The following is a 57,671-nucleotide window of genomic DNA, read 5'->3' as shown; positions in this document are numbered from 1 at the left end:
GCTGAAATTTTATCATTATCAAATTCTCTAGCAGAAACAACAAGTATAGGTATTTGTGAAACATTTCGTATTTCTTTAATAATCTCATTACCATCCATATCTGGAAGACCAAGGTCAAGCATTATGATATCTGGTGATTGTGTACAAAACGCAAGAATACCATCCTTTCCTGTAGGAGCAGATATTACTTGGTAACCTTTTGCCTTCAAAGCCATGGACATAAAATTAGTAATTTTGGAATCATCTTCTATAATTAAAATAGATTTAGTTTCAATCATATTATAATAAAACTCCTCTCGAAAACTTAAAAATTATTTCTATTCTTTTTCATAAGGTAAAGTAATTTTAAAAGTAGAACCACCATATTCATTATTTGATGCTAAGATAGAACCTTGGTGAGCTATTACGATTGCTTTACATATTGAAAGTCCAAGTCCCACTCCTCTTCCTTTATCAGCAACATGGGTTGGCATGGTTATAAAACCATTGAAAATATCATTAAGTATAGCAGGATCAATACCATAACCGTTATCTGATACTTGAAATACCATAAGTGAATTTTCAGGATAAGCACTAAGCATAATTTGTGAATTATCTCCAGAATGCTTAAAAGCATTATCAATTAGATTTATAATTACTTGCACAAAAAGTTTACCATCAACATTAACAAGAAAAATATCATCGGGTATAGAAATGGAAAGTCTCGTTAAGTCATAAAAGGATGGAAGACGAGAAACAGCCTGATTAATAAGATCATCAACGGATTCATAATTAGTGTTAATGGTAAATTTCCCATCAGTAATTCGTGTCATATCTAATATATTTTGAACAGTCATAATAAGCCATGAAGATTCTTCATTTATATCTGATGCAAGTTTTTGAATTTCTGTATTAGTTAGTGAATTAATATGTTCCATAATAACGTTACTTGCACCCATTATTCCTGTTAGTGGAGTACGTATATCGTGAGAAATACTTCTTAAAAGAGTGCTTTTTAGATGCTCACTTTCCATATCAAGTTTAATTTTTTGGCGCTCAAGATAAATATACTCACGATCAAGAATAAGAGCCATTTGATAAACTATTGTATTTATTATTTTACTAGTATCTTCTGTAAAAGGCTCACAAGATCGAAATATAATAGTTCCAATCTGATTTGAAACTCCTTTTATAGGCATTTCATAATCAAAGGAATTGTTAAAATCAGATAGACTATTTGGTGTGTGAAAAAAGTCTTTACAACCTTCAAATTTATTGGAATCAAGTTTAATAACACAAGAAAGCCCAGTTTTTTCATAGATGCATTTTAGTGCATTATTAGCAATATTTTCAGTACCTGCAAGATTTAAAAAACTTTCTGTGATTTCATACATAAACTGGGCAGTACGTTCATTCTGCTTTGCTATTTTAGTCTGGTGTTGAAATTTTGATGACATAATGCCGCATATAAGTGCAGCTATTAGAAAAAATATAATTAAAAGAATATCTTGTTTATTACTTATTGCAAGAGAATATAATGGCTCTGTGAAAAAAAAATTAAACAAATAAACACTAATTATTGCACTAAGAAATCCATAGATATATCCTCTTGTAGCAACAGTAGAAATAAGAACTCCTATTAAGAAAATCATAAGAAGATTCTCTTTATGTACTCCCCAATAGTTTAAAAGTAATGAGGAAGAAGTTGCTATAGTACATATAATAAATACAATCATTATACAAAATATATGGTAATGAAGGTTTTTTATTTGTATAGCTCTATACATATGTCTACCTCCTTTTCTAATAAAGAAAATTATAACATAAGAATTTTCTTTTTTGATAAGAGAAGAATAACTTTAGCACAAATTTAACACCACTTATGATAAATTAAAAATTGTAACAACTTTTTATACATTAAAATATACACTATTATAACTCCTAAATAATATACTCGTAAATGATATAAAATAAAAATTAAAAATAAAGTATATTAAAAATTAAAAAAATATGTTGTATTTAAGCGAAAAAAATGATATATTTTATAAAAATACTTTTAATTTAGTTCTGAGAGACTAAGAAGGGGGATAATCATATGAAAAAAGTATCAGAAAATGAAGTTTTAATGGTTGATGTCAACGAAAAAGTTCCAATGGGGAAGGCGATTCCATTAAGCATACAACATCTATTTGCAATGTTTGGAGCATCTATTTTAGTTCCTATCTTATTTAACATTGATCCAACAACTGTATTATTCTTTAATGGAATAGGCACATTGCTTTATGCCTTTATAACAAAAAGAGGGATACCAGCTTATTTAGGATCAAGTTTTGCTTTTCTAGCACCAACGTTTTTATTATTTAGTGAAGGTTATAATTTTCAAACTGTACAAAGTGGCTTTGTAGTTTCAGGTCTTGTTTTTTCAATAGTAGCAATTATTGTAGGTTATACAGGGACAGGTTGGATTAACAAATTATTTCCACCGGCAGCAATGGGGGCGATAGTTACTATAATAGGACTAGAGCTTGCTAGTACTGCAGCTGATATGGCAGGATTTCCAGTTGGAGGATCAAATTCACCAGAACTTAATACAACTTGGGTTATAGTTTCAATGATTACACTTATAACAGTTATATTGAGTAATGTATTATTAAGAGGATTTTTAAAAGTAATACCTATTTTAATAGGAGTTATTGTTGGTTATATAACAGCTTGCTTTATGGGGCTAGTAGATTTTAATGCTATAAATAATGCAACATTCTTTACAATACCACAAATAAAAATAGCTAAATTCGACATGACAGCTATATTAACTATACTTCCAGCTACATTTGTAGTAATAGCAGAACATATAGGACACTTAAAGGTTACTAGCAGCATAGTAGGTAAAGATTTATCAGAAAATCCAGGACTTCATAGATCATTATTAGGCGATGGATTATCAACTGTAATCTCAGGCATGTTTGGTTCAGTGCCAACTACCACTTATGGCGAAAATATAGGAGTTATGGCCTTAACAAAAGTATATAGTGTATATGTAATATGTGGTGCAGGAATAATTTCAATAATATTGGGATTTTCAGGTAAGCTTTCAGCTATAATAAGTACTATTCCAACTCCAGTAGTAGGTGGTGTAAGTTTATTATTATTTGGAACTATAGCAACATCCGGACTTAGAACCTTTATAGAAGAAAAAATAGATTTTTCAAAATCAAGAAATTTAATTCTTACATCAATCATATTTATGGTAGGATTAAGTGGTATAAAATTAACTATAGGAGTTGTAGAGTTAAAAGGAATGGGACTAGCAACTGTAGTAGGAATTGCTTTAAATTTAGCATTTATAATATTTGATAAATTAGGAATTATGAACGAAGAAGCATAATTAATAGTTATTTATAATAGTAAAAAGTTTATTCTAAAAATGAATATATAAAATTATATAAACTTTTATTATAGAAAAGCATGTTAATTTTTATTAATTAACATGCTTTTTAACGTTTTAGTTAGATTTGTTAGTGAATAGATGTAATTAGCCAAATTATGTAGTAAAATAAAACTAGTATTGGTAAAAATTTATTAAGAAATAGAAGGCGATAATATGAAAATTAAAGGTATTTTATTTACAATACTGTCAGCAATAATATTTGGTTTTACACCTGCTCTAGCAAACATAACATATAAATTAGGGAATAATTCTTTATCTATGACCTTTTTTAGAAATTTACTTGCTATTCCGATTTTATTTTTTATATTAAAACACAAAAAAATTTCTTTAAGAACTGAAAAGAAAGAAGTAAAGAATATATTTATTCTTAGTTTAATAGGCGTTGCTTTAACTACAGCCTTATTATATAGTTCTTACTCATATATTGGAGTAGGAGCAGCTACAACATTGCATTTTATGTATCCAATTTTTGTAGCAGTAACATGCAAATTATTTTTTAAAGAAAGTTTAGGTAAAAGTAAGGTTTTAGCTTTGATAATTTCATTACTTGGTGTATTACTTTTTATGGATATGAAAAATGGTAGTAATATATTAGGAGCATTAATGGCTTTAATATCAGGAATAACTTATGCTTTTTATATAGTATATCTTGAAAAGCAAGAGTTAGTAAAAATAAATCCCTATAAATTATCTTTTTATATAGTTTCTTTTACTTCCGTTGAAATGATAATAGGTAATATTTTGGGTAGATATATAAGATTTAATCTTTCTTTAAAAGTTTATGTTCTAATGATAATTATCTCATTATTAACATCAGTAGTAGCTATTATACTATTTCAGTTAGGTGTATCAATTATAGGGGCTACGTCTGCTGCAATATTCTCCTTATTTGAACCAATAACTAGTATAATTAGTGGATTATTATTATTTAATGAAACTCTAAGCATAAAAAAGGTTTTAGGATGTATAGTTATTTTTATAGCAGTTAGTTATTTGGCATTAGAATCAAAATTAAAAGATCAGAACAATAATGAAATAAATAGCGAATATTTAGACGTATAAAATATATCTTGTGTATTATATTTTTTCTTTAAAAAAGAGAGAAGGATATCATATGAGATAATAATGTATAAATTTATTTAAAACACTTAAAAGTGGAATATTAAGATCTATTAAATTTAATAGATGAGTGTACGAATAAAGAGAAAATAATTGAATATTAAACTATATAGATTTAATTTTTATAAAACTTATTGTTGACAATAAATAGAAATGATAATAAAATAACAATATAAAATTGAATAAATCTTCAGGGCAGGGTGAAATTCCCTACCGGCGGTAAAGCCCGCGAGCTATTTTAGCATGATTCGGTGAAACTCCGAGGCCGACAGTAAAGTCTGGATGGAAGAAGATAATGTATTTAAGTGATTTTTATTTATAATTACTTTTGTTTGTTATACTGTTATATTAGCTCTGAAATATTTTTATATTTCAGAGTTTTTTAATAATATTTTTTATGCAAAATAAAAAGTTTTTATTTATATTGATTATTTATGTTATTGTGTTTTAATGCTCTGGGGATAGATTTACTCAGAGCATTTTTGCTTTATAAATAAAGAGAAGGAGTTAAAAGATGGATGAAAAGTACATGCAATTAGCTATTGAATTAGCTAAGAAAGGAAAAGGTAAGGTTAACCCTAATCCATTAGTTGGAGCTGTTATTGTAAAAAATGGGAAAATAATAGGGCAAGGATATCATAGAAATTATGGTGGAAATCATGCTGAAATAGAGGCCATAAATAATTCAAGTGAAAGTGTTGAGGACTCAACTATATATGTAACATTAGAGCCTTGCTTTCATTATGGTAAAACGCCTTCTTGTGTAGATAAATTAATTTCTTCCAAAGTTTCTAGAGTTGTAATAGGAAATTTAGATCCAAATCCATTAGTTTCTGGGCAAAGTATTAGAAAATTAAAACACGCTAAAATTGAAGTTAAGATTGGAGTATTAGAAAAAGAATGTTTAAAGCTAAATGAAGTTTTTATTAAATATATAAAAACTAAAAAACCGTATGTTGTTTTAAAATCTGCTATTTCTTTAGATGGAAAGATAGCAACTAGAACTGGAGAATCTAAATGGATAACTGGAGAATTATCAAGATTAAAAGTACACAGACTAAGAAATGAGTTAAGTGGAATTATGGTTGGAATAAATACAGTACTTATGGATGATCCAACTTTAACTTGTAATATTAAAGGTGCAAGAAATCCTATAAGAATTATAGTTGATAGTAATCTTAAAATTCCAATAGATTCTAAAATATTAAAAACCTCAAGCAATTATAAAACAATAATAGCAACTACAGAAAAATCAGATATAAATAAAAGGAATATAATAATAAATCTTGGAGCTGAGGTGTTAATAACAAAATCATTAAATAATAAAGTAGATCTAAATGATTTAATGTTAAAACTAGGAGAAATTGAAATAGATAGCATTCTTTTAGAAGGCGGGGGAGAATTGAATTACTCTGCACTAAAAGCTGGAATAGTCGATAAAGTGATGATATTTGTTGCTCCTAAAATAATAGGTGGAATAGATTCTAAAACTTGTATTGAGGGAGAGGGAATAGACTTATTGAGTAAAGCTTATAAAGTTACTGATTTAAAAGCTAAACTTCTAGATGAAGATATATTACTAACTGGATATATAGGGGGGTGATAATTTGTTTACAGGGATAGTTGAAGAAATAGGTGTTATAAGAGAAATTAAAAAAGGACTTAAATATTGCCAAATAAAAGTACAGGCTAATAAGGCATTAGAAAATACAAATATAGGCGATAGCATTTCTGTAAATGGTGTTTGTTTAACAGTAACAAGTATAATGTCTACTGAGTTTACAGCTGATATTGTTTTAGAATCTTTAAAAAGAAGTAATTTAGGAAGTCTTCAAATAGGATCTAAAGTAAATTTAGAAAGAGCACTAAGTGCAAATGGTAGATTTGGAGGTCATATTGTAAGTGGGCATATTGATTGTATAGGAGAAATAATATCTATAGCTAAAGATGAAGTGGCTACACTCATAACTGTTAAACCTTTATCTTCTGTTATTAAATATATAGTTGAAAAAGGTTCGGTCGCTATTGATGGAATAAGCCTAACAGTGGCATATGTAGACAATGAAAAGTTTTTACTTTCCATAATACCCCATACAATTAGTGAAACTACTTTAATGGAGAAAAAAGTTGGAAACTTTGTAAACATCGAATGTGACATTGTAGGTAAATATATAGAAAGCTTTATAAGCTTTAATGATAAAGAGATAAAAAAAGAATTTAAAATAAATGAAAATTTCTTGAAAGATAATGGATTCATGTAGGAGGATAATTTCAATGTATAAATTTAATTCAATAAAAGAAGCAATTAATGATATTAAAGAAGGTAAAATAATTATTGTAATTGATGATGAAGGAAGAGAAAATGAAGGCGATTTTTTAATGGCAGCAGAAAAGGTTACTGGTGAATCTATAAATTTTATGGCTACATATGGAAAAGGGTTAATATGTATGCCAATAAAAAGAGATATTGCGGATGAATTAAATATAGAAGGCATGGTTAGCGTAAATACAGATAATCATGAAACAGCCTTTACAGTTTCTGTAGATCATATAGATACTACTACTGGAATTTCTGCTCATGAAAGAGCATTAACAATAAAAAAGTTATTAGATGAAAATAGTATTGCTAATGATTTTAGAAGACCAGGACATATGTTTCCATTAATAGCTAAAGACAATGGTGTTTTAGAAAGACGTGGACATACTGAAGCGGCTGTCGATTTAGCAAGACTAGCTGGGTTAAAAGAGGCTGGTGTAATTTGTGAAATAATAAAAGATGATGGAACTATGGCTAGAACAAATGATTTAATTAAATTTGCAAAGGAACATAATTTGAAGCTTATAACAATTGACGATTTAGTTAAATATAGACAAAAAGAAGAACTACTAATTAAAACTGAAGCAGAAATTAAAATGCCAACTAAATATGGTAATTTTAAAATGTATGGATTTACTGAAAAAGTCTCTGGTAAAGAGCATGTGGCTTTAGTACTTGGAGATATTGAAAATGTTAATTCCATACTAGTTAGAGTACATTCCGAATGTTTAACCGGTGATATATTTGGATCAAAAAGATGTGATTGTGGTGAACAATTAGATTTCGCGTTAAAAAGTATAAAAGAAGAAGGTATTGGAATTTTATTATATATGAGACAAGAAGGAAGAGGTATTGGCTTAATAAATAAGCTTAAAGCATATAAGCTTCAAGAAGAAGGATATGATACTGTAGAGGCTAATTTAAAACTTGGGTTTCACCCAGATTTAAGAAGCTATGATATTGCAGCTTCTATATTAAAGTCTTTGAAAGTAAATAATATAAAGCTTATTACTAATAACCCTAAAAAAGTTGAAGGATTAGAAAGTTATGGAATAAAGGTATCAGAAATAGTTCCAGTAATAATAAGACCAAATGCTGAGAATAATTTTTACTTAAAAACTAAAAAAGAAAAAATGAATCATATTTTATAATAATAATTTTGGAGGTATAAAAAATGAAAGTATTTGAAGGAAACTTAGTTGGAAAAGATTTGAGCATTGGAATAGTAGCAGGAAGATTTAATGATTTTATTGTTTCTAAGTTAGTAGATGGAGCATTAGATGGATTAAAAAGACATGGTGTTAATGAAAATGATATTGAACTGTCTTTAGTGCCAGGTGCATTTGAAATCCCTTTAATAGCAAAGAAGATGGCAAATAGTAAAAAATATGATGCGATTATTTGTCTAGGAGCAGTTATAAAAGGATCAACACCGCACTTTGACTATGTATGTGCTGAAGTATCAAAAGGAGTTGCATCAGTTTCATTAGATAGTGAAATACCTGTTATATTTGGAGTTTTAACTACTGATTCTATTGAGCAAGCTATTGAAAGAGCAGGAACGAAAGCAGGAAATAAGGGGTATGATGCCGCTATGTCCGCAATTGAAATGGCAAATTTATTAAGATCAATATGAATTTAACCTATTGAAAGCTATCCTAAATAACATTAAAATTATAGTAAGTTTAGTTTGTTTTAAGGAGGACGTTTTGGATAGAAAATTAATAGAAAAGATAATTGGTAAAAAGAGTTATGTTAATTTAAACGATGAAATATATTCTTTAAGAGAAATAACAGGTATTATGAGACAAAACATTCAGAATAACATAACTTTTACAGATGATTTTATTACTAAAATTAATGTTAAAGCTTTAAAATCTAAAATAATAATAGATGAGATAGTTAATGGTATTGAAAATGATTCTTTTATTCCAGGATATGCTAATAGTAAAAGTTATTTATTGAATTACCTAAGAAATTTCAATAGTAGTCTAGAAGGAATTATTAAGTTTACTAATCCTTTTAATTATGATGAATTACTCAAATATACAAATAGTCTTATAGACTTAATATTGCTATTTTGATAATATAAAAATACTTATAATTGAAAATATTATACCTTCTTTTCTTATTAGGCTATCTTATAAGAAAAGAAGGTATTTATTTAAATGATATCTTCAAGGTCTATTATTTCCTGATTTCCAGTATCCATATTTTTGATATTTATAGTCTTATTTATTTCTTCATCTTCACCTAGAAGAATAACATTTGGAATCCCCATTTTGTTAGCATAATTCAATTTTTTCTTTAATTTATCATCTTCAAAATATATTTCTACAGACTTTTTTAGTTGAGACAGTCTTGTATATACTTGGCCACAGTATTTCAACGTATCTCCAATTGGAATAATTAAATACTCAACCTTAGATGGAAGTTTATAATTTTCAATAAATCCTATCTCTTTTAAAACAAAAAATAATCTTGTTAAACCAATTGAAATACCAACTCCGGGCAATATATTAGTAGTGTAATTTTCTGATAAGTTATCATATCTGCCACCAGAGCAAATGGATCCATATTGTTCATTATTAGTTAGCAAAGTTTCAAATACTGTTCCTGTATAATAATCTAAGCCTCTTATGATTTTTAAATTTATTATATACTCACTATCATCTACTCCAAGTATTTCTAAAGTAGTAATAACTTCTTTAAGCTCATTCAAACCCATGATAAATTTTTCATCTTGTATACTTAATGAATTTAATTCTTCTAAAACTTTGTTCTTAGAGCCATTTATACTTATAACTTTGTTTATCATATTTGCTTGTTCTTCATTTACTAATTTATTTAGCTCCTCCTCAAAGGATAATTTCCCAATCTTATCATATTTATCTATTAATATCATAACATCAGCAGGATTTTCTATATTTAATGACTTTAATAAAGCAGATAATATTTTTCTATTACTTATTTGAAATTTATAATTTTTTAATCCTATTGATTGAAAGGCTTTTGATGCTAAATTAATAACTAATGCATCATTTTTTACGCTTAATTTATCTTTGCCTATAATATCAACATCACATTGATAAAATTCTCTATATCGACCCCTTTGATTTCGTTCTCCTCTATAAACCTTACCTATTTGATATCTTTTAAATGGAAATGTTAACTCATTAAAATATTGAGATGTATATCTAGCAAAAGGAACTGTTAAGTCAAATCTTAATGCTAAGTTATTAGATCCTTTTTGGAATGCATAAACTTGCTTTTCTGTCTCTCCAGCACTTTTAGCAAGTAAAACTTCAGCTTTTTCTATAATTGGAGTATCTATAGGTAAACATCCATTTTCTTCATATACTTTTGTAATTTTTTCTACCATATCATTGAATTTTCTTTGTTCTATAGGTAATAATTCCATAAATCCTGGCAAGATACTTGGTTTAATTTTATAGTTGTTCATTTTTAATTTCTCCTTTTATATTTTAAAAATAAGAATTCAAGATTATTATTAGTACATATTTAATCCTAAATCAAAAAGCCATGCAGGCAAATATCCCACATGACTTACAAAAATATGATTGCATTAGCATATCATAGCCTAGAGATACAAGCCCACTTAAAATAGACCTGCACTCTTTTTACAAGAACAAGTCTCTCTAGCAATGATGATGTATTAATTTATATAAATTCTTCAATGCCTTCATATTATTTCCTCCTAAATTTATTATACTAATTATAAACTATTTTGAATTTCCCTTCAACAAAATTTATTAATTAATAAAAGCTTGAAGGTATTAATAATGAGTATTAAAATTAATTTGTTATAAAAAATATAAATTACATATGATGTGAGGGTTAAAATGAAAATACGAAAGCCAGATTATTTTGATAAATTTGAATGTATAGCTGATAAATGTGAAGATACTTGTTGTGCAGGATGGGGAATAGTTATAGATGAGGAAAGTTATAAAAATTATTTATCTGTACAAGGCAAGTTTGGAGAAGAATTAAGAAGTAAAATAGTTAATGAAGATAATGAAAATATATTTGTTTTAAAAGGTGATAGATGTTCCTTTTTAAATGAAGACAATTTATGTGATATATATAGTAACCTAGGGGGGGATAGTCTTTGCTATACATGTAGACAATACCCTCGCTATTTAGAAGAATTCGGTAATCTTCGTGAAATGGGAATATCTTTGTCTTGCCCTGAAGCTGCAAGAATAATATTAAGATCATCAAAAAGAGTAATATTTGAATTAAGTGAAAATGATGAAGAAGTTAATAATTATAATGATATAAATCCAACTCTGTATATAAGTCTTATGCAATGCAGAAAAGTAGTGTTTGATATACTGCAAAATAGAAGTTTAGATTTAAATATTAGATGTTCTTTAGCCCTTATTTTTGCAAATAAAATTCAAGAAAAAATAGATTTAAATGATATAAAATCTATTAAAAATATAAAAGATAAGTATTTAGCTGAAGAATTTATTGAAAAAATTATTAAAAATCTTCAGAATTATAAAGGAAAAGAATATAAAAAATATAATAATATGAAAGAAATACTTAATGTATTTAAAGATTTAAAACATATAAAGCCTAATGATATTTTGGGAATAGAAGATGCACTAAGATATTTTTGGCAAAGTGATACGGATAAAGAGATTTACCTAAGTTTTCATGAAAAGTTTGATGAACATTACAAGGAGAAAAACTACCACTTTGAACAAATTTTAGTTTATTATATTTTTAGATATTTTATGAAATCTGTTTTTGATTATGATGTTTTAGCTAAAATAAAATTTGCAGTGATAAGTTATATTATGATAAAAGAATTAGCAGTAGTAAGATTTTTAGAAAATAGAGAATTTAAAGAAGAAGATATGGTAGATATAGCACATACTTATTCAAAGGACATAGAGCATTTAGAAGAAAATATAGAAAATTTGGAAATGGTATTTGAAACCAATAAGGTGTTTAATATCGAAAACTTACTAACTGTAATGTTAAACTTATAAAAAAACAGAAAAGTAAATTAGCAATTAATTATACTATTTTTAATAAATTTTATTCTTATACTAAATATATTGGTTGTAGTAGGTAAATTGTGGTATATTTATAGATAAACAAACATTAAGGAGAACTGTTATGGATTTAAAAGAAAAAATAATAGAAGTAAAGAGTTATTTAAGTCAGTATGAAAAATTAAATCAAGCACTTAGCTTAATCTATTGGGATATGAGAACTAATATGCCAAGTAAAGCAGGAGAATCAAGGTCAGAGGTTTTAGAGTATTTGTCTGGTGAAAGCTTTAAAATGATTACCAGCCCTAAGATTGGAGAATTTATAAAAGACTTATCACAGAATGAAAGTGAAATGAATCTTCAAGAAAGAAGAATGTTAGAGGAGCTTGAAAGAAATTATAATGAAACCAAAAAAATACCAAAGGATAGATATGTAGCCTTTGTTGGTGTTTGTAGCAATTCAGAATTAGCTTGGGAAAGAGCTAAAAAAGAAAATGATTTTGAAATATTTAAACCTCATTTAGAAAAAGTAGTTGAATTTCAAAAGGAATTTATTAATTATTGGGGATATAAAATAGATAAGTATGATACACTTTTAGATAAATATGAATTAGGACTTACCACTAACAAATTAGATAAGATATTTTCAGAGCTAAAAGATGGAATAATCGAAATTTTAAATAATTTAAAATCAAGCAAGAAAACTATAAAACGTGACTTTTTATTTGGAAATTTTGACACAAAAAAGCAGAAGGATTTATCTTTATTAATTTTGGAAAAAATAGGATTTGATTTGAGTGCTGGTAGATTAGATGAAAGTATCCATCCCTTTACAACAAACTTTGGTAATAAGGATGTAAGATTAACTACTAATTATCATGAAGATGAGTTTACTTCAGCTTTGTTTAGTACTATTCATGAAGGTGGACATGGTATTTATGAACAAAATATAAGTGATAATTTAGAAAATACAGGTCTTCAAACAGGATCTTCTATGGCAATACATGAATCTCAGTCAAGATTTTATGAAAATATATTAGGCAGAAGTAAAGAGTTTTGTTCATATTTGCTACCTATAGCTAAAAAATATTTTGAAGATTTCAAAGCTGTTACTTTAGACGAATTCTATGAAGCGATGAACTATGTTGAGACTTCATTAATTAGGACAGAAGCAGATGAATTAACTTATGGACTTCATATTATAATAAGATATGAAATTGAAAAAGAATTAATTAATGGAAAAATAACAGTAGATGATCTTAAAGGTTTATGGAATAAAAAGTATAAAGAATATTTAGGTGTTGAGCCTAAGAATGATAGTGAAGGAGTACTTCAAGATACTCACTGGTCAGATGGATCCTTTGGATATTTTCCAAGTTATGCTTTGGGTAATTTATATGGAGCGCAAATTTTCCATAAACTTTTAGAGGAGAAACCAGAAGTAATGGATGAAGTGAAAAATGGAAATTTAACTGAAATAACTAACTGGTTGAAAGAAAAAGTACATGTACATGGTGCAGTATATACTCCAAATGAACTTATAGAGAATATAACAGGGGAAGATCTTAATCCAAAATATTTTATAGATTATTTGAAAAACAAATATTATAAAATATATAATATAAAATAGGATTTCATATTATAATAAATAAACTGATGGCTAAAGATAATAATACATCATTAGCCATTAGTTTATTTATACTATACAGTTTCTAGATATGTATTATTATTTTTTTCAATATCATAAACAAATAGTTTCCATTATCTCATTCTTGCATTTTAAAGTAACTTACCTAAAAATTTAAGAATTATTATTTAATTTATCTTGCTTTTTGAATACTTTTAATTAGGTTTCTATCAATAAATTTTAAAACCTCACCATTACTTACTTAAAAAAGTAAGTAAATATTATCTGAATTATTAAATTTTCTTAGCATTAATTCCTAGCTTCCATGAATGAAAATAACGTAAAATGTAATTGGATTATTATATTATCTCATAACTATATATACAAGTTAAATAAAGTTTAAATTTATTTTCTGGGAAATAATGTAAAATCATTAGTTTATTTTCTTATATATAATTATACATAAATAAAAGAAAATTAAAATTAATATTCATGTAGGTTTTTATATGTTTTCAGTTTATAAAAAATACTTAGGTCTTAAATGTAGCAATTCTATTGAATGATTTATGAAAAGATTCTATTATACAGATAAAGGAGGGGATATTTTATGAAAGAAAAAAGTTTAAAAGCTCATGAAAATTGGAAAGGAAAAATAGAAGTTATAAGTAGATGTCCTGTAAATAACAATGAAGATTTGACAATAGCATACACTCCCGGGGTATCATATCCTTGTTTAGAAATTGAAAAGGATAAAGATGCTTCATATAAATATACAAGGAGATCTAATTTAGTTGGAGTAATTACTGATGGAAGCGCTGTATTAGGACTTGGAAATATTGGGCCACTAGCAGCAATGCCAGTTATGGAAGGAAAATGTGTATTATTTAAAGAATTTGCAGGTGTTGATGCATTTCCTATTTGTATAAGTGATAATGATGTTGATGTTTTGGTAAATACAATAAAACTTATAGAAGGAAGTTTTGGAGCGATAAATTTAGAGGATATAAGTGCACCTCGTTGTTTTGAAATTGAAGAAAGATTAAATGAAATTTGTGATATACCTGTTTTTCATGATGACCAGCATGGTACTGCCATTGCTGTATTAGCTGCACTTCTAAATGCTATGAAGGTAGTAAGAAAAGATTATAATATGAAGATTATAGTAAATGGAGCAGGAGCTGCAGGGATAGCTATAGCTAATTTAATATACGATGCAGGATTTAAGAACATTGTAATTTGTGATAGATATGGTATAATCACAAGTAATAATGCAAGTAATAAATATCAAATGGAATGCGCTGTAAAATTTAACAGAAATAAGGATGGATCTCTTGAAGATGCATTAGTAGAAGCGGATGTATTTATAGGAGTTAGTGCTGGAAATATTTTAACAAAGGAAATAGTAATGTCAATGAATGCTGATTCTATAATATTTGCACTAGCAAATCCAATTCCAGAAATAATGCCTGAGGTAGCTAAGGAAGCAAATGTAAAGGTTATTGCTACAGGAAGAAGTGATTATCCTAATCAAATAAATAATCTGTTGGTATTTCCAGGAATAATAAAGGGAGCTTTAAAGGCACGTATTAATAAAATAACTACAAAGATGCAATTAGAAGTTGCTAAAGGAATTGCTAATTGTATAAAAGAAAATGAATTAAATAGTGAAAATATAATTCCAAGTGTATTTGATAAAAGAATCGTTGATTTAGTTTGTGATGTAATTTGTAGTTTTAAAGAATAGGAGTTATTATGGAGAATTTAGCTAAATTATTTAATAAATTAACTAATAGTGAACAAAAGGTATTTACATATATTTATGCTAATCAACAAAAAGTAATAAAAATGAAAATAAATGATTTAGCTAAAGAAACATTTACTTCGAAAACTGTAATTATTAATTTAGCACAAAAGCTAGGGTTTGAAGGCTTTTCAGATTTAAAATATTATTTAAAATCAAATAATAATGGTGAAGATGACATAAAGGTTTTAGAAGATTTGCAATATGGATTAAAACAAAATATTGAAAAAACTTTTGTGGTAATAGAAGCTGATTTGTATAAAAAGGTTTCTAGAGAAGTTATGGAAGCTAAAACTGTTTATGTTTTTGCAAGAGGTACAAGCAAAGCAGCCGGATATTATTTAAATCATCTTTTATTAACCTTAGGAATTAAGTGTATATTTGTTAAAGATTACAACCTATTAACTCTAGTTGGAAATACATTAGAAAGTGATGAATTAGTTATTTTAATTTCATTATCTGGAAATACAGAAAAGATACTGGAGGTAGCTAATATATCTAAAGTTAAAGGTTGCAAAACAATAGGGATTACTTCCTTTGGGAATAATGAATTATCTAAGATAAGTGATTATACTCTTCATTGTGTATCTAGTGATACAGAAACAAAATTTAATGATAGCATATCTAGAATTGGTATGTTTATAGTAATTGAAATGTTAGTAAATTCTATTAAAGAGTTTACTAATAGATAGCTCGCAAAATTGCGAGCTATTTTTTTAGAGAATTATAAGATTTGCTATTTAGATAATTTTTAAGACCTAGGTCATTTCTTATGACCTTAGACTTCACAAAAGAAAAGAGTATCACTTAGACTTATTGAAAGATTTGTTTATACCGATTACAATGAAAATGAAAAGAGCGCTCTTTAAAGAAAAGGTATTCATAAATATATAATTTAATAAATGGAGGAAGGCGAAATGTCAAAAGAATTTAGTCAAAAAATTCAACAGTTTGGTAGAACCTTATTACTACCAATTGCAGTTATGGCTCCAGTAGGAATGATATTAGGTATAACAGGAGCTCTTGTTCAGTCTTATATGATAGCAAGATTCCCATTCCTAGGCAATGAAGTTCTAAATACAATTTTAGTTAATATCAGAACTATAGCAGGTGCTGTCTTTGACAATATTCCACTAATGTTTGCAATGGGTGTTGCTTATGGAATGTCAAAAAAAGATAAGGGAATTTCAGTATTTGCATCAGTTATAGGATATATAATCTTAATAATATCTATGAATGTATGGTTAACTGTAACTGGAAAGTTAGCAGCTCCTGAAGTAATGAGTCAATTCGGACAAATAAAGGTATTAGGAATACAAACCATGAATGTAAACGCTTTGGGAGGTATAGTAACAGGTTTAATTGCAGCTTGGGCAACAGATAAATTTTATAAACTTGAATTACCAATTGCTTTTGCATTTTTCTCTGGTAAAAAATCAGTTCCAATAATAACAATGGGAATTATGACTGTAATCGGACTAACAATACCATTCATATGGGAGGCTTTAGTTGCTTTACTTACTAAATTGTCAGTAGTTTTTTTAAGCCCAGTAGGACCATTCTTTACAGCAGCAGGTGAAAGGCTATTTATTCCTTTTGGATTACATCATCTTTGGAATGCTCTATTTAGATTTACTGAAGCTGGTGGTTCATATGTTATAAATGGAGAAACTTTTGTAGGGGTTGTTCCAACCTTAAATGAAGTTTTATTTAATCAAGGACCAACTAGTGAATATTGGAGTATGATGCCATCATTAACAAGATTTATGGCTCAACAACAAATGTTATGTACTTTATTTGCTTTCCCTGCTATAGGACTTGCAATGTACAAAACAGCATATAAAGAAAATAAAAAGTTAGTTAAATCTTTAATGATTACTTGTATATTAACAGCACTTTTAGGTAATGTTACAGAACCACTAGAATTTTCATTTGTATTTATTGCACCATTATTATATGTAGCTTATGCATGTATAATAGGCGTTGGAGCAGTAGTATTATCATTAGCTAATGTAGCAATTGGATATATAAGAGGTACAATTTTCGATTTTGCAATATTTGGATTACTTTATGAAAATACTCATTGGATTAGCTTTATATTGATAGGATTAATTTTAGCAGTTGTAGTTTATTTTGTATTCAAATGGGCAATATTAAAATTTGATTTAAAAACCCCAGGAAGAGAAGATTCTCCATCAGCAGACAATACTCTTATAAAAGAAAAGAGATATGATGAAATAGCTAAGATAGTTATAAAAGCCTTAGGTGGAAAATCAAATATAAAAAATGTAGATAATTGCATAACTCGTTTGAGAATAGATTTAGGTGAAGTTAATATAGTAGATCAAAAACTTTTAGAGACATCAGGATGTACAGGAATATTCTTCCCAGCATCTAAACATATTCATATTGTTTATGGACCTTTAGTAGAGTTTGTTAGAAATGCAGTAGATGACGAATTAAACAATATGTAGTTATAAATTTACTAAAACATTAATATAAATTATAAATACAGCGGAGGGATAGATAATGAGAAGTAGTAATATAATCACAATAACTGGAGCAGGAAGTGCTAGAACTCCAGCCTTGGTAGGAAGCTTAGTAAAATTAAAGGATAGATTTCCATTAAAGAAAATCATCTTTTATGATATAGATAATGAAAGAACGTCTAAAATGGAAGACTATATTAGATTAGTATTAAAAGCTTATTGCAGTGAAACAGAAGTTATTTTCACAACTGATCCAGATGTAGCATATGAAAAAACAGATTTTGTATTTTGTCAAATGCGTGTTGGGAAAAACGAAATGAGAAGTTTTGATGAGAAAATTCCATTAAAATATGGACTAGTAGGACAAGAAACTTGTGGACCAGGAGGATTTGCTTATGGAATGAGATCTCTTGGCGCAATGGTAGAAATGGTTAACCAAGTTCGTAAACATTCAAAGGATACATGGATACTAAATTATACAAATCCTGCTGCAATAGTTGCATTAGGGCTTGATAAAGTATTTCCAGATGATAAAAGAATTTTAAATTTGTGTGATCAACCATATTCTCTTATGAGATCTTATTCAAAAATATTAGGAGTTGAGCAAAAAAATTTAAGAGCTACTTATTTTGGACTAAATCATTTTGGATGGTTTACAGAGCTTAAAGATACAGAGGGAAAAGACTATTTTGATGAATTAAGAACATATTTAAGGGATTATGATTTTAAGCCTTATAATGCAGAGCAGCGTTCTAAATCTTGGCTTGATACGTACTTAAGAGTAAATAAATATATGAACTTCTTTGATGAATATATTCCAACAACATATCTTCAATATTATTTCTTTGCAGAAGAAATAGTAGCTGAAAGTGATCCTAATTACACAAGAGCAGATGAAGCAAAGGATTCAAGAGAAAAAGAAGTTTGGGATATATGCTCTAAGGCCACTAATACTGATTCAATTGAAGATATAGAAATAATTACAAATAGTGTATTTGGAGACTTGATGGTTGAACTTGCTGAATCAATAGCTTATGATCTTCATAATGAGTTTATTCTTATGAGTAGAAATAATGATATTATAACTAACTTTAGTAAAGATGCTATTGTTGAAGTTTCAGGAACTGTTGGAAAAGATGGAGCTAATCCTTATAAATATGGAGAAATTAAACCATTTTATAAAGGTTTAATGGAAGCGCAACATGCGTATGAACTTCTTACAGTTGAAGCTTTCTTAGAAAAAAATTATACTAAAGCATTACAAGCATTAACTTTAAATAGAACTATTGTAAATCCAGAAAAGGCAAAAGCTGTATTAGATGATTTAATGGAAAAAAATAAAGATTACTGGTATTTAACTTAAAAATAATTAAAGTCCTCTAAAATTTTAGAGGACTTTAATTATTTTATTTTATTAATTGATTAAAAATCATAATTCTATGTCAATACTGATAATAAGTAAAGATGTAGGAGGGGTTAAGTATGAAGTCTAATAAAAAATTATTAACTATAATATTTATAGTAATAATATTTTTATTAAGTGCTAAAATAAGTGCTTATGCAAATACATCAAATAATTTTGAATCTATGGGATTAAATAGTGAAAATTTTATTGAGTATATAAATAATTTAAGTATTGATAAAGAAGATATTGAAAATATAATTGATAAGGGAAAAGATTTAGCAGAAGATGTTAAAGATAAAACTAGTATAAAAGAGTTTTCTTTGGCTGAAATTCTGGGGATATACAAAGATGCAACTTATATAGCAAATAACTTAAATTTAAATATAGATTTTAGTTTTAAAGACGGCAATTTTATTCTTAAAGAAAAAGAAAATAATGATACAATTTTTGAGGGTAATATAAATGAATTAGGAAAATACTTCGATTTTTATAAAAATAATTTAGATTTACTGGCTAAAGAAGTTTTGGGTAGTATTGATAATAAAGAGATTATAGAAAATATTGAAGAAGTTGCTGAAGATGAACTTGGAATTTTAAAAGAAACTTCAAATAATAATGAAATAATAAGTAATAAAATTATAGATAATAAAGATACTTTAAATGATACAAAAAATGAATCAGAAAATAATAGTTTAACTGCATCTAAAGAAAAGATTGTTTTAGAAAATAATAAAAGAAAATCAGAAATAATATTTTCTATATTTATTTTATCAGGAGCATTTTTCACAATTGCAATTTCCTATATTAAATTAAAAAAATAACTTAAAACTATATAAGGGGGCAAAGTTTTGCCTTCTTTTTTAATTTTCAAATAAACACACATAAAATTCAATTAACAATTAACAATTATTTATATGGATTATTAATTAAAACATATATATAATAAAATAAAGAATTTACTTATTTATAATATAGTAAACTAGAGGTGGTTAAATGGATAACTATAATTTTATAAATGATTTATTTGAAAAAATAAATGAAGAAAATAATAAGATAATTCCAGCTAATATAATGTTAATTGGTAAAACAGGAGTAGGAAAGAGTACTCTAATAAATAATATATTTAGAGAAAATTTAGCTAAAACAGGAGTGGGACGACCAGTTACTGAACATCTTAAAAAGATAACTAAAGAAGGAGTCCCTTTAAATTTATATGATAGCAGAGGCTTAGAATTAGATAAACAGATTCAAGATAAAGTAAGAAATGATATTGATAATGAAATAGATAGAATACATAGAAATAAGGATATTAACTCCGAAGATTTAATACATGTTGTTTGGTATTGTATTAATTCAGCCTCAAATAGAATAGAAAGTTTTGAAATTGAATGGATAAAAAACTTATCACAAAAGGTACCCGTTATTATTGTATTAACTCAAAGTTTTACTGATAGTTCTACAGAACTTGAAAAGTATATAGATAATATGAACTTAAATATTAGAGGAATTCAAAGAATTCTTGCAGAGCCAATAAAATTTGGAAACATAGAAATACCAAGATTTGGACTTAGTGAACTAGTAGAAAAAACTTATCAAATTTTACCACAAGGAATAAGAAGGGCTTTTAACAATGCCCAGAAGGTAGATTTAAAAAGAAAAGTAGATGCTGCTACCAAATGGGCTTTAGGGTATATTGGAACCTCCTTTGGGGTTGGTTTCTCGCCTATTCCTTTTTCAGATTCAGCAATTCTTATACCCGCTCAAGTAGGAATGCTTGCACATATTACAACTATTTTTGGTGTTAAAGTAGATAAAGATTTATTAATAGCAATAGCTTCAGGTGTAGGAGGTATTGCAGGAGCAACTGTAGCAGGAAAAACAATAGTTAGTAATCTTTTGAAATTCATACCAGTTGCAGGTACTATTATTGGAGGTGCAATAAGTGGTACAACAGCTAGTGCATTAACAACGGCCTTAGCTTTTTCTTATATTGAGGTAATGAAGAGAGTAGCTTCTAATCAATATGAAGGTAAAACAACTGAAGGTGAAGAAATATCACAAATGATGTATGAAGAATTAAAAAAGCATTTTAATAAAAATTAATTAAAATGCTTTTTGACCTAAATAATATATTAATGCAAGAGCAATAGACATAAATAATAATACTGTAAGCTTTTTTAAATTTAATTCATGACTTACAATCATTAAGAATATTTCAAATATACAGACTAAGATAATTCCTATTAAGGATAATTCTAATGCTAAAATAAAAAATATGAAATAATAACCTATAAATTTAAAAAAAGAAGCAAAGACTAGTACAAAAATACTAATTAAAACAAGTATAACTAGTGGAGATAATTTATACTTTAGTGACTTTTTATTTTTAAAAGTCCAAAACTCATAGATTAAAAATAATATTAATAAAATAAATCTTAAAGTATTAGATAAGTTATACAATACTAGTTCCTCCAATAGATTTATAGAAATTTTACTATGAATATTATTATAGTTTATACAATAAAAAGCTTTTTAATATTCATATTAGCCCAAAATATTAAAAATAAGGCTATAGCTGTAAATATTATAGCATATCCATAATTTTGTATATTATTATTTAATAAGTTTTTAATAATAATTTTAATGATTGAAAATCCTAAAGAATTTTCAAAAACTATTTCTAATTCAATAGGGCTAAAACTAAATTTTTTTAAATATGAGATAATAATCTCTTTAAACTGGTTAACTTCTAATAATAAGTTTCTATTTATCTTATTAAGAAATTCATCATATAAAAATGGTATATACAATATATTTACAAGGTAAATATAAGTTATTTTTTTAGTTGAAATTAAGGTGATAATGTTCAAAATTAATAAAATATAAATTTTTTTCATAAAAATTCTCCATAAAGTTAGATATATTTTATTGGTAAATAATACATATTATATCATATCAATATTTAACTAGGTAGTATGAAATTTAATAAAATATAAATTTCAATTAATAAAGAATTGTATACAATTTTTAACTGTAAAGAGAAAAAAGGGGTGTACTCACCCCTGATAAATCTTATTTATTAGTTATTTTAAAGTAATTTCCTTCAATAATAAAGTCTGCTATTTTAAATGTATCTTTTAAATGCTTTTCTTCATTTGCATCTTTTGGAGTTCCAATAATATCTCCATTATTTAGTATTGTTGTATTTCTATTTGTGTTAACTAATACTCTTCCCATAGATGTATTATCAAATCCATCTCTCTTAACACCTAAAAGATAAGATATTGTTGGTAAGAAATCCACTTGTCCCCCAGCATTAGATATAGTAGAAGCTTTTAAATCTTTATTATAAATTATATATGGTATTTTCTTGTAATTTTCTTGCCACCAATCTTCATTTAATGGTGCATCTTTAATTTCTTCTTCATAAAATTTATGAACGCCACAATGATCACCATAAATCATTAATACAGTATTATCTAATTGACCATTTTTGTCTAGTTCTTCTATAAACAATCTTATTGCTTCATCTGTATATCTTACACTTTGAAAGTAAGCACCTAACATATTTTCATCTAATTCTTTAGGAATATCTAGTAATTTCTTTTCTTCAGGTATTTCAAAAGGTCCATGGCTTGTTAATGTTACTACAAAAGCATAAAAAGGATCTTGCTCTAATTTTAGTTTATCAGCTACTTGCTTTAAGTAAGATTCATCAGATAATCCAAGACCAATAATTTCATCTACATTAAATTTATTTATATCCCATAATTTATCAACTCCAAAGGATTTATGGGGTTCTGCCCAGTTCCAGCTTCCAGGTAGTTCTGCATGAGTTGAAATTGTAGTATATCCCTTATTCTTTAATATATTTTGCATACTATTATATGAAGTCCAAGGATATGCTGGAAATGTGCTAGTTTCTCTTATAGGAAAAATAGAAGTATTCACCATTAAATCTGCATCTGAACTAGTTCCTGAGTTATTTTGTTCATAAATATTATCAAAGTATAGACTATTTGAAAGTAATTTATTTAATGTAGGGGTTATTTCTTGTCCATAAATATTTTTATTTATTACAAAGTTTTCTAATGATTCAACTTGTATTGCAACCAAATTTTTGCCTTTAAGTATTCCAAAGTATTCGTTGTCTGAAATATCTTCTTTGTTATTACTAATCCATTCTTTTACATCATTAATATCGGAATCTGATAGTTTTTCATTTCTTCCAGTAAAATAAACTAAATCAAATCCATGATAACCTAAAGGACTCATATCGCTAAATGTTTGGAAAGGTGCCCATGACAGTCTAAATAATGATTTTCCCTGAACGGTACCTTTTATATCTATTTTATAATGTGATATAAAAATAAAAGCTCCACTTAATAAAAATACTGTAACTGCCTTTATAATTCTTAAAGATAATTTAGAATTGTCTTTATAATTTATTAATTTACCAAATTTAAATAGTATAAAGAATATTATAAAATCTACAAAAAATAATAAATCTACGATTTTAAAGTTCAATAAACTCTTATTTGTTGGATTAAAAATTTCAGTATGAAGTAAATGTCGTATTGATAAAAATGTTCCATTATTTCTGTAATACCATATATCAGCAACAAATAAAATGGTAATAATTAAATCAATTATTAAAGCTGCTCTAATTTTTCCTTTATACTTAAATAAGTATAAAATACTTAATATTAAGGTAATTATAAGTAAATGTGCATAAAGAGCCGGAACTCCAAAATACATAGTTGAAAGACTTATTCTAGATGAATTAGTGCTTCTAAGCATTGATAATAATAGCATTGATTTTAATTGTATTATTACAACCATAAGTAAGAATAACCAATTATTTAATACTCTCTTTTTAAAAAATTCTTTCATATGCTAACCTCCGAAATATATAGTTCTCATTCAATTAATTTTATCTTAAATAAATAATTATGGCTATATAAATAAATGTTTGTAAAAGAAAAATAATATTTATATTTAATTTATGGAAATTTAGTATTTATATTATTAGATGAATAACTTTAAATATAAGTGGAATTTTAATATTATTAGTAAAAAATTATAATTTCCATTTAAACATTATAATACACTAAAAATCAGATACTACATTTAATAAAACTTTAGTGGAATTTGTAGAAAAATATGCTAGAATATACAATGGGCTTTATAAACAATATATTAATATATTTTATTTAGGAGGAGTTATTATGTCAGGAAAAAATAAACTTTCTCATGAAGCTTATGGTGGAGTAAACGGGGAAAAATATACACCTTACGTTTCTGTTAAAGATGCCTTACCAGAATTAACTATTATGTCTATATTAGTTGGATGTATATTTGCAGCTATATTTGCAGCAGCAAATGTATATTTAGCTTTAAAAGTAGGGATGACTATTGCAGCTATTATACCTACTTCAATTCTAGGAACGGCATTATTATATGCTTTAGGTAGAAAAAGCATTTTAGAATCAAACATGGTTGCAGGAATAGCAGGTATTGGGGAATCTTTAGCTGGTGGAATAGTTTTTACACTACCGGCTGTAGTAATATGGAATGAAAAACTTTCACTTTTGCAAATAGTTACTATTACAATATTAGGAGGAATATTAGGTGTTTTATTTGTTATTCCTCTAAGAAAATATTTAATGGTTGAAGAACACGGAAAATTATCATTCCCAGAAAGTATGGCTGCATCTGAGGTACTTGTAAATTCAAGTGCAGGTGGTAGTGGACTTAAAAGCGTTATGACAGGTTTAACTGGTGGTGGAATATTTAAGTTTTTATCAGGTGGTTTGTTATTATGGTCAGAAAGTCCTACTTGGATGATAAATTTATCTCAAAATGGCAAATCAATATTTCAAAGTATGTTTGGGGTTGATGCATTAGCGTCACTTTTAGGAGTTGGATTTATAGTTGGAATAGAAGCTGCGCTATATATGTTTGCAGGTGGAGCTATAGCATATTATGGGCTTATACCATTAATAAAATTTTTCGGAGAAGGAGCAGCTACTGCTGTTTTCCCAGCAACTATTCCAATAGCTGAAATGACTGCAAGCGCTATTAGAGGTGAATATATAAGATATATAGGAGCAGGGGCTGTTGCAGCGGGAGGATTTATAAGCCTTGGGAAATCAATTCCTGTAATAATTAGATCAATGAAGGCTGCTTTTTCAGGAATGAAATCAGCGGGTGAAGAAGTAAAGAGAACTGATAAGGATTTACCAATGACTTGGGTTATTGGAGGAGCTATTTTAGTATTTTTATTAACTTGGTTACTACCAATTACTAAGATACATCCAGTTGGAGCCTTACTATCAGTATTATTTTCATTTTTATTTGCTGTAGTATCTGCTAGAATATGTGGACTTATAGGAGCATCCAATAATCCTGTATCTGGTATGACAATAGCTACCTTATTATTTATAACATCAATATTAAAAGCGGTAGGTGTAGTTGGTAATAAAGGAATGATAATGGCTTTACTTGCTGGTGCTATAGCTTGTGTTGCAACTGCTGTAGCTGGAGGAACTTCTCAAGCCCTAAAAACTACATTTATTTTGGGTGGAACTCCTAAAAATATTGAAATTGGACTAATACTTGGATTAATAGCTTCAGCAGTTGCTGGTGGAGCTGCTATGTTATTATTAATCAATATCTACGGGATAGGTGGAGAAACTGGTCTGGCTGCACCACAAGCAACTCTTATGTCAATGGTAGTTAAAGGTGTTATGGATGCTCAATTACCTTGGACATTAGTATTAGTAGGAGCTGCTTTAGGTATTGCCATTGAGTTATTAGGTTTACCTGTATTACCTGTTGCATTAGGAATATATTTACCAATAAACTTAAGTGTTGGTATTTTAGCTGGTGGTATAGTTAGAGTTGTAATAGATAAGAAATTTAAACATAATGATAATCTAAGAAAAGATAAAGTTGAAAAAGGTATATTAATTTCATCAGGGTTAGTTGCTGGAGATGCACTAGTTGGTATTTTAGTCGCTGGATTAACAGCAGGTGGTGTTGCAGAAGCTGTTGGTATAGGACCTAGATTATTACCTACTATAGCTGAAAGTAAAGAATTTGCTTTAGTTATGTTCTTAATATTAACTTATTTGTTATATAGATATATTCTAAGTGGCAAAAAAAATGAAGCTAATTGAATGATGGTGAATTAACATGACTAAAAATAACAAACAAGAAAATTTTCTTCTATATATACCTGAAAAAAAGCATTCTACATTTGAAGAAAAGAGCAATAAGATTTATTTGGTTTTTCATCATGATAAATTAATAGAAAAACTTCTTCAAAAACTATTTAAAAAACCTGCTATTACAGATATAGAGCTAGATGAACTAGGTAGCGAAGTTTGGAGATTAATTGATGGTAAAAGAAATGTTCTTCAAATAATTGAAGAAATGAAGGAAAAGTTTGGAGAAAAGTGTGAACCGATTAATGAAAGATTAATCTTATTTATTAGATACTTAAATAGAAGAAATTGGATAAGATTTAAAGAAAATATTTAGTAAAAAGAGCTAGAAGAAAATTCTAGCTCTTTTTAAATTATTAATAATAACAATATAATAAAAAATAAATATACTATAGTATCAGTAATTAAATAGGAGTTTTATTATGGAAAATCCCTAAATTAACACCTTTAATGATATTTATATTTTGTTCCGCTATAAACGATAATTTAAACTATATTGATTATTTATATACTAGATATGGAAAAAAGTTAGATAACATAAATAACAACAAAAAGTTAATTAAAATAAATAAAAATATAAAAGAAGTTTTAAAAGATTTATTTAAATAAAATTTTAAAAGGTCTTAAGGATTATCTTACCTTAAGACCTTTTTTATAATTAGGTGCCTAATATACAAAATAAAATTTATCTAAAATAGCAATTTTGTTATATTTTTTGATGTTATAATACAAGAAATAGAGAAGGTTTTATTTTATAATGAACTTGTAGATATAAAAATACTATAGAAAAATATAACTATTAAGAATAGAGGGGATTTAATGTTTGGTAAATTATTAGGATATGAAGTAAATAATAAAGAAATCAAAATACAATATGAAAAAATTGAAGCTACTATAACAGTTATTAATGATGAAGTTATTAATTTTTTTGTTCCACTTCATAGAAAAGAAAGAAATTCAAAGGCAGTTGAAAATTTAAATTTAAGAAATTCTAATTTTTCAGTAGAAAAAAATGAAAACACTTTAAACATAGCAACAGAAAAGCTTAAGATTGTTATTAATGATGATTTTAAAATTGATATTTATGATAAAAATGAAAAGGTTTTATGTAGAGACTATAGAAGTATTAGACATCCTTTTAAAAGAAGAGGAAATGGTACTGAACTTGCAGCAGAAGAAGGACATGTTTTAAATGGTCATCAAAATTTTAAAGTTTATGTAGCAAAAACAATGGAAGATAATATGTATTTTTATGGACTAGGAGAAAGAACAGGTTCTTTAAATAAAAAAGGATATCATTATAGAAACTGGAATACAGATGATCCAAGTCCTCATGGTGAAACATTTGAACAATTATATAAATCAATACCATTTTTAATATCAATAAAAGATGAAGAGGCATTTGGAATATTTTTTGATAATCATTTTGAAAGTCATTTTGATATGGGAAAAGAAAATTCAGAATATTATTATTTTAGTGCTGTTGGAGGCAATTTAGATTATTACTTCATATATGGTCCAGAAGTAAAAGATGTAGTAAATGAATATACAAATCTTACTGGAAAAACACCTCTTCCTCAATTATGGACACTAGGATATCAACAATGCAGATGGTCTTATGCTCCAAAAGAAAGAGTTATGGAAATAGCAAAATCATTTAGAGAAAGAGGAATTCCTTGTGATACATTATATTTAGATATAGATTATATGGATGATTTTAGAGTGTTTACTTGGGATAATAAAAAGTTTGAAAATCCAAGGGAATTTACTGATGAACTTAAGAATATGGGATTTAAGCTTGTTACAATTATAGATCCTGGTGTTAAAATAGATAAAGAATATAGTATATACGCTGAAGGAATTAAAAATGACTACTTTGCAAAGGATAAAGATGGAATAGTATATAAAAATAGAGTTTGGCCAGGCGATTCAGTTTATCCAGATTTTATGAATCCTAAGGTAAGACAGTGGTGGGCAGAAAATCAAAAAATTATGATTGATTCAGGTGTCTCAGGAATATGGAATGATATGAATGAACCAGCAAGCTTTAATGGACCTTTGCCAGATGATGTTATGTTTAATGATAATGGGTTAGAGGTTACTCACAAAGAAATTCATAATATATATGGACATATGATGAGTAAAGCTACTTATGAAGGAATAAAAGAATATACTAATAAGAGACCTTTTGTAATTACAAGAGCATGTTATGCAGGTACTCAAAAATACTCAACTGTTTGGACTGGAGATAATCAAAGTACATGGGAACACTTAAGAATGTCAATTCCAATGCTTATGACTTTAGGTTTAAGTGGAGTTAGTTTTTGTGGAACAGATGTTGGAGGTTTTGGACACGATTGTACTGGTGAATTATTAAGCAGATGGGTACAAGTTGGAGCATTTACACCACTATTTAGAAATCACTCTGCAATGGGAACTAGGGATCAGGAACCTTGGACATTTGATAAGGAAACAGAAGAAATAAACAAAAAATATATTAAGTTACGTTATAAATTAATTCCATATTTATATGATTTAATGAAAGAGTGTGAAAATACTGGAGCACCAATTATCAGACCTCTTTTATTTAACTATCAAAATGACAAAAACACCTATGAAATAAATGATGAATTCCTTTGTGGAGATAGTATTTTAGTTTCACCTGTAGTTGAACAAGGTATGAAACAAAAGCTTGTATACTTACCAAAGGGAACTAAATGGATAGATTTTTGGACTGGTGAAAATCATAATGGAGGTCAATATATTATAAAAGAAGCTCCTTTAGATACTTGTCCTATATTTGTAAAAGAAGCATCAATTATTCCAATGAGCATAGAGCAAAATTACATTGGTGAAAAATCTAATGATGAATTGATTTTAAATATATATTTAAGTGAAAATGATAGTGAATTTAAATATGTACATTATAATGATGATGGAGAAAGCTTCAATTACAGAAATGGAATATATAATGAATATGAAATAACAATATCTAATAAAGAAAATATTGATATAAAATTCATAATAAATAAAAATGATTATATTAATAAATATTCTAAAGTTAAATTTATAATAAATAACTTAAAAACAAATAAAAATATAACCTTAAATGGTAAAAAAGTTAACTTAGAAAATAATGCTATAGAAATAAATCTTTAATATATAAATGCTAGTAGAACTAAAGATATCTACTAGCATTTATTATGATTTAAATAATTAATTATTTAATAAATTTTACTACCTCTTCAAAAGTTCTTCTTGTTTTAGGTGCAGGATTTTCATTTCTATATCCTAAAGCTAACATACATGATATATTAAAGTGATTTGTATCTAAAATATTTCTATCACTTAATAGCTTAGTAACAGCCTCTGCATTGTATCCACCTATAACACAAGAGTCGACTTTAAGTAATGCTGAGGTAGTTAACATTGTACCAAGTGCAATATATGTTTGTTCTCTTGAATAATGGTTTATTTCCTTTTCATTATTCTTAAATCTATTATCATTTACATCCTTTATCATCTTTAATAATAATTCGGAAACTTCTTTTGGTAAATGTTTATCTTCATTAAATAATTCATTTAAATATTCAGAATCTGCTTTTAAATCATTTGCATTTCTGTTTAGTAATATTACTAAATGGCTACAAGTTGGTATTTGTTTCTTTCCTCCAGGTGCAAAATTTGCTAGTTCATTTTTAAGTTCATCATTACTTATTACTAGGAACTCCCAAGGTTCTATTCCTATTGAGCTTGGAGATAATCTACCGCTTTCTAAAATTAATTTTAAATCTTCATCATTTATTTTTTTGTTTGAATCAAAAGATTTACAGGCATACCTATAATTTAAGGCCCTTAAAATTTCATCATTCTTCATATTAAAAACTCCCTTCGAAATTAAAACTATTCTATAGATATTATAATACAATAATTATAATATTTATCAAATCTAATATATGAAATTAATAAAAAACTTAAACATATTATTAGACTATATTTAATTGCTAAATGTTATTTATTAATTAAATTAAATATCTTATAAGTTTTTAACATAAAAATATAAATTATATTTTCATAAGTTATTGACATTAAAAATAAAAAGATATATTATATATTTAAATAGATTGAATACAATTTAATTTTAAACAATATATTTTAAGTGGAGGAATTAAGATGAATTTTTATGATTTTAATGCAAAAGATATTAATGGAAAAGAAATAAATATGAGTGATTATAAAGGAAAAGTTGTTTTAGTAGTTAATACTGCAAGTAAATGTGGATTTACACCTCAATATGCTGATTTAGAAATATTGCATAAGGAATATAAGGCTAGTGGTTTAGAAATATTAGGTTTTCCATGTAATCAATTCTTAGAACAAGAACCTGGTAGCAATACTGATGTTAAAACTTTTTGCGAATTAAATTATGGTGTAACATTTAAGTTGTTTGAAAAAATAAATGTAAAGGGAATTTCTGCACATCCTATATTTAAATTCTTATGCAGCCAAAAACCTTTTGAAGGATTTGATTTAAGTAAGCCAAATGGTAAATTACTAAATAGCATATTAAGTGAACAGTTTCCTGAGTCATTATTAGATGATTCTATAAAATGGAACTTTACAAAATTCTTAGTTGATAAAGAAGGTAATGTTGTTGGAAGATTTGAGTCAACTGTAGAACCTCTTGAAATGATAGATGATATAAAGAAATTACTATAATTAATTATTAGGAGGCTTTGTTATGAATTTTTATGATTATTCTGCAAAAAATATAGATGGAAAAGAAATAGGTATGGATGCTTTTAAAGATAAGGTAGTTATTGTTGTAAATACAGCAAGTAAATGTGGACTAACCCCTCAATTAAAAGAGTTAGAGGAACTTTATAAAGAATATAAGGATTCAGGTCTAGAAATTTTAGGATTTCCTTGTAACCAATTTTTAAGTCAAGATCCAGGAGAAAATAATGAAATAAAAAATTTCTGCCAACTTAACTATGGGGTAACCTTTAATATGTTTGAAAAAATAGATGTCAATGGAAATAAGGCTCATCCTATATATAAATACTTAAAGGAACAAGAAAAAGGAATTCTAACTAATGAAGTAAAATGGAATTTCACAAAATTTTTAATTGATAGAGATGGACATGTGGTAAAAAGATATTCTCCAACAACAACTCCTTTAAAACTTAAGGCTGATATTGAAAATCTTTTGAGTAAATAGACTACATCTATATATTAAAGGTTGACATAAAATACTCAACAAGGTAAGATGATTTTAAATATTAACTTTTATGTAGGTGAATTATATGACAAATTACAATCATCTAAAATTAGATAATCAAATATGTTTTTCTTTATATGCAGCATCAAGAGAAATAATAAAATTATATAAGCCATTACTAGATGAATTTAATCTTACGTACACACAATATATAGCAATGCTGGTATTGTGGGAAGAAAAAAAATCTACTGTAAAACATCTTGGTAATAGGCTACACTTAGACTCTGGAACCCTAACTCCGCTATTAAAAAAACTTGAAGGAATGGATCTTATAAAAAGATACAGAGACGAAAAAGATGATAGGGTAGTAATAGCTGAATTAACGGAAAAGGGTGAGGAACTTCAAAAAAAAGCTCAAGATGTTCCAAGCAAAATGATGTGTAATATGAATATTTCAATGGAAAAAGCTATTGAATTAAAAAGAAATTTAGATGAGTTATTAAAAACTTTGAAATAATGTAAAAAGAGTGTTTTATTAAACACTCTTTTTACATTTCTATATTAATAGTATAGTACTAATTAGAAATTTTACTTTACAAAATATTATATACAAATAATTATCAATTGAAAAATATAGTGTTGTAAAATATAAAAAAAACTATATAATAATCTTTAAATGGCATAATAGTCATTTATTAAAAAGTGGAGTGATTTTATATGGAAGAAAGATTACAAAAATATATGGCAAGATGTGGAATTGCATCTAGAAGAAAATGTGAACAAATAATATTAGAAGGTAAAGTTAAAGTAAATGATAAAATTGTAAATGAGTTAGGTGTTAAAATAAATCCTGAAAATGATGAAGTATTTTATAATGGAAAGAGGATTCTTCCAGAAGAAAATAAATTATATATAATGTTAAATAAACCAGAGGGTTACATAACTTCTGTAAAGGATGAGAAGGGCAGAAAAACCATATTAGATATAATAAAGGTTAATGAAAGAATATATCCCATTGGAAGACTTGATTATGATAGTTCAGGGTTACTTTTGTTAACTAATGATGGAGATATATATAATAAAATAATACATCCAAGAGTTGAAGTTGATAAAAAATATATAGCCTTATGTAAGGGAATATTTTCATCAGAGGAAATAAGAAAATTTGAAAGTGGAATAGATATTGGAGGATATATTACTTCTGACGCTAAGATAAAAGTTATAAGTAAAGAAAAAGATATTAAAACAAATAATAGTAATTCTTTAGTTGAAATTACCATACATGAAGGTAAAAATAGACAAATAAGGAGAATGTGTTCTGCTTTAGGTCATGATGTAATTACATTAAAAAGAATTGCTATAGGCAATATAAAACTTGGATACTTAAAAAGAGGCGAGTGGAGAAGTCTGACTGAAGAAGAGCTCAAGTATATAAATTCATTATAGAATAGAAGTTTAAGTCGAGGTGTAATTGTGTATAAGTATGTAGGAAATATAAGTGACTTATCTCATCATATAATAGAAAGTTTTATTACTAATAAAAGAATTGCTATAGATGCAACTCTAGGTAATGGTCATGATACTGATTTTTTATCTAATATATTTCAATATGTTTATTCTTTTGATATTCAAAAACAGGCATGTGATAAATATATTGAAAAAAATATTACTAATGTAGAAGTAATAAATGATTCCCACCATTTATTTCATAAATATATTCATGAAAATGTAGATTGTATAATTTATAATTTAGGGTTTCTACCTGGGGGCGATAAAAATATAACTACCATGCATGAAACCTCTTTAGAAAGTATAAAGAAGGGACTTTCTATTTTGAATAGTAGTGGGTTTATGATTATATGCATATATAGAGGTCATTATGAAGGCAAAATTGAAGAATCTTGCATTTTGGAGTATTTAAAAACTTTGCCTAAGAATAAGTTTGGAGTTATGATTCAATCGTATTTAAACCGAGAAAATATCTCGCCTATCATGGTTATTATTGAGAAAAAATGAAATTGACAACTTCATATATTTAGTCAAGTTTTTATAATGAAAATATAATAAAATGAAATGATTATTGATGAATCATTCAAAAAGTGTTAATATATAATTACTAAGTTGTTAAATTCAAGGAAAAGAAGGGATAAGGATGGATATTAACCTTAATGATAACTCAAAGGATTTAATGAGATTAATACAGGCTAGATTTTCAAGATTAAGTAAAGGTCAAAAATTGATTGCTGAATATATTTTAAAAAACTATGATAAAGCTGCTTTTATGACTGCAGCTAAATTAGGTATTTCTGTTGGAGTTTCAGAATCAACAGTTGTTAGATTTGCTAATGAATTAGGATTCTCTGGATATCCTAAGCTTCAAAAAGCTTTACAAGAATTAATAAAAAATAAACTTACAACAGTTCAACGTTTAGAATTATCTAATGATTACATAAGTGAGGGATATGCCCTTAAAGGTGTTCTTAAAGCAGATATAGAAAATATAAGATCAACCTTGGAGAAAATAAATTATAACACATTTGAAGATGTTATTAATAAAATATTTGAAGCTAAGAGGATATATATTATAGGCCTTAGAAGTTCAACTGCTTTAGCTGAATTTTTAGGATTTTATTTGAATATTATTTTACAAAACGTAAAGACTGTTGGATATGGAATATCTGATATTTTTGAACAAATGATAAATGTAGGAGAGGGAGATCTTGTAATAGGAATAGGATTTCCAAGATATGCTTCAAGAACAATTGATGCATTAGCTTTTGCTCAAGATAGAGGAGCTGAGGTAGTAGCAATTACTGATAGTTTGTTATCTCCTTTAGCATCTAAAGCAGATTATTCATTGATAGCTCAAAGTAATATGGCATCTTTTGTGGATTCTCTTGTTGCACCTTTATCTGTTATTAATGCACTAATAATTGCTGTAGGTATGAGAGAAAAACAAAGTATAACAGATACATTTAACAACCTTGAGTCAATCTGGAAAGATTATAATGTATATTCTTATAATAATAGGAATGTAGGCGAAGATTAATAAATACAAAAAAGTGCTAAGTTATATTAATTAATATAACTTAGCACTTTTTATGTTTTTGTTATGTTGAATTAAAAGTTTTAAAATGATATATTTATTAGGATAATATATGCACAACAGGAGGATTACAATGAAAAAAGTAATAGTTATAGGAGCTGGTCCAGCAGGAATGATGGCAGCTATAACAGCATCTAAAAGTAATAATAATGTCATACTCTTAGAAGGAAATGAAAAATTAGGTAAAAAATTATTCATAACAGGAAAAGGCAGATGTAATGTTACAAATGCTAAGGACATATCCGAGTTTTTTGAATATATACCTGGAAATCCTCATTTTTTATATAGTGCATTATATACATATACTAATGAAGATGTAATAAATTTTTTTGAATCTCAAGGTATAAAATTAAAAGCTGAACGTGGGGGGCGTATATTTCCATTATCAGATAAATCTTCTGATATAATTAAAGGATTATCAAGTGAATTAATAAAGAATAATGTTGATATAAAGCTAAACAGCAGGGTGACAAATATAAAATTTTTGAACAATAAAATTCAAGCTGTAGAAATAAATAATAATCATTTTATAAATGGTGATTACTTTATTATAGCTACAGGAGGGGTTTCCTACCCATTGACAGGTTCAAGAGGAGATGGTTTAAAATTTTCTGAAAAATTAGGTCATAATATAGTAGATTTAAAACCATCTTTAGTTCCTATAGAACTTAAAAATGAATGGATACGAGATTTAGCAGGATTAACATTAAAAAATATAGAAATATCTTTATTTAATAAAGCATCTAAAAAACCATTATATAAAGAACAAGGAGAGTTGTTATTTACTAGTTACGGTATATCGGGTCCTCTTGCTCTTAAGGCATCCAGATATATATTAAAGGATGATAATTATACTATATTATTGAATTTAAAGCCTGCTTTATCAATAGAAGATCTTGATTCAAGAATTCAAAAGGATTTTAAAAAATTTATTAATAAAGATTTTAGAAATTCGTTAGATGAATTACTTCCTAAAAAGCTTATACCAGTTATAGTTAAACTTTCTAATATATCTGAAAATAAGAAGGTAAATGAAATAACAAAGGAAGAAAGAAAGACTTTAGTAAATTTAATAAGTGGGATTATTCTTAAAATAAAAGGTCTTAGACCTATAGAAGAAGCAATAGTAACTTCAGGAGGGGTAGATACATTAGAAATAGATCCCTCAACTATGAAGTCTAAATTAGTTAACAATTTATCTTTTGCTGGAGAAATTATAGATGTAGATGCTTTTACAGGTGGATACAATGTTCAAATTGCATTATCTACAGGATTTTTAGCTGGAAGTAACATATAAAATTACTTGTTAAACTCAAATAATAATAATATAATTTATATGAAATTGTTTTTCTAGAATGAAAGGTGGAATATTATTTTGAGAATATCAGTTGCTATAGATGGACCAGCTGGAGCTGGTAAAAGTACTATTGCTAAGTTAGTTGCCAAAGAATTTGATTTAATGTATATAAATACAGGAGCAATGTACAGGGCTGTCGCTTTAGTTGCAAGGGATAATAATATAGATGATACAAATATTGAAGGTTTATGTAGTTTAATAGACACTCTTGATATGAGATTTGAAAATGATGATTTAATATTAAATGATGTGAATATTCAAGAACAAATTACTATGCCAGAAATAAGTGCTATTGTATCTAAATATGCATCAATCCAAGAAGTAAGAACTAAACTTGTCAAATTACAAAGAGATATGTCAAGTAAATTTGATGTTATAATGGATGGGCGTGATATAGGTACAGTTGTGTTAAAAGATTCTAAATTCAAGTTTTTTTTAACAGCAACTCCAGAAGCTAGAGCTGAAAGAAGATATAAAGAATTAAGTAACAGAGGATTAGATGTTAATTACTCAACGATATTAGAAGATATAATAAAAAGAGATTATACAGATAGTAATAGACAAATAGATCCATTAAGAAAAGCAGATGATGCCATTGAAATAGATACAACAGGCTTATCCATTTCAGAGGTAACAGAAAAAATATGCTTAAATATAAAAAGTAATATTTAATTATTTTATTAAAAATATAATATGTAATTTAAACTTAGGAGAGTTAATATGAATAAAGTTTTATTAGCTGAAAATGCAGGTTTTTGCTTTGGTGTTCAAAGAGCTGTAGAAGAAGCACTTAAAATAAAAAAACAATATAATAAAAAAATCTATACTTTAGGTCCATTAATACATAATAATGATGTTGTAAAGTATTTAGAAAAAAATGATATATATGCAATTAATCTTGATGAAATCAATCAATTAGAAAAAGATGATGTTATAGTAATAAGGTCTCATGGAGTTTCAAAAGAAGTATTAAATACTTTAGAAGAAAAAGGCCTTACAGTAGTAAATGCAACATGTCCGTATGTGACTAATATTCATAAGAAGGTTAATAAATATTCAGATTTAGGATATAATATTGTTATATTAGGGGATGACAAGCATCCAGAAGTTATAGGAATAAATGGATGGTGTAATAATAGTGCTATAATAACAACAGATGGTAATTTTGAAGAAAAGTTACCTAATAAAATATGTGTTGTATCTCAAACTACTGAAAAAGAAGAAACTTGGAAAAATACTTTAAGTAATTTATCTTCAAATTCAAAAGAACTTTTAGCATTTAATACTATTTGTTCTGCAACAGAAGTAAGACAAAAAAGTGCTAATGAATTATCAAAGACTGTCGATACTATGATTGTAGTTGGAGGAAAAAATAGTTCTAATACAACTAAGCTTTACCAAATTGCTAAATCAAATTGTCAGAATACAATTCATATAGAAAATGCTAAAGAAATTACTAAAGAATTTATAGAAGAAAATAAAGAAAAAGTTGTTGGGGTTACTGCTGGAGCATCTACTCCTGACTGGATAATAAAAGAAGTAATTGATATTATGGAGGGAAAGATTAATATGGAAGATCAATTAAAGCTGATGGAAGAAATGGATAGAAGATTTAGAATTGGAGATGAAATCAAAGGTGAAGTTTTATCTATTGGAAGAGAAGAAGTCGTTATATCTTTAGTTGGATATAAATTAGATGGAGTTATTCCGTTTAAGGAATTAACTACAGAAGAAAACTTAGCTTCATATCTTGATTCAATAAAAATAGGTGATGAAATAACAGCTAAAGTTATAAAGTTAAAAAATGAAGATGGAAACGTAGTTCTTTCAAGATTAGAATATGAAAAGAAAAAGACACTACAAGAACTTCAAGAGTTATTTGATAATAAAGAAACTTTTTCTGTTAAAATAAAAGAATCTAAGGAAAAAGGACTGGTAGCTAATTATAAAGGTATCAGAGTATTTATACCTGCTTCACAAGTAGATATAAGATTTGCAAATGATAGAAGTAATTTAGTAGGAAAAGAACTAGAAGTTAGATTAATAGATTTTTCAATTGAAGGAAATTTAAGAATAATTGCGTCTAGAAGAGTAATATTAGAAGAAGAGAAAAAGGTAATAGAAGATGCAGCTTGGGAAAATATAAGTGTTGGTGATGTAGTTAAGGCAGAAATAAAGAGATTTACTAACTTTGGTGCTTTTGCTGATGTAAATGGTGTTGATGGATTGATACATTTATCTCAAATTTCATGGAATCATGTAAAGTCAGCTGAAAGTGCATTAAAGAAAGGGCAAATAGTTGATGTTAAGGTAATTGAAGCTGATAGAGAAAATAATAGACTTTCTCTTAGTATGAAAGCATTAACTCCAGAACCATGGAGTAACATTGAAGAAAAATACCCAGAAGGTTCTGCTGTCTTAGGTAAGGTTGTAAGAATAAGCGATTTTGGTGCTTTTGTTGAACTAGAACCAGGCGTAGATGGATTAGTTCATATTTCTAAAATAGTTCACCAAAGAATAAATAATCCAGGTGAAGTTTTAAAAATTGGTGATGAAGTAAAAGCAATAATTCTTTCAGTAGATTCTGAAAATAAAAAAATTGCTCTTAGCATAAAAGATGCTGAATAAGTAATATATATATTAGGGCACACATATAAATTATATGTGTGTCCTTTTAATACGTATATCTCTTAATAAGGATATTTTACTAAAAAAAATATTAACTTTTCTCTTATGGTATTGTAGCAAAGTGTGTTATTAATTATGCTATTATATCTTGACCTAAATATTATTAAGGAAGTATACTAATTTATATAGAGAATAAAGGGGTTTATAAATAATGTTAGAAAAATTGACATTAAATAACATGGAGTCATTTAAAGAATTATATTCTAAAAGCTTAAAGAAGCTAAACTATGATAAGGATTTTTTTAAATGCTATGATAATCAAAACTTTTTAATTAAGTTTTTGTATAGAAAATTTATGAGAATAATAAAATTAGATAATACTTCTATAGGCTATATATGGTATGAAACACCAATGGATAACTTTATTAAGGTTTGGGCTTTATATATAGACAGTAAATATATAAACTTAATTAAAGAAAATATACTATCTTCTTTTAATAGTAATATTTTATCTTATGAAGCTGTTGATACTGTAGAGAATAATATTATTTTAGATAAGTTAGGTTTTAAAAAGCAAAGATATACTTTACTTATGAAAATGAATATAGAAAATTATAATAATAATGAAAGAATTTATGATATATATAATAAAATTATAAATAATTATTATTTTAAGAATCATTTTAATTCATCCACAGTATTTTCTACAAGAAAATTAATAATAGGTAAGGACGAAGAATTAAGATGTAATATTCAAAATGATATTTTTGGTGAATGGAATAGAAGACCTCTTAATATAGATGATATATATAGTGACATGACTCAAGATTATTTTCTAAAAGATTTGTGTATATTTGGAATGATTAATAACTTGTATATTGGGTATGGTCAAATAATATTTAATAGAGATATGTACACAATAGTTAACTTTGGAATAATAAAGGATTTCCGAGGCATTGGACTAGGAAAATTACTCTTGAATGATATAATACTTTATGCTAAAAAATCGGGAATAAAAGAATTAGCCATTAGAGTTGATAGTAACAATACTGCTGCAATCAATTTATATAAATGGATTGGATTTAAAGAAAGTTATAAGATTGTTGTATGGGAAAGACCATAAAAAATGTATATATGTTTTCTTACTTTATAGATTAGATTTAATGGAAGTCATTCATAGAATATCCTTTTGAAAACTTAAGGAATGAAATTTAGATATGGGACTGCTTAAATGCAGTCCTTTTAAATACAAAAATAAATTAAAGGAATTTAGCAATTTTTGCTTTAAGTATTTTAAATTTGTTAGATATTTATTATAATGTTAATGGGGAAAATATATTTTTAAAATAGCAAGGAGAATACTTATGAAGGAAGAAGTTAGAGATTTGAAATATTATATAGAAACTTGGGGATGTCAGATGAACGAGGAAGACTCAGAAAAATTATCTGGTATGCTAAAAAGGGTTGGATATACTAAAACAGAAGTTTTGGAAGAAGCAGGAATAATTATATATAATACTTGTTGTGTAAGAGAAAATGCTGAAAATAAAGTTTTTGGTAACTTAGGTGAGTTAAAACATTTAAAAAAGAAAAATCCTGATTTAATAATTGCAGTATGTGGATGTATGATGCAACAAGAAGGTATGGCAGATAAAATTTTAAAGAAATTTCCACATGTTAACATAATATTTGGAACGCATAACGCGTATAAATTTCCAGAATACTTAAATAGAGTTAGAACAGAAGGAGTTCAGGTTAAAGAAATATTTAATAAGGAAACAGATATTGTAGAAGGAGTACCGATAGATAGACAAAGTGATGTAAAAGCTTTTGTTACTATAATGTATGGATGTAATAATTTCTGTACATACTGTGTAGTTCCATATGTAAGAGGCAGAGAAAGAAGTAGAAAATCAGATGATATTATAAATGAAATAAAGGATTTAGTAGGAAAAGGCTATAAGGAAATAACGCTTTTAGGGCAAAATGTTAACTCTTATGGAAAAGAATTAGAGGAAAATATAGATTTTGCTAAGCTTCTAAGAAAAATAAATGAAGTTGATGGTATAGAAAGAGTAAGATTTATGACATCTCATCCAAAAGATTTAAATAAGGATGTTATTTTAGCAATAAAGGAATGTGATAAGTTATGTGAACAAATTCATCTTCCTGTTCAAAGTGGATCTGATAAAATACTTAAGAAGATGAACAGACATTATACTAAAGAATACTATTTAGAGTTAGTAGATATGATAAAGAAGGAAATTCCAGATGTATCATTAACAACAGATATTATAGTTGGTTTCCCAGGAGAAACTGAAGAAGATTTCTTAGAAACCTTAGATTTAGTGGAAAGAGTTGGATATGATTCTGCATTTACTTTCATATATTCAAGAAGAAACAATACGCCTGCTGATATGATGTTGAATCAAGTTCCTGATGCTGATAAACACCATAGATTTGATAGACTTATTAAAGCTGTAAATGATGGTGTTATAAGAAGTAATAAGGTATATGAAGGAAAAGTTGTAGAAGTATTAGTAGAAGGTCCGAGTAAGAATGATGAAACTAAATTAACTGGAAGAACAAGAAATGGAAAATTAGTTAATTTTGTTGGAGAGAATATAAAAGCTGGAGACTTAGTAAATGTTAAGATAGTAAGAGCTCAACCGTTTTCTCTTATTGGTGAAGTATAATAATTATATTTAGGTGCTATCATATGGTAGCTCCTTTTTTACTCTATAGGAAATTATATCTTAAAAATCTTTAGATAAGTCATTTATGGGATATAAGTTGTTAAAGTTATTCCTATAGAGTAAAAAAATAGAATAAAGTGAACGGACGAGATTTTCCTCAAGCAAACTTTGGAAATGCACATGAACAAAAAAATCGACGGTTCGGTAAGCTCGCTTTGACGACTTTTTTATCTATATTGAAATAAATTAAATTTAATTTTCATATAATACCAAGAATAATCTTTTAGGAAGTGTATTTATATGAGGGTAAAAAAATCTTTTTTTAATTTAATATTTTGGATAGGACTAGCTATAATATTTAATATATACATATATCTCTCATTTGGACTAAAACCAGCTGTTGAATTTTTAGGTGGATATATAATTGAAATGTCTCTTAGCTTAGATAATTTATTTTTGTTCCTAATGGTATTTTCGACTTTTAAAATACCATTAGAGTTTCAACAACGAGTTTTAAAATATGGAATATTAGGAGCAATGGTATTAAGACTTATATTTATAATATTAGGTATAGAAATTATAAATAAATTCCATTTTATAATATATATATTTGGAATTATATTAATATTTAGTGGTGCTAAAATGATGTTTCATAGCGATAATAATATTGATTTTAGTAAAAATCCGATTATTAGAGTTTTCCAAAAGGTTATACCTATTCATGATAAATTAGAAGGGCATAAATTCTTTGTAAAAATAAATAAACGGCTTTATGCTACACCATTGTTTATAATTTTAATAATAATAGAAAGTTCAGACGTATTGTTTGCTTTAGATTCTATTCCTGCAATTTTTTCTATAACTCAAAATCCGCTTATAGTATATACTTCAAATATATTTGCTATTATTTGTTTAAGGAGTATGTATTATATACTTAATAGATTAAATGGAATGTTCAAATTTATGAAATATGGAGTAGCATTAATACTAATGTTTACAGGTTTAAAGCTCCTAATTTTATATTTTAATATTGAAATTTCTGTATCAATTTCAATATTATTAATACTAGTTATTTTACTGTTTAGTATTTTGTTTTCTCTTATTTTTTCAAATGATGAAGGAAACAAAAATTTAAGAATCAGATAATAATAAAAATAATTTACTTTTTATATAAAAAACCTATTGAAGTTTTGTTACTTTGTTATTATAATAATAAAAAATAGAATATTTAAAAGATAATGATAAGGAAGAGTATTTTAACTAAGCATTAAAGAGAGCTATATTTAGGTGGAAAATTAGTATGATATGTTAAATGAAGCAGCCTTTGAATCTCGTATTGAAAAATAAGAATGTAAATTCTTAATTAGATATTGACGTTTTCTCATGTTATAGAGAATTGAATATTGTATATATTCAAGCTGAGTGAGTAAATTAAATTTTACTTATTAGGGTGGTACCGCGAAACAGTGTCCTTCGTCCCTTTGTGTGGATGAAGGACTTATTTTTTTATATGGAGGTATTTAAAATGGATGAGATCTTAGAAGTATTGGAAAAAAACAGTAGGTACAGTGATGAAGAAATTGCATTAATGACAGGAAAAACAATAGAGGAAGTAAGAGAAGCCATAAGGGACTATGAAGAAAAAAGCATAATAGCAGGATATACGGCTCTTATCAATTGGGAAAATACAGGTAAGGAAACAGTTACAGCCTTAATAGAAGTTAAGATAACCCCTCAAAGAGGTGCTGGATTTGATAAAGTTGCAGAAAGAATATATAAATTTAAGCAAGTTAAAGCATGTTATTTAATGTCTTCAGGTGGATTTGATTTAACTGTAATTGTAGAAGGGAAAACAATGAAAGAGGTAGCTTTATTTGTATCTGAAAAGCTTGCAGTTCAAGAATATGTAACAGGTACTGCTACACACTTTGTACTAAAGAAATATAAAGATCATGGAACTATATTTAAGGAAAGAAAAACTGAAGATAGGGAGGCTATTTTTATATGATTTTAGAAGATATGATATTAGACAATGTTAGGAATATGCCGCCATCAGGTATAAGAAAATATTTTGATTTAATCAATGAAATGGATGATGTTATATCCTTAGGTGTTGGAGAACCTGATTTTGTTACTCCATGGAATGTTATAGAAGCAGGTATTTATTCATTAGAAAAAGGACAAACTCATTACTCCTCTAATGCTGGTTTTATTGAATTAAGAGAAGAAATATCAAAATATTTAAATAGAAGGTTTAACCTAAACTATGATTCATCTAGCGAAATATTAGTAACTGTTGGTGGAAGTGAAGGAATAGATTTAGCATTAAGAGCCCTTGTAGGACCTGGAGATGAGGTTATAATTCCAGAGCCTAGTTTTGTAGCATATAAAGGATGTGCAACATTTTGTGGCGCTACACCTAAAATAATTAATTTAAGAGCTGAGGATGAGTTTAAATTAACAGCTAAACTTTTAGAAGAAGCTATAACCCCTAAAACAAAAGTTGTAATAATTCCATTTCCTAATAATCCAACTGGAGCTATTATGACAAAAGACGAGTTAAAAGATATAGTTGATGTGTTAAAAGATAGAGAAATAATAATTTTATCTGATGAAATTTATGCTGAATTATCTTATGATAAAGATCACTTTTCAATTGCTAGTTTTAGTGAAGTAAGAGATAAAACATTAGTTATAAATGGATTTTCTAAGGCTTATGCAATGACTGGTTGGAGATTAGGCTATGTTTGTGGAAATAAAATATTAATAGAGGCCTTAAAAAAGATACATCAGTATGCAATAATGTGTTCACCAACAACTGCTCAATATGCAGCTATAGAAGCGCTGAAAAATGGTGATGATAGTGTTAAAGAAATGTCTAGAGAATATAATAGAAGAAGACGTATCCTTGTTGAAGGGTTTAGAGAAATGGGATTAGATTGTTTTGAGCCGATGGGGGCATTATATGTCTTTCCTTGCATAAAATCAACAAGAATGAGTTCAGATGAATTTTGTGAGAAATTATTAATGGAAGAGAAGGTTCTAGCGGTTCCAGGTAATGCTTTTGGCGAATGTGGAGAAGGATATATAAGAGCATGTTACGCTTCTTCTACCGAAGATTTGATTGAAGCAGTAAAGAGAATAAAAAGATTTGTTAATAAACTTTCTTAGTTTATTTTACGATTATAATAGATATTCTAAACAAATAATATAAAATATATAGAAATAATGAAGTTTATTAAAAAAATTTTCAAAAAATAGTTGCAAAATAAATAAAATAATAATATAATGGTAAAAAATAACTTGAACAACGGCGTTCAATAGAAAGCTTTCTATTGTTCGCCTTTTTTTATAAAAAATTTAAGGGGGAGTACTTTATGCCAAAATATTCAAGAGAAGATATTAAAAAATTAGTAGAAGAAAATGGGGTTAAATTTATTAGATTACAATTTACTGATATTTTTGGAGCATTAAAAAATGTTGCAATAACAGATAGGCAATTAGAAAAAGCTTTAGATAATCAAATAATGTTTGACGGTTCATCTATATCTGGCTTTGTTAGAATAGAAGAGTCAGATATGTATTTAAGACCAAACTTAGATAGCTTTGTAATTTTTCCATGGAGACCGCAACAAGGTAAAGTTGCACGTTTAATATGTGATGTATATAGACCTGATGGAACACCATTTGAAGGAGATCCAAGAAATGTTTTAAAAAATGTTTTGAAAGAAGCAGAGGCTTTAGGATATTCAATGAATGTTGGACCTGAATGTGAGTTTTTCTTATTAGATACGGATGAGTATGGAAATCCTAAACTAAAAACTCAAGATGATGCAGGATACTTTGATTTAAGTCCTTTAGATGCTGGAGAAAATGTTAGAAGAGATATTAGCTTAGTTTTAGAAGATATGGGCTTTGAAATAGAAGCTTCACATCATGAAGTTGCAGCTGGACAAAATGAAATAGATTTTAAGTATGAAAATGCTTTAACAACTGCTGACAATATAATGACCTTTAAGTTGGTTGTTAAATCAATAGCTCAAAGACATGGGTTACATGCTACATTTATGCCTAAGCCTTTCTTTGGTATAAATGGTTCAGGAATGCATATAAATATGTCATTAAACAAAGATGGGAAAAATGCTTTTGTGGATGAAAATGATGAATTAGGATTAAGTAAAACAGCTTATAGTTTCATAGCTGGTTTAATTAAGAATATTAAGGGGATATCAGCAATAACTAATCCACTAGTTAATTCATATAAGAGACTAGTTCCAGGATATGAAGCTCCAGTTTATATAGCTTGGTCTGCAAAAAACAGAAGTCCTTTAATAAGGGTTCCTGCTTCAAGAGGAAATGGTACTAGAATTGAACTTAGATGTCCAGATCCAAGTGCAAATCCTTACTTAGTTCTAGCATGTCTTTTAGCCGCTGGACTTGATGGTATTAAGAATAACTTAGTTCCACCTGCAAGAATAGAAAAAAATATATTTAAAATGACAGCAGAAGAAAGGGAATTAGAAAGTATTGATAACTTACCAGGCAGCTTAGAAGAAGCTATTAAATATATGGAAGAGAGTGAATTAGTAAAGAAAACACTAGGAGAGCATACTTTCAACAATTATATAAAAGCAAAAAAAGTTGAATGGGATGATTATAGAAGTAAAGTTCATATGTGGGAGCTAGATAACTATTTAAAACAATATTAATTTTTACTTGTAAGGGAGCAATGTAAATGGCAATAGATGTTATAGTTGCACTAAATAATGAAGACATAGGACAAAAAATCAAAGCTGTTTTAATGGGAAGTGGCTATAATGTTTTAACTGTATGCACTTATGGAAATGAACTTATACGTGCTATAAGACAACTAGCACCTTCTATAGTTATTAGTGGTTACAAATTTAAGGATATGAATTTAATAGATATATATAATAATATTGGAGAAATGTGTAGTTTTCTTGCAGTAGTAAATGAGCCATATAAGTCTTTTGTTCAAGAAGAAACAGATATATTTTGTATATCTAGTCCCATAAATAATTCTATATTAATAAATTCATTAGATATGATTTATCAAAGTGAGCGAAAAGTAAGAAAACTAAAAGAAAAGGTAGATGTACTAGAAACAAAAATTAAAGAAAGAAAAGTCATTGAAAAAGCAAAAGGTTTACTTATGCAACAAAAAGGATTAACTGAAAATGAAGCATTTCGATATATCCAAAAATGTAGCATGGATCTAGGCTTAAAAATGGTCGATTTTTCAAACAAAATTTTATCAGATAAATAACTAAGTTTTATACTAATCTATTTAATTAAATGAATAGGATTAGTATAAAACTCTATTTGTCTATAAGAAAATATTGAAAGGAGGATAAAAATGCATAAAGATATAGGACTATATAGAAGTTCATTTGAACATGATGCATGCGGAATAGGCGCAGTTGTAAATATTGACGGAAAAAAAACTCATAAGGCTGTAGAAGATGCGTTAAATATTTTAATTAATTTAGAACATAGGGGTGGAACAGGAGCAGATGGGAAGACTGGGGATGGATCAGGTATACTATTCCAAATACCTCACAGATTTTTTAAAGAAGAACTCCAGAGATTAGGTGTTATATTACCAAAAGAAGAAGAATATGCAGTCGGAATGTTCTTTTTACCAATAGATGAGTTTGATAGAGAAAATTGTATAAGAATTTTTGAAAAACTATGTGTAGAAGAAGGACTTAAGATTTTAGCTTGGAGAGGGGTTCCAATAAATCCAGCAGAATTAGGAAGTTTTGCTATTTCATCAATGCCATGTTTTAAGCAGGTTATAATTGAGAGGCCTTCTGAAATTAAAGACTTTAAAGAATTTGAAAGAAGATTATATATATTAAGAAGAAGATTCGAAAAAGAGCTAGTTACTGAGAATGCTTATATTTCATCACTTTCATGTAAAACAATTGTTTATAAAGGATTACTTCTATCAGGACAACTTAAAAACTTTTATAAAGATTTAACAAATGCAAAAGTAGAGTCTTCAATAGCAATGGTGCATTCAAGATATAGTACGAATACTGTTCCTAGTTGGAAAAGAGCTCATCCTAATAGATATATAATTCATAATGGTGAAATTAACACTCTTAGAGGTAACATAAATAGTTTATTTGCAAGAGAAGGTAATTTAAAATCAAAGGTATTTGGTGAAAATTTTAAAAAAGTATTACCTATAATAAATACTGAAGGATCAGACTCTGCAATATTAGATAATACACTAGAATTTTTAATTATGAATGGAAGAAATATTGAAGAAGCAATAATGATGCTTGTTCCTGAGCCATGGGATAAAAATAAATCTATATCTAATGCTGAAAGAGCATTTTTTGAATATAATGCAACTTTAATGGAACCATGGGATGGACCAGCAGCTATAGTATTTACTGATGGAGATGTGATGGGAGCAACCCTAGATAGAAATGGATTAAGACCTGCTAGATATTATGTAACTAAAGATAATAATTTAATATTATCATCTGAAGTTGGTGCTCTTGATATCAAAAATGAAGAAATAGTATCTAAAGGAAGATTAACTCCAGGAAAAATACTTTTAGTTGATACTAAAAACAAGAAATTTATAGATGATTCTGAATTAAAAGAAAAATATTACTCAAGATTACCTTATTTAAAATGGATAGAAAATAACATTTTAACCTTAGATAAAATAAAAACATCTTCAGATGATACTATAAACATCTCTGATGATGAAAGAAATATAATGATGAAAGCATTTGGTTATAGTTATGATGATTTGAAAAATACAATTCTTCCAATGAGTGAAACTGGACAAGAACCATTATCTTCAATGGGAGTTGATACACCACTTGCTGTTTTATCAGATACACCACAATTACTATTTAATTACTTTAAGCAATTATTTGCTCAGGTAACAAATCCGCCTATAGATGCAATAAGAGAGGAAATTATTACATCAACTACAGTTTATGTAGGATCACAAGGAAATATATTAGAGGATTCAGAAAATAACTGTAAGCAAATAAAGCTAGCTTCACCAATTCTATCAAATGAGGATTTATCAAAGATAAAGAATATAGATAGTGAAAACTTTAAAACTAAAACAATAAGTATTTTATATGGCAGAGAAAATGGAGAATATGATTTAGAAAAGGCTCTTAAAAACTTATCAATAGAAGTTGAAAAAGCATGTAATGAAGATTATAATATTTTAATTTTAACAGACAGAGGAGTAAATAATAAGTTAATACCTATACCTTCATTATTGGCTCTTTCTTCAGTTCATCATTATCTTATTAGAAGGGGACTTAGAAGCAAAATAGATATAATAATTGAAAGTGCTGAACCTAGAGAAGTTCATCATTTTGCAACACTTATATCCTTTGGAGCATCTGCTATAAATCCATACTTAGCTTATGAATGTATAAAGCAATTAAAAGAAGATAGCTTGTTAAATGAAGATTACGATGTAGCTATAAAAAAATATAATAAGTCTGTACTAAAGGGACTAGTAAAAATAATTTCAAAAATGGGTATATCAACGATTCAATCATATAGAGGTGCTCAAATACTTGAAGCTGTAGGTATAAATAATGAAGTTATTAATAAATACTTTACAAATACAGTTAGTAGAATAAGTGGTATTTCCTTAAAAGAAATACAAGAAGAGGTATTAATTAGACATAATAATGCATTTAAAAAGAGCAGTATAAACTTTGAATTCACTTTAGATTCAATAGGAAAAGATAAATTAAGATCTGGAAAAGAAGAACATTTGTATAATCCATTGACAATTCATAAATTACAAGAAGCTACGAAAACAGGGAGCTATAGCCTTTTTAAAGAATATTCAAATTTACTAAATAACGATGAAAGTTTTATAACTTTAAGAAGTTTAATGGATTTTAAATTCTTAAATAATCCAATACCATTAAATGAGGTTGAACCAGTTGAATCTATTGTAAAAAGATTTAAAACAGGAGCTATGTCATATGGTTCAATTTCTAAAGAAGCTCATGAAGCTTTAGCTATAGCTATGAACAGAATCGGTGGTAGATCTAACACTGGTGAAGGTGGAGAAGACAGCAATAGATTTGTGGCTGATGAAAATGGAGATTTAAGAAGATCCTCAATAAAACAAATTGCTTCTGGTAGATTCGGAGTTACATCTGAATATTTAGTTAATGCAGATGAACTACAAATAAAGATGGCTCAAGGGGCAAAACCAGGTGAAGGTGGACAATTACCAGGTAATAAAGTATATCCTTGGATAGCTAAAACAAGAGGTGCAACTACAGGAGTTGGACTTATATCTCCACCACCACATCATGATATATATTCAATAGAAGATTTAGCTCAACTTATATACGATTTAAAACAGGCTAATCATAAAGCTGATGTTTCAGTAAAGCTTGTTTCAGAAGCAGGAGTAGGAACAGTAGCAACTGGTGTCGCAAAGGCTGGAGCTTCTTTAATTTTAATTTCAGGACATGATGGTGGTACAGGAGCTTCTCCTAAGACATCAATTCAGAATGCTGGATTACCATGGGAACTTGGACTTGCAGAAACTCATCAAACATTAATTTTAAATGGTTTAAGAGATAGAGTTAGATTAGAAACAGATGGTAAGCTTATGACAGGTAGAGATGTAGCAATAGCAGCACTACTTGGAGCTGAAGAATTTGGATTTGCAACAGCTCCTCTTATATCCTTAGGATGTGCTATGATGAGAGTTTGTAATTTAGATACTTGCCCTGTTGGAATAGCAACTCAAAATAAGGAACTAAGAAAAAGATTTAGTGGTAAACCTGAATATGTAATTAACTTTATGTATTTTATTGCAGAAGAATTAAGAGAATACATGGCTAAATTAGGATTTAGAACTGTTGAAGAAATGGTAGGACGTTTTGATAGATTAAAACAAAAAGAAAATATTAAAGGCTTTAAACGTAGCAAAATTAATTTATCATCAGTTTTTATTCAAGATAAAAGATTCTTTATAGCAAATAAGTTTAATAAAAATTATAGCTCACCAAGCATTAACACTCTAGATAAAGACTTATTAATTCCTATGGTTAATAAGAATTTTGATGGAAAAACGCCTATAAATATGGATATAGATATAATGAATACTGATAGAACACTTGGAACACTACTTGGTTCTGAAATAACTAGAAAATATGGATACAATACTTTAAATGATGATTCAATAATATTAAACTGTACTGGTGCTGGTGGACAAAGTATAGGAGCCTTTGTACCTAAAGGGGTTACAATAAAGGTTACTGGAGATTGTAATGATTATTTAGGTAAGGGATTATCTGGAGGTAAAATAATAGTTAAGAATCCTAAGGATTGTGACATAAAACCTGAAGAAAATATAATAATTGGTAACGTAGCATTATATGGTGCTACATCTGGAAAAGTCTTTATAAATGGTATTGCTGGAGAAAGATTCTGTGTTAGAAATTCTGGAGCAACAGCTGTTGTTGAAGGTGTTGGAGCACATGGTTGTGAATATATGACAGGTGGAGTTGTAGTTTTACTTGGTGAATGTGGAATAAACTTTGCAGCTGGTATGAGTGGTGGAATTGCTTATGTATACAATAAAAAAGAGCAATTTAACAATAATTTAAATAAAGAAATGGTTAAAATAGAGAATTTAGATTCTAATGATTTAGAAAATCTTAAAGCTTTAATAGAAGAACATGTTGAAACTACAGAATCTGACCTTGGAAGAATATTATTAGATAATTGGACTAATGAAAGTAAACATTTTGTTAAAGTAGTTCCAAATGATTATAAAAAAATAATTACTTTAATTGATAAAAAGAAGGCTGAAGGTTTAAACAATGAAGATGCTTTACTTGCAGCATTTTATGAAAGGAGTGCTATATAATGGGAAAACCAACTGGATTTTTAGAATTTGAAAGAAAAGTAGGAATAAATACTCCTACTAAAGAAAGAATAACTCATTATAAGGAGTTTCACAATTTACTTTCAGAAGATGAACAAGTAAAACAAGGTGCAAGATGTATGGATTGTGGTGTGCCATTTTGCCAATCAGGTATTCTTATAAATGGAATGGCATCAGGATGTCCATTAAATAATTTAATACCAGAGTTTAATGATTTAATATATAGAGAAAATTGGGACTTAGCCTTAAAAAGACTTTTAAAAACAAATCCTTTTCCAGAATTCACAGGTAGAGTCTGTCCAGCTCCTTGTGAATCAGCCTGTACAGTATCAATTAATTCTCCTGCTGTAAGCATAAAGGAAAATGAAAGATATATAATAGAGAAAGCTTTTAATGATAAAAAAATTGTAGCAACTCCCCCAAAATATAGAAATAACAAGAAGGTTGCAGTAATAGGTTCTGGACCAGCTGGACTTGCAAGCAGTTATCTTTTAAATAAGCTTGGCTATTCTGTAGAGGTATATGAAAGAGAAGACAGAATTGGTGGACTTTTAATGTATGGAATTCCTAATATGAAGCTAGATAAAGATGTAGTAAACAGAAGAGTTAATTTAATGGAAGAAGAGGGAATTAAATTTTTCACTAAATCTGATATATGTAAAGATAATGAATTAAAGGAAAAAGTATTAGAAGATTATGAAGCTATTGTTTTAGCAACTGGAGCTACAAAACCTAGAGATCTAAATGTTAGAGGCAGAAATTTAAAGGGAATAGAATTTGCAGTAAACTATTTAAAAGAAAATACAAGACAATTATTAGATAATGGTAATAAAAGTAGTAACTTTATTTCATGTAAAGATAAAAATGTATTAATAATCGGTGGCGGAGATACTGGTACTGACTGTGTAGCAACATCTATTAGACAAGGGTGTAAATCTGTAATTCAATTAGAAATAACTAATCCTCTTCCAAAGGAAAGACTTTCTAATAATCCATGGCCACAATGGAGTAGAACATTAAAGGTAGATTATGGACAAGAAGAAGCAATAGAAGTATTAGGATATGAGCCTAGAAGATATTGTACTAGTGTAAAAGAGTTTATTGGTGATGAAGAAGGTAATGTAAAGTCTGCTATTACTGTAAAAGTTGAATGGATTAAAGATGAAAATAGTAGAGTGTCATTTAGAGAAATACCTAATAGTGAAGAAATACTTGAAGTAGATGTAGTATTACTAGCAATGGGCTTTTTAGGAACTGAAGAATATATAAGTAATAGTTTTGGTGTAGATTTAGATAATAGAGGTAATATTAAAGCAGAATATAAAAATTTTATAACTAATAAAGAAAAAATATTTGTATGTGGTGATGCTAGGAGAGGGCAATCTTTAGTTGTATGGGCAATTAGAGAAGGATTAGAAGCTGCATTGTCTGTAGATAAGTATTTACAACTAAAAGATTAATTGTCTTTGCTTGCTTATTTTAGTATTTACAATTAATAATATTCATAATTTTAAAATTAGTTTATTATAGTAAAAATTTCTTTATTTAAAATTTAAAATTATTCACATACTAATAATGTGAATATCTAAAAAAGGAGGTACAAAAGATGATTAAAAAATTATCTACATTTTTTATTTTAGCAGCGACCCTAATAAACTTTTCGAAATTTAATATCGTACAAGCTGATGATGTAAAAAATAAAGGCAATGCTTTTAGAGTTTCAAATAATATAAGTATTGCCTTAAATAAAGACAAATTTGATGACTTTTGGACTCCAAAAAATGAAGGCTATCTAGATGCATCACAAAAAGAAAAACTAAATATTCTAAGAGAAAAAATTAATAATGGTGAGACATTAAATATTTCTGAAAAAAATGAACTAAAAAATATGAAAGCAGAAATAATAAAACTTAAATTAGGTGATGCAAAATTTCAAGAATTACAAAAGCTTATTGAAAAAAGAGAAGGTGCTACTGAACTTACATTACCAGAAAGACAAAGATTATATGAATTAAATAAAGAAGCTAGAGGATAAAATTTGATATTCACAATTTAAAGGAGAAAAGCATTAAATTTTTATTTAATGCTTTTTTCTTTCAAAACATTAGTATTTTATATAAAATAATGATAAAATTATAAATAACTTATACGTATAATATTAATTTTTTTATATTTAATATTTGTTTATTAGAAAGGAATTGGTAATATGGAAAGATATAAGGAAGAATTTATTGAATTTATGATTGAAAGTAATGTATTGAAATTTGGAGATTTTTTAACTAAAAGTGGTAGAAAAACTCCATTTTTTATAAATACAGGTAATTACACTACAGGAATACAATTAAAAAAATTAGGAGAATTTTATGCTAAGACTATATATGAACATTTTAAGGAAGATTTAGATGTATTATTTGGACCTGCATATAAAGGGATTCCGTTAACAGTAACCACAGCAATTTCTTTAAATGAATTATATAATATCAATGTAAATTATTGTTCAAACAGAAAAGAAATTAAAGATCATGGTGAAGGTGGAATACTTTTAGGAGGCTCTATTAAAGATGATACGAGGATTGTAATAGTTGAGGATGTTATGACTGCTGGTACATCTATACATGAAACAGTACCAATTTTAAAAGCACAAGGAAATATAGATATACGAGGACTTATTATATCAGTAGATAGAATGGAAAAAGGGAAATCTGAAAAATCTGCTCAAGAAGAAATAAAAGAGATATTTGGTATAAGTACATATCCTATAGTTACAATGAAGGAAATTGTAACTTATTTATATAATAGAGAAATAAATGGCAAAGTATATATAGATGATAATATGAAGAAAACTATAGATGAATACTACACTAAATATGGAGTTACTTATAATATATAAAAAAAATATATTTTATAGTTTTGATATTTTTATTGTTACTAAGATTATAAATGATTTTTTAGAATATAATTTAATATAAAATAAAGTTAAATTCCAGTTAATAGATATTTGATATTTGATATTTAAATCAGAATATTTATTAACTGGTTATTTATTTTTTTATAATGAGGTATTAGAAGAAAGAAATTTTAATGTTTCAAATATTAATGCTGCAATTTCTTTATTATCAAAACCGTAAAAATTATGCCCTCCAGAACTTAAGGTAAGTAACTTAGAACTTATTTTTAATTGTTGAAGTTTAGAGTATAAATCTAATGAATTTTTATAAGGCACTAATTCATCATTTTTACTATGTATTATTAAAGTACTTGGAGAGTTTTCATTTACATAATTAATAGGACTATAAGCTTCCTTAAAAAAGGGGGTTTCTTTTAACTTTTCAATACCTTCTTTATAAGTATCTTCTACTAATGAAAAATCTAAAGTAGATAACTCGGTTGGACCAAAAACATCAATAACATATTTAACATTTGAAGGATACTTTGCTAGATCTTCATCTCCCATAAAATCATCTTCTTCTGAATAAGCCGCAAGTAAAGATAAATGAGCTCCTGAAGATATTCCAAGCAATCCAATTTCATTAGTATTAAAATTGTATTCTTCTTTATTTTTATAAACCCACCTTATTGCATCTTTTACATCACTTATTGGATTAGATATAGGAGTATCTTCTTTTAATAGTTGATAAGATAAACTTATTATAGTAAACCCCCTTTTATTGAATGCATTTACTATAGGGTCCAAGCCTATAGGTATTCCATTATCTCCATATATCCAACTTCCTCCATGGACATATATAATAACAGGTGAGGATTCATTTGTTTTAGTAGGTTTATATATGTCTAAAAATACTTCGTTAGAGGTACTTTCCTTATACTTCAAATTCATTACATCCATAGATGTAGATGCATAATAGTCTGTTAATTCACCTAGTGTAGCAATACTCTTATCTGAATTTTTTAATTCTTTAATAATATCATATGTCAATATAAGTGCACCTTTGAAGTGAAACACAATAATTATAATAGTTACAAAAGATGTTGCAAAAAATGTTACTATGTATTTATAAATTTTCTTCAAAAGATCAACTCCTTAATTTTAAGCTATTAGTTATTATAGACAATAAAGTAAAATTATAAATTAAAACTTATTATAATTTTTAATTTTTATGAATATATTGTATTAAAACTATTAACTTTAAATTAAATGGGGAGGAGTTGCTTTAGATTAGCAACGAAATTTAATATATGGTAAATGATTTTGATAAAGAAAAAAATGTTTTAGACTTATATAATTTTAGCTATATATCTGAATTGATTTTGAAATATTCATATGAATATGAACATTTAATAATTACTGAGCATAGTTATGAATGTTTATTGGATATATTTAACTATCTTTTATCTGATTTTTTGTTTAATAAAAAACAAATATTAGTTTTATCAAACACTTATATTAATGAAATTAAAGAAAGTGAAATTATAACATCCTTAGGAAGTAGAGTTATTCAATTTAAAGAAAATATTGATATTGATGCTTGTGTAAAAGAACAAATATTAAGTTTACCACAGTTAACAGGCAAAACACTTATAAGTAAAGTAAATTTACTATCAAGAAATATTGATAAAAATGTGAATCTTATAAGATCTATATTAAGCTTTTTTACTGATCAAAGTGAGAAATCACTATCTATATTAGACAAATATACTATAACTAATAATTGTTTAAGCAAATATGACTATCTTTTTAAGTATTATAAGATTTTTAGAATAAAGAAGCCCCTTGAAAAATATAGCTATAGTGAAATTTATAGTACTGTAAATAAACTTATAAACTCTGATGTAATAAAAAGGTATATAAGATATAGAAGATTTACTAACAATAATATGATAAAAATTCTAAAAGATAAAATTAATTATAATGAATTAGATTTAATAATTAGTAAAATAGATGAGTTAGTAAAAGATGCTGAGTTTAAAATTTCTTTTATTGAATCTCAATATACTTCGGATTTTATAGAAACATTTTCTATTAATCCTGATATGAAGTATAACGATATAAATAATTTAGTTAATATAGTAAACTTTAAATATAATTATCATTTGCTTACTCAAAAAAAGAAAAATAAATTCTTTGGTTTATTTAAGAATAAAAAGAACCTAATAGATCAAGAAAACAACCTTACTAATTTTGTTAATTTTGAAAATCAAATAAAAAATGAATATTTAATTAATCTTGAGAATTTAAATTTTCATCTTAATAAATTAAAATTTTTAAAGGACATTTTAAAAAAGGAAGCTTATAATGAGTTATTTAATAAGCTTATTAAAGGTGAAGATTTAAAAGAGATTTTAGTTTTATATAAGAAAATAATTAATCTATGCTATGGAATTAAAGATATAAAAAAGGAAATTGAATCTTTAAATCCTATAGAAAGTGAAATATTAAACTATTGTTATGATAATATAGAAGATAAAAATAATATTACTAATATTCTTATAAATATTCCTAAATTAAAATTATATTTAGAAATAGAAGATCAAGAATTAAAAAATACTGAGATTTTAAATAAATATGAAAATTTTGATGAAATAATAATTGAGATTTGTGGTGATGTAGTAAATAGAAGTAATTTACTATTACCTGCAATTAATTCTACGTGGGATAATATATTAAGAGAAAATTTAAAAATATCTAGTAATGATATTAATAAAGCAGATTTATCTGATGAAGAAATATTTAAAAGTTTATTTCCTTGTATAATATCTAATTTAGATACTAATACACTAACAAATTTAAACAATAAAAATCTTATATTTGATAAAATAATTATCATTGAAAATGTCAATAAAATTGATAATGAGAAACTAAATTATATTAATACTTTAAGTAATGATATAATAATCTTTTCTAAAAATTCTATTGATAGTAATATAAATTTTAAAGATTATAAAAATATTTTAGTATCTGAAACTAGAAAATTAATAATATCTAATAGTGAAAATAATATATTAACTGAAATACAAAAGTACCTAGAAAAGTTAGGCTATCTAATAGAAAGAAACTCATATGTAGATGAGTTTAATATAAATTTACTAATCAAAGATTCTAATTCTAATATAATTACAGCAGTAATTCTTGATGGAGAAATAATAGAAAAAGAAAATTACATTTTACTAAAAGATATATATTTATCTAAATCATTAAAAGATAAGAATATTAACTTATATAGAATTTGGACAAGAAATTGGTGGTTAAATAAAACAAAAGAATTATCTAAATTAGCTAATTACTTAAATGAAATATAAAATATATTGACTTTATGTAAGTTATAA

At 26.8% G+C, this 57,671-nt stretch carries 47 protein-coding genes, 1 riboswitch and 1 other annotated feature (1 of these 49 only partly in view); of the genes, 39 read left to right on the top strand and 8 right to left on the bottom strand.

What is annotated here, in order from left to right; translation table 11 throughout:
* Both AAT22_RS12005 and AAT22_RS12000 read right to left on the bottom strand, forming a co-directional pair.
* On the bottom strand, positions 1-278 hold the beginning of the coding sequence (locus AAT22_RS12005) for a response regulator (protein ID WP_047001402.1). Its footprint begins 421 nt before the window's first position; the window shows 278 of its 699 coding nt (coding positions 1-278); its start codon is at positions 276-278; the stop codon falls past the left edge of the window.
* A 39-nt stretch (positions 279-317) separates the two neighbouring features.
* The gene (locus AAT22_RS12000; protein WP_016207638.1) at positions 318-1,766 is read right to left on the bottom strand and encodes a DUF4118 domain-containing protein; all 1,449 of its coding nucleotides are present in this window, start codon (positions 1,764-1,766) and stop codon (positions 318-320) included.
* A 308-nt stretch (positions 1,767-2,074) separates the two neighbouring features.
* Between AAT22_RS12000 and uraA the strand changes: the two genes are divergently transcribed.
* The 7 genes from uraA (at position 2,075) to AAT22_RS11965 (ending at position 8,947) form a co-directional block, all read left to right on the top strand.
* Positions 2,075-3,364, top strand: coding sequence for a uracil permease (gene uraA, locus AAT22_RS11995; protein ID WP_016207639.1), 1,290 nt, complete (start codon positions 2,075-2,077; stop codon positions 3,362-3,364).
* A 216-nt stretch (positions 3,365-3,580) separates the two neighbouring features.
* Complete coding sequence (locus AAT22_RS11990; RefSeq protein WP_016207640.1) at positions 3,581-4,489, top strand: DMT family transporter; 909 nt, start codon at positions 3,581-3,583, stop codon at positions 4,487-4,489.
* 239 nt (positions 4,490-4,728) lie between these two features.
* Positions 4,729-4,844, top strand: a riboswitch (FMN riboswitch).
* 216 nt (positions 4,845-5,060) lie between these two features.
* On the top strand, positions 5,061-6,149 hold the full coding sequence (gene ribD, locus AAT22_RS11985) for a bifunctional diaminohydroxyphosphoribosylaminopyrimidine deaminase/5-amino-6-(5-phosphoribosylamino)uracil reductase RibD (protein ID WP_047001401.1): 1,089 nt from the start codon (positions 5,061-5,063) through the stop codon (positions 6,147-6,149).
* 4 nt (positions 6,150-6,153) lie between these two features.
* Entirely contained in the window at positions 6,154-6,807 is a 654-nt protein-coding gene (locus AAT22_RS11980; protein ID WP_047001400.1) for a riboflavin synthase, read from the top strand.
* Between the two features lie 13 nt (positions 6,808-6,820).
* A complete protein-coding gene (locus tag AAT22_RS11975; RefSeq protein ID WP_016207643.1) occupies positions 6,821-8,014 on the top strand; it encodes a bifunctional 3,4-dihydroxy-2-butanone-4-phosphate synthase/GTP cyclohydrolase II in 1,194 nt (397 codons plus the stop codon).
* 23 nt (positions 8,015-8,037) lie between these two features.
* A complete protein-coding gene (ribE, locus tag AAT22_RS11970) occupies positions 8,038-8,499 on the top strand; it encodes a 6,7-dimethyl-8-ribityllumazine synthase (protein ID WP_047001399.1) in 462 nt (153 codons plus the stop codon).
* A 73-nt stretch (positions 8,500-8,572) separates the two neighbouring features.
* On the top strand, positions 8,573-8,947 hold the full coding sequence (locus tag AAT22_RS11965) for a hypothetical protein (protein ID WP_047001398.1): 375 nt from the start codon (positions 8,573-8,575) through the stop codon (positions 8,945-8,947).
* 80 nt (positions 8,948-9,027) lie between these two features.
* Here the strand turns inward: AAT22_RS11965 and hisS are convergent, their stop codons facing one another.
* The gene (hisS, locus tag AAT22_RS11960; RefSeq protein ID WP_047001397.1) at positions 9,028-10,326 is read right to left on the bottom strand and encodes a histidine--tRNA ligase; all 1,299 of its coding nucleotides are present in this window, start codon (positions 10,324-10,326) and stop codon (positions 9,028-9,030) included.
* A gap of 400 nt (positions 10,327-10,726) precedes the next feature.
* Here hisS and fliB point away from each other — a divergent pair, with 400 nt between their 5' ends.
* The 8 genes from fliB to AAT22_RS11920 all read left to right on the top strand — a co-directional run bounded on the left by fliB (position 10,727) and on the right by AAT22_RS11920 (position 21,318).
* Positions 10,727-11,887: a flagellin lysine-N-methylase gene (fliB, locus tag AAT22_RS11955; RefSeq protein ID WP_047001396.1), complete on the top strand. Its 1,161-nt coding sequence runs from the start codon at positions 10,727-10,729 to the stop codon at positions 11,885-11,887.
* Between the two features lie 130 nt (positions 11,888-12,017).
* Entirely contained in the window at positions 12,018-13,523 is a 1,506-nt protein-coding gene (locus AAT22_RS11950; protein ID WP_047001395.1) for a carboxypeptidase M32, read from the top strand.
* Positions 13,524-14,127: 604 nt separating this feature from the next.
* On the top strand, positions 14,128-15,264 hold the full coding sequence (locus AAT22_RS11945; RefSeq protein WP_016207649.1) for an NADP-dependent malic enzyme: 1,137 nt from the start codon (positions 14,128-14,130) through the stop codon (positions 15,262-15,264).
* A gap of 8 nt (positions 15,265-15,272) precedes the next feature.
* Positions 15,273-16,013 (top strand): MurR/RpiR family transcriptional regulator, encoded by a 741-nt coding sequence (locus tag AAT22_RS11940; RefSeq protein WP_016207650.1) that lies wholly within the window; start codon positions 15,273-15,275, stop codon positions 16,011-16,013.
* A gap of 225 nt (positions 16,014-16,238) precedes the next feature.
* Positions 16,239-17,795 carry a PTS transporter subunit EIIC gene (locus AAT22_RS11935; protein ID WP_016207651.1) on the top strand — a complete coding sequence of 519 codons (1,557 nt, stop codon included), beginning with the start codon at positions 16,239-16,241 and terminating at the stop codon, positions 17,793-17,795.
* A gap of 55 nt (positions 17,796-17,850) precedes the next feature.
* On the top strand, positions 17,851-19,173 hold the full coding sequence (locus tag AAT22_RS11930) for a 6-phospho-alpha-glucosidase (protein ID WP_172655019.1): 1,323 nt from the start codon (positions 17,851-17,853) through the stop codon (positions 19,171-19,173).
* A gap of 119 nt (positions 19,174-19,292) precedes the next feature.
* Positions 19,293-20,036, top strand: a complete 744-nt coding sequence (locus AAT22_RS11925; RefSeq protein ID WP_047001393.1) for a hypothetical protein — start codon at positions 19,293-19,295, stop codon at positions 20,034-20,036.
* A gap of 172 nt (positions 20,037-20,208) precedes the next feature.
* A complete protein-coding gene (locus AAT22_RS11920) occupies positions 20,209-21,318 on the top strand; it encodes a GTPase (RefSeq protein ID WP_047001392.1) in 1,110 nt (369 codons plus the stop codon).
* Here the strand turns inward: AAT22_RS11920 and AAT22_RS11915 are convergent, their stop codons facing one another.
* From AAT22_RS11915 to AAT22_RS11905, 3 genes are all read right to left on the bottom strand, one after another.
* On the bottom strand, positions 21,319-21,675 hold the full coding sequence (locus AAT22_RS11915; RefSeq protein WP_047001391.1) for a hypothetical protein: 357 nt from the start codon (positions 21,673-21,675) through the stop codon (positions 21,319-21,321).
* Positions 21,676-21,728: 53 nt separating this feature from the next.
* The gene (locus AAT22_RS11910) at positions 21,729-22,112 is read right to left on the bottom strand and encodes a hypothetical protein (RefSeq protein ID WP_047001390.1); all 384 of its coding nucleotides are present in this window, start codon (positions 22,110-22,112) and stop codon (positions 21,729-21,731) included.
* A gap of 175 nt (positions 22,113-22,287) precedes the next feature.
* The gene (locus AAT22_RS11905) at positions 22,288-24,108 is read right to left on the bottom strand and encodes an LTA synthase family protein (protein WP_047001389.1); all 1,821 of its coding nucleotides are present in this window, start codon (positions 24,106-24,108) and stop codon (positions 22,288-22,290) included.
* 335 nt (positions 24,109-24,443) lie between these two features.
* Between AAT22_RS11905 and AAT22_RS11900 the strand changes: the two genes are divergently transcribed.
* The 3 genes from AAT22_RS11900 to AAT22_RS11890 all read left to right on the top strand — a co-directional run bounded on the left by AAT22_RS11900 (position 24,444) and on the right by AAT22_RS11890 (position 29,603).
* Positions 24,444-26,396 carry an oligopeptide transporter, OPT family gene (locus tag AAT22_RS11900; RefSeq protein ID WP_047001388.1) on the top strand — a complete coding sequence of 651 codons (1,953 nt, stop codon included), beginning with the start codon at positions 24,444-24,446 and terminating at the stop codon, positions 26,394-26,396.
* Positions 26,397-26,412: 16 nt separating this feature from the next.
* On the top strand, positions 26,413-26,760 hold the full coding sequence (locus tag AAT22_RS11895) for a PqqD family protein (protein ID WP_016207659.1): 348 nt from the start codon (positions 26,413-26,415) through the stop codon (positions 26,758-26,760).
* A 503-nt stretch (positions 26,761-27,263) separates the two neighbouring features.
* Positions 27,264-29,603, top strand: coding sequence for a glycoside hydrolase family 31 protein (locus AAT22_RS11890; protein WP_047001387.1), 2,340 nt, complete (start codon positions 27,264-27,266; stop codon positions 29,601-29,603).
* Positions 29,604-29,664: 61 nt separating this feature from the next.
* Here AAT22_RS11890 and AAT22_RS11885 read toward each other — a convergent pair whose 3' ends face one another.
* Entirely contained in the window at positions 29,665-30,321 is a 657-nt protein-coding gene (locus AAT22_RS11885; protein ID WP_047001386.1) for an NAD(P)H-dependent oxidoreductase, read from the bottom strand.
* A gap of 296 nt (positions 30,322-30,617) precedes the next feature.
* On the opposite strand from AAT22_RS11885, the gene AAT22_RS11880 reads away from it, so the two are divergent.
* The 20 genes from AAT22_RS11880 (at position 30,618) to pyrE (ending at position 54,276) form a co-directional block, all read left to right on the top strand.
* A complete protein-coding gene (locus tag AAT22_RS11880; protein WP_047001385.1) occupies positions 30,618-31,163 on the top strand; it encodes a glutathione peroxidase in 546 nt (181 codons plus the stop codon).
* 22 nt (positions 31,164-31,185) lie between these two features.
* Positions 31,186-31,665, top strand: a complete 480-nt coding sequence (locus tag AAT22_RS11875; protein ID WP_047001384.1) for a glutathione peroxidase — start codon at positions 31,186-31,188, stop codon at positions 31,663-31,665.
* A gap of 85 nt (positions 31,666-31,750) precedes the next feature.
* On the top strand, positions 31,751-32,182 hold the full coding sequence (locus AAT22_RS11870) for a MarR family transcriptional regulator (protein ID WP_047001383.1): 432 nt from the start codon (positions 31,751-31,753) through the stop codon (positions 32,180-32,182).
* Positions 32,183-32,382: 200 nt separating this feature from the next.
* Positions 32,383-33,111 (top strand): pseudouridine synthase, encoded by a 729-nt coding sequence (locus tag AAT22_RS11865; RefSeq protein ID WP_047001382.1) that lies wholly within the window; start codon positions 32,383-32,385, stop codon positions 33,109-33,111.
* Positions 33,112-33,138: 27 nt separating this feature from the next.
* Positions 33,139-33,681, top strand: coding sequence for a class I SAM-dependent methyltransferase (locus AAT22_RS11860; protein ID WP_047001381.1), 543 nt, complete (start codon positions 33,139-33,141; stop codon positions 33,679-33,681).
* A 136-nt stretch (positions 33,682-33,817) separates the two neighbouring features.
* Entirely contained in the window at positions 33,818-34,714 is an 897-nt protein-coding gene (locus AAT22_RS11855; RefSeq protein ID WP_016207668.1) for a MurR/RpiR family transcriptional regulator, read from the top strand.
* 130 nt (positions 34,715-34,844) lie between these two features.
* Positions 34,845-36,068: an NAD(P)/FAD-dependent oxidoreductase gene (locus AAT22_RS11850; protein ID WP_047001380.1), complete on the top strand. Its 1,224-nt coding sequence runs from the start codon at positions 34,845-34,847 to the stop codon at positions 36,066-36,068.
* Between the two features lie 78 nt (positions 36,069-36,146).
* Positions 36,147-36,800 (top strand): (d)CMP kinase, encoded by a 654-nt coding sequence (gene cmk, locus AAT22_RS11845; RefSeq protein ID WP_047001379.1) that lies wholly within the window; start codon positions 36,147-36,149, stop codon positions 36,798-36,800.
* A 48-nt stretch (positions 36,801-36,848) separates the two neighbouring features.
* Positions 36,849-38,756: a bifunctional 4-hydroxy-3-methylbut-2-enyl diphosphate reductase/30S ribosomal protein S1 gene (locus tag AAT22_RS11840; RefSeq protein WP_047001378.1), complete on the top strand. Its 1,908-nt coding sequence runs from the start codon at positions 36,849-36,851 to the stop codon at positions 38,754-38,756.
* Between the two features lie 211 nt (positions 38,757-38,967).
* Entirely contained in the window at positions 38,968-39,879 is a 912-nt protein-coding gene (locus AAT22_RS11835) for a GNAT family N-acetyltransferase (protein WP_047001377.1), read from the top strand.
* Positions 39,880-40,120: 241 nt separating this feature from the next.
* Positions 40,121-41,452 (top strand): tRNA (N6-isopentenyl adenosine(37)-C2)-methylthiotransferase MiaB, encoded by a 1,332-nt coding sequence (gene miaB / locus AAT22_RS11830; RefSeq protein ID WP_047001376.1) that lies wholly within the window; start codon positions 40,121-40,123, stop codon positions 41,450-41,452.
* 300 nt (positions 41,453-41,752) lie between these two features.
* Positions 41,753-42,598 carry a TerC/Alx family metal homeostasis membrane protein gene (locus AAT22_RS11825; RefSeq protein ID WP_052953956.1) on the top strand — a complete coding sequence of 282 codons (846 nt, stop codon included), beginning with the start codon at positions 41,753-41,755 and terminating at the stop codon, positions 42,596-42,598.
* 83 nt (positions 42,599-42,681) lie between these two features.
* Positions 42,682-42,936: a binding site (T-box leader), on the top strand.
* A gap of 41 nt (positions 42,937-42,977) precedes the next feature.
* Positions 42,978-43,460, top strand: coding sequence for an Lrp/AsnC family transcriptional regulator (locus AAT22_RS11820; protein WP_016208495.1), 483 nt, complete (start codon positions 42,978-42,980; stop codon positions 43,458-43,460).
* Positions 43,457-44,623, top strand: coding sequence for an aminotransferase class I/II-fold pyridoxal phosphate-dependent enzyme (locus tag AAT22_RS11815; protein ID WP_016208494.1), 1,167 nt, complete (start codon positions 43,457-43,459; stop codon positions 44,621-44,623). Before AAT22_RS11820 ends, AAT22_RS11815 begins: the two co-directional genes overlap by 4 nt.
* Positions 44,624-44,829: 206 nt before the next feature.
* Positions 44,830-46,161: a type I glutamate--ammonia ligase gene (gene glnA / locus AAT22_RS11810; RefSeq protein WP_047001375.1), complete on the top strand. Its 1,332-nt coding sequence runs from the start codon at positions 44,830-44,832 to the stop codon at positions 46,159-46,161.
* A 26-nt stretch (positions 46,162-46,187) separates the two neighbouring features.
* Positions 46,188-46,739, top strand: a complete 552-nt coding sequence (locus AAT22_RS11805) for an ANTAR domain-containing protein (RefSeq protein WP_047001374.1) — start codon at positions 46,188-46,190, stop codon at positions 46,737-46,739.
* Between the two features lie 90 nt (positions 46,740-46,829).
* Entirely contained in the window at positions 46,830-51,368 is a 4,539-nt protein-coding gene (gene gltB / locus AAT22_RS11800; RefSeq protein WP_047001373.1) for a glutamate synthase large subunit, read from the top strand.
* Positions 51,368-52,846, top strand: coding sequence for a glutamate synthase subunit beta (locus AAT22_RS11795; protein ID WP_047001372.1), 1,479 nt, complete (start codon positions 51,368-51,370; stop codon positions 52,844-52,846). The genes gltB and AAT22_RS11795 overlap by 1 nt, the downstream gene beginning before the upstream one ends.
* Before the next feature lie 146 nt (positions 52,847-52,992).
* Positions 52,993-53,421, top strand: a complete 429-nt coding sequence (locus AAT22_RS11790) for a hypothetical protein (protein ID WP_047001371.1) — start codon at positions 52,993-52,995, stop codon at positions 53,419-53,421.
* Between the two features lie 171 nt (positions 53,422-53,592).
* Positions 53,593-54,276 carry an orotate phosphoribosyltransferase gene (gene pyrE, locus AAT22_RS11785; RefSeq protein ID WP_047001370.1) on the top strand — a complete coding sequence of 228 codons (684 nt, stop codon included), beginning with the start codon at positions 53,593-53,595 and terminating at the stop codon, positions 54,274-54,276.
* A gap of 159 nt (positions 54,277-54,435) precedes the next feature.
* On the opposite strand, the gene AAT22_RS11780 is transcribed toward pyrE, so the two are convergent.
* On the bottom strand, positions 54,436-55,416 hold the full coding sequence (locus AAT22_RS11780; protein WP_016208485.1) for an alpha/beta hydrolase: 981 nt from the start codon (positions 55,414-55,416) through the stop codon (positions 54,436-54,438).
* Between the two features lie 167 nt (positions 55,417-55,583).
* Here AAT22_RS11780 and AAT22_RS11775 point away from each other — a divergent pair, with 167 nt between their 5' ends.
* Complete coding sequence (locus tag AAT22_RS11775) at positions 55,584-57,644, top strand: hypothetical protein (RefSeq protein WP_047001369.1); 2,061 nt, start codon at positions 55,584-55,586, stop codon at positions 57,642-57,644.
* The last annotated feature ends 27 nt before the right edge of the window (positions 57,645-57,671 follow it).

The organism is Clostridium sp. C8, assembly GCF_001010885.1.
GTDB lineage: Bacteria > Bacillota > Clostridia > Clostridiales > Clostridiaceae > Clostridium > Clostridium sartagoforme.
This window is presented reverse-complemented; position numbering and strand designations above follow the sequence as displayed.

What these genes read in the sequence shown, in the direction of transcription:
- AAT22_RS11925 (WP_047001393.1), top strand. Translation starts at nt 19,293, where the DNA reads ATGAAGTCTAATAAAAAATTATTAACTATAATATTTATAGTAATAATA.
- AAT22_RS11805 (WP_047001374.1), top strand. Translation starts at nt 46,188, where the DNA reads ATGGCAATAGATGTTATAGTTGCACTAAATAATGAAGACATAGGACAA.
- AAT22_RS11870 (WP_047001383.1), top strand. Translation starts at nt 31,751, where the DNA reads ATGACAAATTACAATCATCTAAAATTAGATAATCAAATATGTTTTTCT.
- gltB (WP_047001373.1), top strand. Translation starts at nt 46,830, where the DNA reads ATGCATAAAGATATAGGACTATATAGAAGTTCATTTGAACATGATGCA.
- AAT22_RS11945 (WP_016207649.1), top strand. Translation starts at nt 14,128, where the DNA reads ATGAAAGAAAAAAGTTTAAAAGCTCATGAAAATTGGAAAGGAAAAATA.
- AAT22_RS12000 (WP_016207638.1), bottom strand. Translation starts at nt 1,766, where the DNA reads ATGTATAGAGCTATACAAATAAAAAACCTTCATTACCATATATTTTGT.
- AAT22_RS11990 (WP_016207640.1), top strand. Translation starts at nt 3,581, where the DNA reads ATGAAAATTAAAGGTATTTTATTTACAATACTGTCAGCAATAATATTT.
- AAT22_RS11950 (WP_047001395.1), top strand. Translation starts at nt 12,018, where the DNA reads ATGGATTTAAAAGAAAAAATAATAGAAGTAAAGAGTTATTTAAGTCAG.
- pyrE (WP_047001370.1), top strand. Translation starts at nt 53,593, where the DNA reads ATGGAAAGATATAAGGAAGAATTTATTGAATTTATGATTGAAAGTAAT.
- AAT22_RS11920 (WP_047001392.1), top strand. Translation starts at nt 20,209, where the DNA reads ATGGATAACTATAATTTTATAAATGATTTATTTGAAAAAATAAATGAA.
- AAT22_RS11815 (WP_016208494.1), top strand. Translation starts at nt 43,457, where the DNA reads ATGATTTTAGAAGATATGATATTAGACAATGTTAGGAATATGCCGCCA.
- AAT22_RS11880 (WP_047001385.1), top strand. Translation starts at nt 30,618, where the DNA reads ATGAATTTTTATGATTTTAATGCAAAAGATATTAATGGAAAAGAAATA.
- fliB (WP_047001396.1), top strand. Translation starts at nt 10,727, where the DNA reads ATGAAAATACGAAAGCCAGATTATTTTGATAAATTTGAATGTATAGCT.
- AAT22_RS11975 (WP_016207643.1), top strand. Translation starts at nt 6,821, where the DNA reads ATGTATAAATTTAATTCAATAAAAGAAGCAATTAATGATATTAAAGAA.
- AAT22_RS11940 (WP_016207650.1), top strand. Translation starts at nt 15,273, where the DNA reads ATGGAGAATTTAGCTAAATTATTTAATAAATTAACTAATAGTGAACAA.
- AAT22_RS11855 (WP_016207668.1), top strand. Translation starts at nt 33,818, where the DNA reads ATGGATATTAACCTTAATGATAACTCAAAGGATTTAATGAGATTAATA.
- miaB (WP_047001376.1), top strand. Translation starts at nt 40,121, where the DNA reads ATGAAGGAAGAAGTTAGAGATTTGAAATATTATATAGAAACTTGGGGA.
- AAT22_RS11875 (WP_047001384.1), top strand. Translation starts at nt 31,186, where the DNA reads ATGAATTTTTATGATTATTCTGCAAAAAATATAGATGGAAAAGAAATA.
- hisS (WP_047001397.1), bottom strand. Translation starts at nt 10,326, where the DNA reads ATGAACAACTATAAAATTAAACCAAGTATCTTGCCAGGATTTATGGAA.
- AAT22_RS11790 (WP_047001371.1), top strand. Translation starts at nt 52,993, where the DNA reads ATGATTAAAAAATTATCTACATTTTTTATTTTAGCAGCGACCCTAATA.
- AAT22_RS11835 (WP_047001377.1), top strand. Translation starts at nt 38,968, where the DNA reads ATGTTAGAAAAATTGACATTAAATAACATGGAGTCATTTAAAGAATTA.
- AAT22_RS11825 (WP_052953956.1), top strand. Translation starts at nt 41,753, where the DNA reads ATGAGGGTAAAAAAATCTTTTTTTAATTTAATATTTTGGATAGGACTA.
- ribD (WP_047001401.1), top strand. Translation starts at nt 5,061, where the DNA reads ATGGATGAAAAGTACATGCAATTAGCTATTGAATTAGCTAAGAAAGGA.
- glnA (WP_047001375.1), top strand. Translation starts at nt 44,830, where the DNA reads ATGCCAAAATATTCAAGAGAAGATATTAAAAAATTAGTAGAAGAAAAT.
- AAT22_RS11900 (WP_047001388.1), top strand. Translation starts at nt 24,444, where the DNA reads ATGTCAGGAAAAAATAAACTTTCTCATGAAGCTTATGGTGGAGTAAAC.
- ribE (WP_047001399.1), top strand. Translation starts at nt 8,038, where the DNA reads ATGAAAGTATTTGAAGGAAACTTAGTTGGAAAAGATTTGAGCATTGGA.
- AAT22_RS11865 (WP_047001382.1), top strand. Translation starts at nt 32,383, where the DNA reads ATGGAAGAAAGATTACAAAAATATATGGCAAGATGTGGAATTGCATCT.
- AAT22_RS11930 (WP_172655019.1), top strand. Translation starts at nt 17,851, where the DNA reads ATGAGAAGTAGTAATATAATCACAATAACTGGAGCAGGAAGTGCTAGA.
- AAT22_RS11935 (WP_016207651.1), top strand. Translation starts at nt 16,239, where the DNA reads ATGTCAAAAGAATTTAGTCAAAAAATTCAACAGTTTGGTAGAACCTTA.
- uraA (WP_016207639.1), top strand. Translation starts at nt 2,075, where the DNA reads ATGAAAAAAGTATCAGAAAATGAAGTTTTAATGGTTGATGTCAACGAA.
- AAT22_RS11795 (WP_047001372.1), top strand. Translation starts at nt 51,368, where the DNA reads ATGGGAAAACCAACTGGATTTTTAGAATTTGAAAGAAAAGTAGGAATA.
- AAT22_RS11890 (WP_047001387.1), top strand. Translation starts at nt 27,264, where the DNA reads ATGTTTGGTAAATTATTAGGATATGAAGTAAATAATAAAGAAATCAAA.
- AAT22_RS11850 (WP_047001380.1), top strand. Translation starts at nt 34,845, where the DNA reads ATGAAAAAAGTAATAGTTATAGGAGCTGGTCCAGCAGGAATGATGGCA.
- AAT22_RS11775 (WP_047001369.1), top strand. Translation starts at nt 55,584, where the DNA reads ATGGTAAATGATTTTGATAAAGAAAAAAATGTTTTAGACTTATATAAT.
- AAT22_RS11885 (WP_047001386.1), bottom strand. Translation starts at nt 30,321, where the DNA reads ATGAAGAATGATGAAATTTTAAGGGCCTTAAATTATAGGTATGCCTGT.
- AAT22_RS11895 (WP_016207659.1), top strand. Translation starts at nt 26,413, where the DNA reads ATGACTAAAAATAACAAACAAGAAAATTTTCTTCTATATATACCTGAA.
- AAT22_RS11820 (WP_016208495.1), top strand. Translation starts at nt 42,978, where the DNA reads ATGGATGAGATCTTAGAAGTATTGGAAAAAAACAGTAGGTACAGTGAT.
- AAT22_RS11905 (WP_047001389.1), bottom strand. Translation starts at nt 24,108, where the DNA reads ATGAAAGAATTTTTTAAAAAGAGAGTATTAAATAATTGGTTATTCTTA.
- AAT22_RS11840 (WP_047001378.1), top strand. Translation starts at nt 36,849, where the DNA reads ATGAATAAAGTTTTATTAGCTGAAAATGCAGGTTTTTGCTTTGGTGTT.
- AAT22_RS11910 (WP_047001390.1), bottom strand. Translation starts at nt 22,112, where the DNA reads ATGAAAAAAATTTATATTTTATTAATTTTGAACATTATCACCTTAATT.